Origin of the sequence: Cupriavidus sp. BIS7 (genome assembly GCF_000292345.1) — a bacterium.
GTDB lineage: Bacteria > Pseudomonadota > Gammaproteobacteria > Burkholderiales > Burkholderiaceae > Cupriavidus.
Genome location: NZ_ALOU01000016.1, coordinates 55,568 through 111,983 on the forward strand (window position 1 = coordinate 55,568; position 56,416 = coordinate 111,983).

Here is a 56,416-nt window from a genome sequence, read left to right on the forward strand (position 1 = left end):
CCGGATTTCGGATGGCGGGGCGGGCCTGAGCCTGGAACTGGCGCGCCAGTGTCTGCAGGGCCTGCTGCGCGGCAACTTCGCCGAACGCGTGGCCGCCCAGGCCGTCGGCCAGCACCATCAGCAGGGCGTCGCGCGTGAAGCAGTAGCCCATGCGGTCCTGGTTGATGCGGCGGCCGCCTTTCCGGCTTTCCTGATAGACGGAGAATCGCATGTTGGCTTAGCGGAATCTTGTTATGTGTGGTGGCTCAGTCGCCGCTGCTGCCTGCTTCGGCGGCCGGGAGGGACCTCTCCTCGCGGCGGCGCAGCAGGGTCATGAAGCGGCTCGTGGCATTCATGCGTTCGGTCACCGGCCCGGCCGGGTTTGCCGCGGCGGCGGCCGCGGCAGACTGCTCGCCAAGCGCGTTGGATTGGTCGCGCAGTTCCTTCTGTAGCCGGAATACGCTTTGCGGCCGTTCGGATGGCGTCAGGCGCAGGCACCATTCGACCAGGTCGACCAGGCCGTTCGTGTAGGTGGCGCGCAGCCGCCCGAACGACTCGGTCATGCGGTCTTCCTTCTCGCGCTGGTTGGCTTCCTGCGGCGGCATGCCGGCCATGCAGGCGTAGAGCGTGGCGCCCAGGCTGTAGATGTCGGTCCAGGGGCCGAGATCCGAGTGCTTGCCGTAAAGCTCGGGCGCCGCGAAGCCAGGTGTGTACATCGGCTGGAACCGGGCCGCTTCCATGGTCAGGATCTGCCTGGCTGCACCGAAATCGAGCAGGATCGGCGATTCATCCTCGCGCAGGTAGATGTTTCCCGGCTTGATGTCCAGATGGAGCAGCTTGTGAATATGCACTTCGCGCAGACCGCTCATCAGGTCATGGAAGACCTTGCGGATGAACCGTTCGCGCAGCACCTTCGGCTTGCCCTGTTGCCGGGCCTGCAGGATATGCTCCTGCAACGTCTTGCCCAGCTCGTAGTTCATGACCATGTAGACCGTGGAGTTCTCGCGGAAGAAATTCACCACGCGAACCACGCTCGGGTGCGAAATGCGTGCGAGCGACCGGCCCTCTTCGAAGAAGTATTTCAGGCCTAGCCGGAAAGAGGCCGCGCTTTCGTCGGGGACGACCGGGATCAGCTCGCCGGGGCTGCGCCGGGCCAGCGACGAAGGCAGGTATTCCTTGATGGCCACCGGGGCGCCGGTTTCGTCCGTTGCGAGGTAGACGAAACTGAACCCCCCACTGGCCAACTTCTTTACAATACGGTAGTTGGCCAGCAGCGTACCGATCGGCAGCGGCGCGCTCTTGGATTGGTTTGCGCCCTTGGACTCTGTCATAGGATTCGGGACCTCATTTGCTCCCGGATTCTCCGGGCTAATCGGTCACTTGTAAAGAAATCATTAGCGGGGACTGTTGCCAAATATCCGCGCTTTTCCGCCGCTGTTTTCAGTTGATTTTTTGGGCGATCCAGTGGCCCCCGGCCAAGCCCGGGCGCAGGTCGCCACGCCGTGCCAATTTTGCCGTTTTCCGTTTTTTTGATTCTTTCGCGAGACTTATCGACGATGATCCACAGCATGACAGGCTATGGCCTGGCCACCGGCCAGGCACCGCTGACCAACGCCCAGGGCGAACCTAGCGGCCGCACCGCATCGGTTTCGGTGGAATTCCGCACTGTCAACTCGCGTTTCCTTGACCTTCTGTTCCGCGCGCCCGAAGAGTGCCGTGCCTTCGAGCCGTCCCTGCGTGAAATGCTGATGGGCGAGCTGTCACGCGGCAAGCTGGAGTGCCGTATCAACCTGCAGCGCACCGACACCGGTGGCGCCACCCTGGCATTGAACCAGACGCTGCTCGACCAGCTCCGCGCGCTGGAATCCACCGTCGCCGGCACGTTCGCCAGCGCCGGCACGATGCGCATGGGCGAGATCCTGCGCTGGCCGGGTGTGCTGGTGGAGCCGGAGCTGTCGCAGGAAGCGTTGCGCGAAGCCGTAATGGGCGCCGCGCGCGAGGCACTGAACCAGCTCCTGGAAGCCCGCCGCCGCGAGGGCGCCGCGCTCAAGGCCACGCTGGAGGAGCGGATCGACGCCATGCTGGCCATCGTCGAACGCCTGACGCCGCTGGTTCCGCAACTGATCGCCCATCACCAGGAAAAACTGACCGAGCGCCTGCAGGAAGCGTTCAACCTGGCCGCGCCGAACGGCATGCCGTCAATGAGCCGCGATGAGATCGCCGAGCGTATCCGCCAGGAAGCCACGGTCTATGGCATCCGCATCGACATCGCCGAAGAGCTCTCGCGCCTGCAGGCGCACCTCAACGAAACCCGGCATATCCTGAAGAAGGGCGGCCAGGTTGGCAAGCGGCTGGACTTCATGATGCAGGAGCTCAACCGCGAAGCGAACACGCTCGGCTCGAAGGCCGCCGCGAAGGAACTCGCCGATGCGTCGATGGAGCTGAAGCTCCTGATCGAGCAGATGCGCGAACAGATTCAAAACCTCGAATAAGATCATGAGCGAAACGACCCACACCGCCATCGATACCGCCTACCCTGGCAACCTGTTCATGGTGGTGGCACCGTCCGGGGCCGGCAAGTCCACGCTGGTCAATGCGCTGTTGGCGCAGGACCAGGCAATCCGCCTGTCGATCTCGCACACCACGCGCCGCCCGCGCCCCGGTGAGCAGAACGGCCGCGAGTACCATTTCATCTCCGTGGAGGAATTCCGCGCCGCGCGTGACCGGGGTGACTTCCTGGAATGGGCCGAAGTGCACGGTAATTACTACGCCACGTCGCGTGTCTGGATCGAGGAACAGATGGCCCAGGGCACCGACGTGCTGCTGGAAATCGACTGGCAGGGTGCGCAACAGGTGCACAAGCGCTTCTCGAACGCCGTGGAGATCTTCATCCTGCCGCCGTCGCTGACGGCCCTGGAGGAGCGCCTCAAGAAACGCGGCCAGGACGAGCCGAACGTGATCGTGCGTCGCCTGCTGGCCGCCGGTAGCGAGATGTCGCACGCATCCGAGTCGGATTACGTGATCATCAACGAGGTGTTCGATGACGCGCTGAGGCAGTTGCAGAACGTCGTCCACGCGACCCGTCTGCGTTTTTCGTCGCAAAAGGCGCGGCACACCGAGCTGTTTATCGAGCTCGGAATACACTGAAGAAATCGCGCGGCCGGAGGGTTCCGGCCGCGTGCTGTAAAATACCGGCCTGTCGAACAGGTTTCATCCCAAGGTGGATTTGATATGGCGCGTATTACCGTCGAAGATTGTCTGAAACACATTCCGAACCGCTTCGAGCTCGCCCTCGCCGCGACGTACCGTGCACGCCAGCTCGTGCAGGGCCATACGCCCAAGGTCGAGGCCAAGGACAAGCCCACCGTGGTGGCGCTGCGCGAGATCGCATCGGGTCAGGTCGGCATCGAGATGCTGAAGAAGGTACCGACCTGATTGACGGGACGGCCTGTGATTCATCCTTGCTTCGCGTACATGCGCTTCCAGCCGCGCGTTCAGCGGAATTACAGGGGCCGTCCCCATGCCTTCATCGCCTTCCGATCCTGCTGTCGTTCCGCCCGCCGACCCGGCGTCGCGGACGTCGCATGTCGGGCAGGCGACAGGTGGGCAGCCCGCCCTGGCCACGACAGTGGCCCCCGGGGCACCGCTGCCCGTCTCCTCTGCACTACCCCCCTCACCGTCGTCGTTAGCCGGATCAATCGGGCGTAAGCGTCCAGGACAATCCACTGTGACTGCCCGAACCGGTGCTCCCAATCTGCCCGATCCGCTCGGCGACAACGTCGTCGGGGAGCGTGCCGTCGTGCCGCCGATCCAGCAGGGCAAGGCGCGCGCCGCACTGGCCAACGATCTGGTGGCCGAGCCGGTAGTCGGCACGGTGCCGGCGGGGCCCGGCGGCGACCTGTTCATCGATGCCGTGCTGGCGCAGTCCTACCGGCACTTCTTTGGACCGACCTCGCAACCGGCGGTGCCTCCGCGCCAGCAGGTCGTCTCCATCACACGGCTGATGGAGACGCTCGCGTACCTGAAGCCTGCCGACCAGGCGCTGGTTCGCGAAGCCTTCCAGTTCTCGGATGAGGCCCACCTGGGCCAGTACCGCCAGAGCGGCGAGCCGTACATCACGCATCCGGTGGCGGTGGCCGAACTGTGCGCGGACTGGAAGCTTGATGTGCAGTCCATCATGGCGGCCTTGCTGCACGACGTGATGGAAGATCAGGGCATCACGAAAAGCGAACTGGCCGAGAAATTCGGTCCAAAGGTCGCCGAACTGGTCGATGGCCTGACCAAGTTGGACAAGCTCGAATTCCAGAGCCGCGAGCAGGCGCAGGCGGAGAGCTTCCGCAAGATGCTGCTGGCGATGGCGCGTGATGTGCGCGTGATTCTGGTCAAGCTGGCCGATCGCACGCACAACATGCGTACGCTCGATTTCGTGCCGCCCGAGAAGCGGCGCCGGATCGCGCTGGAAACGATGGAGATCTACGCGCCGATCGCGCACCGGCTGGGTCTCAATACGATCTATCGCGAACTGCAGGAATTGTCGTTCAAGGTCGGATCGCCATTCCGCTACGCGACGCTTGAAAAGGCCGTGAAGGCCGCGCGTGGCAACCGGCGCGAAGTGGTCAAGCGCATTCTGGAGGCCGCGCAGTCCGCGCTGGCCGAGGCCGGCATCGTGGCGGAACTGTCGGGGCGCGAGAAAACGCTCTACAGCATCTATCGCAAGATGCACGACAAGCAGTTGTCGTTCTCGCAGGTGCTAGATGTCTACGGTTTCCGCGTGGTCGTGGAAACGCAGATGCACTGCTACATGGCGATGGGCGCGCTGCACAGCCTGTACAAGCCGATGCCCGGCAAGTTCAAGGACTACATCGCAATTCCGAAGATCAACGGCTACCAGTCGCTGCATACGACGCTGGTGGGCCCATTCGGCACGCCGGTGGAGTTCCAGATCCGCACGCGCGGCATGCATCAGATCGCCGAAGCCGGCGTGGCGGCGCACTGGATGTACAAGCATCAGGCCGATCACGCCAACGATATCCAGCAGCAGGCGCACCAGTGGCTGCAGTCGCTCCTGGATATCCAGAGCCAGACCGGCGATTCGCAGGAATTCCTCGAACACGTCAAGATCGACCTGTTCCCGGATGCGGTCTACGTATTCACGCCGAAGGGTCATATCCGCGCGCTGCCGCGTGGGGCGACTGCACTCGATTTTGCCTACGCCGTGCACAGCGACCTGGGCAACCAGTGCGTGGCAGTGAAGATCAACAACGAGCTGCTGCCATTGCGCACCGAGCTCAAGAGTGGCGACATCGTCGAAGTTGTGACCGCGCCGTATTCGAAGCCGAATCCGTCGTGGCTGGCTTTCGTGCGCACGGGCAAGGCGCGTGCCGCGATTCGTCACTACCTCAAGACGACCAAGCTGGACGAAGCCATACAGCTTGGCGAGCGCCTGCTGGAGCAGTCCGCGCGGCAGCTCGGTATCGAACTCAAGGCCGTGCCGCAATCCGTTTGGGATCGCATGATCCAGTGGACCGGCAACAAGCTCAAGGAAGATATCTTCGCCGACCTGGCGCTGGGGCGTCGTGTGCCGGCCGTGGTGGCTCGCCGCATGGAGATCCTGCTGCAGGAGCTTTCAGGCGATGTCGACAGCGCGCTGCTGGCGGCAGTGCAGACCTTTGCCGGCGAAGAAGCGCCGGCCGTGCCGATTACCGGCGACGAAGGTATGTCGATGATCTTTTCGGCATGCTGTCGTCCGATTCCGGGCGACTCGATCGTCGGCTATCTCGGCAAGGGCGAGGGGCTGCAGATTCACGTGCAGGACTGCAAGGTCGCCAAGCGCCTGCACAGCAAGGACCCCGAACACTGGATCGAGGTGATGTGGGCCAAGAAGACGACGCGCGCGTTCGACGTGTCGATCAAGGTCATGGTCCGCAACGTGAAGGGCATCGTTGCCCGCGTGGCCGCGGATCTGACGGCAGCCGATGCCAACGTGGCGCACGTGGCGATGGAGCCGCAGCAGGGTGGCCATCAGGAGGCCACCTACATGCAGTTCGTCATCCAGGTTCAGAATCGTCTGCACCTGGCAAACGTCATGCGCGCGTTGCGGCGCAACCCCGACATCATCCGTATCTTCCGCGACCGAAACGACGGCTAAGCGGCTTTCTGCGGGTAGCGGACTTCCAGAATATCGATCTGTTCGATGCCGGCCGGCGTGCGCAGCGCCACGGTGTCGCCTTCGCGCGCCTTGATCAGGGCCTTGGCGATCGGTGAAATCCAGCTCACGTGGTTGCTATCGAGATCGACCTCATCCATGCCGACGATCGTGATCGTGGTTTCTTCGCCATCCTGGTTGACGTAGGTAACCGTGGCGCCGAAGAAGATCTGGTCGTTGTCGCCCTGCAGGGAAGGGTCGACAACTTCGGCCTTGTCCAGTCGGCGAGTCAGGAAGCGGATGCGGCGGTCGATCTCGCGCAGCCGCTTCTTGCCGTAGAGATAATCGCCGTTTTCGGAACGGTCACCGTTCGATGCGGCCCATGACACGATCTGCACGACGTCAGGACGGTCCACATCGATCAGTTGCATCAGTTCGTCGCGCAGCCGCTTGTAACCGGCAGCGGTGATGTAGTTCTTGGTGCCGGCAGGCAAAGGCGTGGCGCCTTCGGGAAGATCGTCGTCGTCATCATTCGGCGACTCTTTGACAAAAGCCTTGTTCATGGTCCGGATCACTTCATCGGGCTCTCATTATAGGAAGTTGTGCCCGCCGAGCCCTTCACATGAAAAAAATGCACGAAGGGGGTTCACAAAACTGAAAACTTCTATATAATCTCATTTCTCGGTTGCGGCTGTAGCTCAGTTGGATAGAGTACTTGGCTACGAACCAAGGGGTCGTGGGTTCGAATCCTGCCAGCCGCGCCAACCTATACGAGAAAAGGGCTTCCGGAAACGGAAGCCCTTTTTGCATTGCGCGTTCTGCGCAGTCCGTGCGCTTTCTCGCGCGTGTTTTCCCATCTTGTGCGTATTCTGTCTGTGGAGGTGTGGCGTCAGGCCGGAACGCATCGGCGGTCGCCTGGCTCCAATCACTATCGTCGATGCCCTCAACGGAGGCGACAAATGCAGCAGGAAGACTGGCGGGTGGAAGGCTATCGTGGCCTGGATGCATATGTCCAGGTGACGGCAGACGCCGATGCTGGTGGTGTTCGGCGCTGGGGATACGAAGCGCGCATCGGGCAGGAAGGTATGGACCCATCCGATGCGGGCGATACGGAAATCCTCTTGAGCGGTGAGCAGTACTTCGCGACACGTCACGCGGCGGAAGTGGCTGCATTCAGCGCGGCATACGCGCTGATCGACAGGCTGATCGGGCCGATACGCTAACACCGCGGCACGTGATGGCCATTGCGATATGCGCAACGGCTTATGTCGCGTCGAGACTCACATCATTGGTCATGACTTGACCGGGGTCATTTTTGCTTTGGGACATCGCTCCTAATCTGAATGCAGGGCGCGCCAGCAAGTGCGTGCCAGCAGCAGAAAAAGGAGTTCGTCATGCCCGAGTACGAAGGGCTCAAGATCATCTATGAGGTTGTCGCTATGCCGAAGGGCAAATGGGCCATCCTGATCGAAATCCTCCGGCGGGAGGATGGGGAGATCCTGATGCCGCGCCACAATCCATTTCCACGCCATCCGTTCGACACCAGGCTCGAGGCGCTGGACAACGTAAGGCGCTATCTTGCCGATACGATCGAGCAACTTGACCCGCCATCGCGCACGAACCGCATAGCGTAGGCGCGTCCTGAGGTCATGTGGCTGCAAGCTTCTGCGCAAATTCTCGTTGATGGTGCACAAAATGCTTGCCACGTACGCATGATTGCGGCATAATCTCTTTTCTCAGACGCGGGGTGGAGCAGTCTGGCAGCTCGTCGGGCTCATAACCCGAAGGTCGCAGGTTCAAATCCTGCCCCCGCAACCAAGACCTTTTGTCTTGGGTATCAATACCCTCCAGTTGTTCAAGGCCGTCCGGCCAATATTTCCAGTTCAAACAAAGCAGAACGCGTGACAGCGTAGCGCTTTCGTGCGCCTTGTCGTCACGCGTGTTTTTGCGTCCAAAAGGACACGGGGTCAGGGCTTGCTCAGCAGCGCCGCGGCCATTGCGAATGTGTCGCGCACTTGCGGCTGGTCCTCGCGATCGGCCGCGTCGATGCGTTCCTTCAGCCGGGCTGCCAGCACGTCACGATTGCCGCCGGCGCACTGACGCTTCGCCTCGTGCATGAGCTGCGTGAGTTCCTGGGTCACGTCAGCGCCATCGAATGCGCTGACGGATAGCGCAGAGATACGTTCCAGGAAGTTGTTGATCAGCGCTTCGTCATGTTGCGGTTCGCGCATGACTGCTCCTTTTCGAACGATCGAGAAACGCCTGGATGGCGGACGGGGGCTACCTATCCCGCAGCGGGTGCGGCGGCATTGTGGTGCGCCGGCGCGCGGGTTTGAGCGCTCGGTTCGGCCACAGCACGTAGTTGGTATGCGGATCCATCGGCTTGCCGAAGTAGGACACCCACACCTGCACGCCTTGTTCGGTTTCGGCAACGATGGCGGCGACCGCGCGGGCCGCGGCGGACGGGGATTTGAGCAGGTCCGCGAGCGCTTCCACGCCCTGGACCACATGATGCTTTACCCCCTTGAACCACACGTATTGACGCATGGCTGCAAGAAAACGCTTGGTCATGAAATCTGCTCTTCTCGTTGGCAATGCGGAACTCAGACCACAGCTTACACGGATAGTTGTGACAATTTTGTAGGGCCGCGTCTGATTTTGCCGAGCGGGTCGAAATGATGTGACGTTTGGGCACTTTTCGCGACGAGGCGCCGTGCGCGGCACCAAATTGACAAGGCGGGCCCATTCGCTTAGCGTGGTTGCATATGCTGCACAAATCGGAAGTGTCTTACGAAACGGACATGGAGGCTGTGTGGAAATCCAGGCTGACGTGGAGGAGCGCCGCACGCGCGGCAAGGTTCTGCGGCAAAAGGTGCAGCGCCGCGATCATGAAACGGTCGGTAATGTCGACCGTGACCCGATTGCGTTGCTTGAGGAAAGCAGTGCAGGCCGCGTTTCGCGCCTGATTCCGCTGCGCTACGGGCGAATGATCGCTTCGCCGTTCACGTTCTATCGGGGTAGTGCCATCATCCAGGCGCACGACCTGGCAGGCACGCCGAACTCCTCGCTTGCCATGCAGATCTGCGGGGACTGTCACCTGATGAATTTTGGCGGCTTCGCCACGCCCGAGCGCGCGCTTCTGTTCGACGTCAATGACTTCGACGAAACCAGCCCCGGGCCGTGGGAATGGGATCTGAAGCGCCTGGCGGCGAGTTTCGTAGTGGCTGCGCGTCATCTCCGGCATGGCAAGGCCGCGGCCGACAGCATGGTCTACGACGTCGTCAACAGCTACCGCGACCGCATGGCCGAGTATGCCGAGATGGGCATCCTCGACACCTGGTACGACCGCATTACCTTTGACCGCCTGCTCGAATCGGCGATCGACCCCGAGGTTCAGAAGCGCATCCGGCGCGCCATGGAGCGCGCGGCGGGGCGTACCCACGAATCGTTGTTGCCCAAGCTCACCGAACGACAAGGCGACCGCTGGCGCATTCTTGATGCGCCGCCCGCGGTGTTCCATGTTCGTGGTGCCCAGACCCTGTTTGAATCCGACGACGACTGGCTCAACGTTGATGACCCCGAAAGGGTGGTCGACGATTGTTTTGGCGACTACAAGTCCACGCTTGCACCGGACCGCCGCCAACTGCTCGACCATTTCGCGCTGCAGGACGTCGCGTTCAAGGTAGTGGGGGTTGGCAGCGTCGGCACGCGCTGCCTGATCCAGTTGATGATCGACGGTCACGGAAAGCCGCTGTTTCTGCAGATCAAGGAGGCCTCGAAGTCTGTTGTGGCGCGCTATTTCAAGTCGGCGACCGTCTCGCACGAGGGCCGGCGTGTGGTGGATGGGCAGCGTCTGATGCAGGCCGCCAGCGATCTGTTCCTTGGCTGGTCGAAAGGGCCGTTTGGGCGGCATTTCTACATCCGCCAGTTGCGCGACATGAAGTTTTCGGCCGACATCGAACTGATGGATGCCGGCCTGCTGGCCAACTATGGCCGGGTTTGCGGCTGGGTGCTGGCGCGCGCCCACGCCAAGGCAGGCGGGCTGGCTGCGGAGATCAGCGGTTATCTCGGCGCCAGCGACCGTATGGCCGAATCGATGATCGTCTACTCGAATGCCTACGCCGATCAGGTGGAGCGCGACTACGACCTTTTCGTGAAGGCATGCCGATCGGGGCGCCTTGAAGCCCGTACCGACACCGACATGGCCGCGGATTTCTTCGTATAAAGATCTTTCTCAGGAGGTTGCCGATGACCGAAGCGATGCTGCTGCAGTTGATGGTCGAGGTGGAGAAGGCGGATCCCATCGACTATGCAAACCTGCCGTTCGACGACGAGGCGCTGCGGGCGATGGCTTGCAAGCTGATTGCCGAACGATCCACCGAACTCGAAACCTCCGGCTTGTCGCACGAAGCGTTGCTGGCGACGCTGTGGGCGTCCACCGCGAAGCTCGTGCTCGAGAACATCGTGCTCAACGCGCGGCTGCTTACCCTGCAGGGCAAGCCAGACGACGCGCGCGTGCTGATCGACCGGATCTCCCGACAGTCGCGCGGCAAGTCCTGAGCTCCCGATGGAAAGTGCGCGAGGCGCCCTGTGAATCACGTGGGTGCGTCAGGGACGGCGATTGGCTAAAATAGCCCGTTTTCCGCCCGGCACTCGGGCGGCGTCTGTCCTGGAGGATTTCGGGTGATCAAGTGGATTATCGTCGCGGCCTACCTCGGTGCCATCCTGTATGTGCACTTCCGCGGCAAGGTACGTCTGCCTTTCATGCGCCAGTTGCTGGACCACTCCGCACTGGTCGCGCCGGTCAACTGTTTCATGTACATGTTCTCGGGGGTGCCACGCACGCCTTACATTCCGGTCGACCGTTTTCCGGATCTTGAGAAGATTCGCGCCGCGTGGCCGCAGATTCGTGACGAGGGCCTGGCCCTGGTCGCGATGCGCAAGATCAAGGCGGCCGAGAAGAACGACGACGCAGGTTTCAATTCGTTCTTCAAGTACGGATGGAAGCGTTTCTACCTGAAGTGGTACGAAGCCCAGCATCCGTCGGCCGAGGCCCTGTGCCCGAACACCGTGGCGCTGCTGCGCGGCATGCCGTCGGTCAAGGCGGCGATGTTTGCCGAGCTGCCGCCCGGTGGCAAGCTCAACCCGCACCGCGACCCGTTCGCTGGTTCGCTGCGCTATCACCTGGGGCTGTCCACGCCGAACGACGACCGCTGCTTCATCGAAGTCGATGGCGAGCGGCATAGCTGGCGTGACGGGCAGGGCGTGGTGTTCGACGAGACCTACCTGCACTGGGCCGAGAACAAGAGCGAGACGGATCGCCTGATCCTGTTCTGCGATATCGAGCGCCCGATGCGTTATCGCTGGGCCGCGGCGGTCAACCACTGGATGGGCCGCAAGGTGATGACCGCTGCGAGTTCGCCCAACGAGGAAACCGACCAGACCGGCACGATCAACAAGCTGTTCCGTTTTGTCTGGCTGGGCGGCCAGTATCGCCGCCGCTTCAAGTCGTGGAACAAGAACGTGTACTACGTGACCAAGTTCGGGCTGATCATCGGCGGCATCGCGCTGATCGTGTTCCTGTGATTCCCGTTACACCCAGCAGCAAGAAAGCCGGCATTGCCGGCTTTTTTGCTGCCCGATCCTACAACGCGCCGCGCTCGTTGCCCAACGCTTCATAGTAGGCGCGCTTGGCCTCGTACATCCGGCCATCCGCGATCTTCACGGTGTCGGTCAGCCGTTCCCCCTGGGCGCATGTTGCCGCACCAATCGAAAACGACAGCCGCGCGCCGGGATAGAACTGGTTGTTGAGCACGACGACTTCCTCGATCTGCTCGACCACTGTGGCGGCGCCGCGCTCGTCGCGACCAGGCAGCAGTATCATGAATTCGTCGCCACCGGTTCGCGCGATACAGGCCTGCTCGCTCACGGCCTTCTTCAGCACTTCGCCGGTCCGGCGCAGCAAGGCATCGCCGTCGCTGTGACCGAACTGGTCGTTGACCACCTTCAGGCCGTTCAGGTCGACCGCGATCACGCTGATGGGCCACGGCCCCTTGCGGCCCAGGCGCGCCAGTTCGTCCTCGTAGTAGGCGCGGTTGTAGAGCTTGGTCAGCACGTCATGCTTGCCCAGGAACTCGACATAAGCCTCGGCCTTCTTGCGCGCGGTGATGTCGGTCAGCGAAACCAGCACCTGGTCCCACTCGGCTTCCCGGCCCGGAAAGACGGACCATTGCATGAACACGTCCACCGAGCGGCCATCGAGCGCATAGTTGATGACCTCGCGCTGCTGCCAGAGTTTTTCGTGCCAGAGGTCGATCAGCTGTTCGGCGAAGTGGATGCGCATGTCGTCGCGAAAGACGTCTCCAAGCCTGGACAGCAGGATCTCCTTGCTCGAGGCGCCAAACATCGTCAGCGTCTGCTGATTGACGTCGAGCACGCGGATCTCCTGCATGCAGCGCGAGACAAAATCGGGATGCACGTTCAGGAACGTGCGGAAATCCGTGATGCCAGCCGCGCGCACTTCGTCGAGCAGCATCTTGACCGCGCTGAAGTCCTCTACCCATAGCGATACCGGCGAATGCTCGAACAGGCCCACGGCGTACTGCCGGGCGCTGCGCAGGTCGCGTTCGGTGCGCACACGCGCGGTGATGTCCTCGATCGACAGCAGTACGCGTGACCAGTCGTGTTCGTGACCGGGCATCACGCTGGCTTCCAGCCGGATGTCGAGCCGCTCACCATCGAGCGTGTAGTTGACGGTCTGGCTCGAGAAGTGCATGCCGCCGTCCCACAATTGCCCCAGTTCCTCGACGTGCTGGTCGAACATGTCATCGCGGAACACGCTGCCAAGGTTGGCGACAAGCTCCGCCAGGTCCGCTGCGCGGAACAGATCCAGGGTGCGGCGGTTGACCTCCAGTACGCGGATCAGCGATGAACAGCGCGCAACTTCCGCGGGATTGGCACGCAGGTAGCGGCGCAGATCGCTTACGCCATCAGCGCGCAATTGCTCGAAGGCCTGCCGTACCGCGCTGAAGTCCTCGAGCCACAGGGAGACCGGCGCAAGCTGAAACAGCGATGGATAGTCATTGTCGAGCCGCGAGGCGGCGGGTACGTGCACCAAGTCTTTCTCCCCTGTTTTTCATCATGGTCCGCGAATCGCGCACTAGCATAGGCGAGCCGGCACCCATCGGGGGGAAAACTTGCTGTGGCGATATTCGAATCGGCATCCGCGCCACGCTCGGGTGCCCAGGTTCTCGGGCTCAGGCAGCCAGGCGCCGGACGATGCTTGCCACGGAGTCCAGCGCTCGCTCGATTTCCGGAGATCGCGGCATGCCGCAATTCAGGCGCAGGTAATGGTTGAAACGATTCGAGTTCGAGAACATGGCGCCCGGCATCACGCGGATGCCTTCGGCCAGCGCCTGTTCGAAAACCGTCTCCGACGAGATGGCCTGCGGCATCTCCACCCAGAGGTGCAGGCCGCCGCGCGGCAGCGTCAGGCGGGTTCCGGACGGGAACGTTGCCGCGACCTTCTGCGCCATCCATTCACGCTGGGTCCGCAATTGGGTGCGCAGGCGCCGCAGATGGCGCTCGAACGCCCCGGTGCCCATGTATTCGGCCACGGCAATCTGTGTCAGCATTTCGTTGGGGCGTGACAGGCCGAACTTGAGCATTTCCACGCGCGCCTGCCACTTGCCGGCGGTGATCCAGCCAAGCCGCATCCCAGGCGCCAGGATCTTGTGGAGCGATGCGCAGTGAATCACGGTGCCGGAGGTATCCCAGGCCTTGGCAGCGGTCAGCGGAACGTCATCGTCAATGGTGGCAGAGCAGCAATCGTCCTCGATCAGCGCAAGGCCGCGCGCGGTGCACCACGCCACCAGGCGCTGCTTGTGGGCATCGGGCATGACGCAGCCAAGCGGGTTTTGCAGATTCGGCACCACGCAGACGGCCTTGATGTTGTCGTAGGTCTGCGCTGCAAGTTCCAGCGCCTCAAGTGACATGCCTGTCTGCGGGCTGCACGGAATCTCGAGCGCGCGCATGCCAAGGCTTTCCAGGATCTGCAGCAGCCCGTAATACGTTGGCGATTCGACGGCAATGACATCGCCAGGCCCGGCCACCGCGCGCAATGCCAGCGTCAAGGCTTCCGTGCAGCCGTGCGTGACCACGATGTCCTCGGGCGCGACGTTGATCCTTGCGCGCAGTGCGTGCCGAGCCAGCGCCGCGCGAAACGCCGGGTGACCATCAAAGTCCACGGAACTGCCGAATAGGGCTGGATAGCGGCGCAACGCGCGTGTGGCGGCATTGCGCAACGCGGCGGTCGGGTACAACTCGGGCGCCCCGCAGGCACCCCCGAAATTGATCCGGTGATGCTGGCCACGCGCCAGGATCGCGGAAATGCGCTGGTGAATGCCAACGTACTGCGCAGGATCGGGCAGTCCGGGCGCCGGTTCCTCGATCGGCGCCAGCGTCGATCGAGAGGCGGCACGCACAAAGTAGCCCGAACGAGGCCGGGCTTCCAGCAGGCCCGCGGCCTCGAGTTCGCGGCAGGCCTGAAGTGCCGTGGACAGGCTCACGCCGTGCAATCCCATCAGCCCACGTACTGACGGCATGCGGTCGCCGGGCGCCAGCGTGCCCATCGAGATTGCCTGCCGATAGTGGCCGGCAAGCTGCTGGTACAGCGGCAAATCGGAGGAAGGGGGCAATACAGCAGCAGTCATGGCGGCGGTCATGGCGGCATCATCGCGTGATGGCAATGTGTGGAACAGATACAGATGTGGCGTATCTGTATCGTAACAGGGCCGGTATCTCGCATCTGTTCTGGTTCCGGTCCCAAAGGCTTGTGCCTGTTGGCAAGTCAGGCGGGCCGATAGGCTGGTGACATGTTTTTCCGACCGAGGAGCCCATGCCATGTCGCCCACAGAATCCGTCGAGCCCATCTCCAGAACCATCCAGATGGTTGCCGGTCAGTGCTTCAATATTCACTTGATTGCCGGCTCGGTCGTGCATGTCGAGCATGGCCGCATCGCCGTGACTGCTGCGCCACGCTGGCTGGCGGGCGGCGTCAGCCAGGCCGCACACGCATTGTGTGCCGGGGGCGTACTTGTGATCGATGCCGCCGGCTGGACGTGCCTGTCGGCGCAAGGCCAGGCGCAATTCAGAATCATCGAGCCCGCACAGCGCCCGGCATGGTGGCGGCTGATAAAATTGCGCCTTGGCCGTTCTGGCTCCCTGCTGGGTAACTCCCGGCCACCAGACACCAAGGCCGCAGAACCATCGGTACCCCATGCTACGTCTCAGTGAAGTCAAACTCCCGCTCGACCATTCCGAAAGCGACCTGGAAGCTGCCGTGCGCAGCCATCTTGCGCAGATCGGTGTCAAGGGCGACGGGCTCATCGGTTTTACCGTCTTTCGTCGCGCGCACGATGCACGCAAGCGCGACGATATCAAGCTGACCTACATCATCGACATCGAGGTCAAGGACGAAGACGCCGCCGTGAAGCGGATGGCGCGCAAGCCGAACTGGAGCGTGACGCCGGACATGACCTACCACTTCGTGGCCCGCGCGCCCGAAGGCGGGCCGAAGTCGCGCCCGGTGGTGATTGGCCTGGGCCCGTGCGGCCTGCTGGCCGGCCTGATCCTGGCGCAGATGGGGTTTCGCCCGATCATCCTCGAACGCGGCAAGGAAGTGCGCGAGCGGACCAAGGACACGTTCGGCCTCTGGCGCAAGAGCGTGCTGAATCCAGAGTCGAACGTGCAGTTTGGCGAAGGCGGCGCAGGCACGTTCTCGGACGGCAAACTCTACAGCCAGATCAAGGACCCGAAGCACTATGGCCGCAAGGTGCTCAACGAGTTCGTGAGGGCCGGGGCGCCCGAGGATATCCTGTACAAGGCGCGTCCGCACATCGGCACGTTCCGGCTGGTAAGCATGGTCGAGAAGATGCGCGCCGAGATGCTGTCGCTGGGCGCCGAGATCCGCTTCGAGACCCGCGTGGACGATATCGACATCGACAATGGCCAGGTGCGCGGCCTGAAGCTGTCCACCGGCGACTACCTGCCATGCGATCACGTGATCCTGGCCGTAGGCCACAGCGCGCGAGACACGTTCGAGATGCTCCACGACCGCGGCGTGTTCATGGAAGCCAAGCCGTTCTCGCTGGGCTTCCGCATCGAGCATCCTCAGGGGCTGATCAATCGCAGCCGTTTCGGCAAGTACGCCGGCAACAAGCTGCTGGGCGCGGCCGACTACAAGGTTGTGCACCATGCCAGCAACGGTCGCGCCGTGTACAGCTTCTGCATGTGCCCGGGCGGCACCGTGGTGGCTGCGGCATCCGAGCCGGGTCGTCTGGTGACCAACGGCATGAGCCAGTATTACCGGGCGGAGCGCAATGCCAACGCCGGTATCGTCGTGGGCATCACACCCGAGCAGGACTTCCCGGGCGGCCCGCTGGCAGGCATTGCATTCCAGCGCAAATGGGAAGAGCGCGCGTTCGCGCTGGGCGGTAGCGACTACCGTGCGCCAGGGCAACTGGTTGGTGACTTCATCGCTGGCCGTGCGTCGACGGCACTCGGATCGGTGGAGCCATCGTACAAGCCCGGCGTGACGCCGACCGACCTGAGCACGTCCTTGCCTGACTACGTTATCGATGCGATTCGCGAAGCGCTGCCCGAGATCGACAAGAAGATTGCCGGGTTTGCGATGCACGACGCGGTGCTGACCGGCGTGGAGACGCGTACGTCTTCGCCGCTGCGCATCCGGCGCAACAACGACGACTGCCAGAGCATCAATGTGAAGGGCCTCTATCCGGCTGGCGAAGGCGCGGGATATGCCGGCGGCATCTACTCGGCAGCGATCGACGGCATTGAAGTGGCCGAGGCGGTGGCGCTGCACATTGCGAACGGCGAGTGAGTACGAGCATGGCCACCCCGAACGACAACGATCGCATCATCGAGGACGTGCGCCACTGGCTGGCGCGCGCGGTGATCGGCCTGAACCTGTGCCCGTTCGCCAAGAGCGTGTACGTGAAGGACCAGGTCCGCTACGTGATCAGTGGCGCAACGCGTGACGAGGATGTGCTGGACGACCTGGAGCGCGAACTGCGCCTGCTGGAAGAGGCCGATCCGGAGAAGGTCGACACGACGCTGCTGATCGTGCCCCATGCGCTCGGCGATTTCCTGGCCTACAACGATTTCCTCTATTTCGCCGATCGCCTGCTGCGCACCATGAAGCTCGAAGGCACGTTGCAGATCGCGAGTTTCCACCCGCAGTACCAGTTCGAAGGTACCGGGCCGGACGACATCGAGAACTACACGAACCGCGCGCCGTATCCGATCCTGCATCTGCTGCGCGAGGACAGCATCGCGCGGGCCGCCGAGGCATTCCCCGACGCGGAAGACATCTACGAGCGCAACATGGAAACCGTGCGCAAGCTCGGCCACGCCGGCTGGCTCAAGTGGATGGCCGGAAAAAGCGACCTCTGACGCGACCTCTGACGCGGCCCCTGACCGGGGAGCCGGTCAGGGTGTGATGAAGAAGCGCTCGCCCAGTTCTTCAAGGCCGACCGATTCGAGCACCTGCTGCAGCCGCTCGGCGGGCCGGCGGCGCGGAAGGTCCTTGAACTGGGCGATGATCAGCTCGTTCTTCATTGAGTGCTCCCAGCCCACCAGCTCCGTCACGCTGACCTGATAGCCATGCGCTTCGAGTTGCAGGCAGCGCAGCACGTTGGTGAGCTGGCTGCCGAACTCGCGCGTGTGCAGCGGGTGGCGCCAGATCTCGGTCAGGGGATTGCCTGCCAGCAGCTTTCCCTTGTGCTTGCGCAGCACGCTGGCCACCTCGGCCTGACAGCAGGGCACCAGCACGATATGCCGCGCCTGCTTGGCCAGCGCGAAGCGGATGGCGTCATCGGTGGCGGTATTGCACGCGTGCAGCGCCGTGACGACGTCAATCGCCTGGGGCAGGGCAGACGATGTGATCGAATCGGCCACTGACAGGTTCAGGAACGACATTCCGCCGAAGCCGAGCCGGCTGGCCAGTGCCTGCGAACTGGTGACCAGTTCCTCGCGCGTCTCGATGCCGTAGATGTGCGAACTGTCCTTCAGGTCTTTGAAGAACAGGTCATAGAGGATGAAGCCGAGGTACGACTTGCCCGCGCCGTGGTCGACCAGCGAGACCGCGCCTTTGTCGTCCTTCACCTCGCGCAGCAGCGGCTCGATGAACTGGAACAGGTGATAGACCTGCTTGAGCTTGCGGCGGCTGTCCTGGTTCATCTTGCCGTCACGCGTCAGGATATGGAGTTCCTTGAGCAGTTCAACGGACTGGCCGGGACGGACTTCGTAGGTGCTTGACATCAGGGGGCCTGCGGCGGGGGACTTCAAAGGCCGATAGTTTACCGAAATTGCGCGGCCCCCACTTTTGTGGGCTCAAGTTCACTCTGCAAATGCCGTTGAGCAAGCATCGACGACAAGCAGGGTTGGCGACGGATTCGGTGGGTCTTTGCGGAAAGTCCCCGGGCCAAAAGGGCCCAGGCCGGCTGTTGCGACATGCAGCAAGAAGCGGGGACACATGACAGCCGACGCGGGATTGCGCCTGGAACTCAGTCAGCCTGGGGACCAGGTCAGGGCGTGCTTTACACCGGAGCCGGGGCGTTTGCCGCCCGATCGCGCCAGTCTTGAGAATTGCCTGGCCTATCAAGGCTGGCAAGGGGCGCGGCTCAATGCCGCTGCCGTGACCGGTTTCCTGACGCAGTGCCAATTGACCGATCGCGAGATTGACGCGGTGATCGGCAACATTCTCGATGGCGAATTCGAGCTTGAGATCACGGCGGACAAACTGCGGCTGCTGCTGACACTGGTACCTCCGGAGGGCGGCCAGCCGATCACGGCCGATGAGATCGCGGCCGCTGCTGCATCGATGGGCGTGGCGGCATTGGTCGACACGGCGGCGATCGGTGTGGCGCTCCAGGCCGGCAGTTGCGAGGGCCGGGAGATTGCGCGTGGCGTGGCACCCGTGCAGGGCACGCCGGCGCGCTTCGAGAGCCTCGTCAAGCCGCCCAAACCTGCGCAGGTGGAAAACGAGGACGATCGCGTCGACTTGCGCGATCTGGGCAGCCTGCTGCTCGTCAATCCCGGTACCGCGCTGATGCGGCGTACGCCGGCCAGATCGGGCAAGGATGGCATGGACGTGTTCGGCAAGCCCATTCCCGCCGACCCGGTGGTGGATACGCCGTTCGCGTCCGAGTTGACTGGTGTGGCTGCCGATCCGAACAATCCGCTGCTGCTGATTGCCGTGATTGCAGGCTCGCCACGCGTGCTGCCCAACGGCGTGATTGTCAGCCCGGTGGTCGACGTCGAAGCCGTCGACCTGCATTCGGGCAATGTCAATTTCGATGGATCGCTGCGCGTTTCCGGAGATATCCGCACGGGCATGTCCGTGCGCGTGACCGGCGATGTGGTGGTTCAGGGCACGATCGAGGCAGCCAGCGTGCGCGCGGGCGGCGACGTGATCGTCAAGGGCGGCATCATCGGCAAGGCCGAAACCGCACATGGCGGCGCGCCCAGCGAGATTGCCAGCGTGCGTAGCAAGGGTTCGGTCCATGCGCGCTTTATCCAGAATGCGATCGTCGAGGCGGACGCCGAGGTGAACGTGGAAAGCGGTATCCGCCAGAGCGACGTATCGGCGGGCCAGCGTGTGGTGGTTGGCACGTCCACCGGGCCGGGCAGCATCAGCGGCGGACGCACGCGCGCATTGCTTGGCGTCAACACGGCAACGCTGGGCGCGCCCGCGGGCACTGCTACCGTCGTGCAGGTCGGACTCAATCCTTTTGCCGACGAACAGAAAGCGGAACTGGAGGCGCGACGTCGCAAGGTGCTCGAGGAGCAGGCCAAACTGCAGCAGCTCGTGGCGTTCTTCGCCAAGCATCCAGAGCGGGCCACTGGCGATATTCGCGAGAAAGCGCGTGCCACGATGTACAAGATCAATCGCGACTTGTTCGAGCTCGATGCGGAGATCGCCAGGGTGGCCGAACAGATCAAGCCGTCCGAGCAGGCCGTGATCGCGGTTGGCCGCCGCATCCATGGCGGCGTGACGCTGCAGGTCGGTCACAAGGTCCTCAAGGTCATGGAAGACAAGACCGGCGGGCAGGTTCGCGTGGTGGACGACCGTATCACGGTCAGCTGACCCGCCCCGCATTCTCTCCGGGGCTGGCCGATCCGCGGTACGGCACGCGTTTGGCACGCGTTACGGCCCGCGTGACACGTTACGCCTTCCGTACGTGACCTGCGGGCGCCCGCATCAGGCGCTACCGCATGCGCGCATCCTGCTGCTGTCGGACAATATGTGGATGCATGTGCCGTCATCGCTGCGCGCAAGCAGTGTGCGGAGCATCTGCTCACGTCTGCGCCGATCAAGCGCATGGAGGCGGTGCTCATGCGCATGCTTGGCGATGACGACGAGGGGGCAGGTTCGTTGTCGGATGAGGAGTCAGCGTTCGGATCGCATCGTCGATCGACGAATCTGTAGCTGAGAGATTGCCTCTTCGGTGCAAATTACGATGTGCTCGTAGGCCTGTGGATGAGACAAATCGTATTTTGCAGGCCCCCCGGTTTTTCATCGATCTTCGCGCCTAGAATCTCCGTCATCCATTGTGGATGCCAACCAGCAAGGAGAACGCGATGATGGAAATGATTCTGGATGATCAATCCGTACGGTGCAGTGTGGCGCCCGTACTGGCGCAGTGTGGCGACGGCGGGGTGCCTGGCAATCCCGAGGCAGCGCATCTGCGGGCAGCCGACGAACTGCTGCGGCGTCACGGCATGTCGCTGGCGGACTGCGAGGTATCGCGTGTCGATGCCGGCTTCGATGGCGCCGATGGCTCTGTGCTGTTTGTGGTGCGGGTGGGCAGCGACATCGACGCGTTCGCCCTCAACGAGGCGCTGACGGCAGTGCAACTCGCGCGTGGGCTTTCGCCTTCGACGGAACTCGACGTCGTATTTCAGTCATGAGCGTCGCGGCGAGGGACATTCTCCATTGCGCTTTCGGTATTGCCGAGGCGGCGGTGGGGGAGGCGAACTACCGTTCGGTGATAAGCCGCAGCTACTACGCGGCTTATCACGCAGCCTATGCGTGGCACGCGGCGCTGCCTGTGCCGGGCAGCGCCGGCTACTACCAGACCGGCGCGCACGAGACGCTCGTCAACCAGCTTTATCGGCCCGGGCTGAAGCGGTCACACGCTGCCTATTGGCAATCCATCGCACTTGCAAGGATGCTGAATCGCGGCAGGCTGCTTCGGGCTGAAGCGGACTACCGCGTGAACGTGATGGTGGAGCGTGGAAAGATGGCGGATGCGCTCAGCAACAATGCGGCCATTGTCGATCGGTGCGCAGACGGAGGTTGCCATGCCGGAGCTTGATTCGCACTTGCCCCAGTTGGCGCAGCGATTACGAAGTTGCACGACACTGCATGCAGCGGCTGCTGCGACAACTGCTGCGCTCGGGTACCAAAACCCGCGGTTACCAAGCCCGCGGTTACCAAGCCCGCGATTACCAAGCCTGCGATTACCAAGCCTGCGATTACCAAAACCCGCGCTTATCAAAACCACGCTTGGTAGAACGCTACAAAGCAAAAAGGGCAACCCAGACGGGTTGCCCTTTCTACTTTCAAGTGGTGCCGGAGATAGGAGTCGAACCTACGACCTTCGCATTACGAATGCGCTGCTCTACCAACTGAGCTACACCGGCGAAACCTTAAACTTGCGAAACCTGCTCTACCGCTCAACCGACTTTTGCGTTGCTGCTTGCGAATTGATCGAATCGGATAGAGCCCGCAATACTATCAGCGACTTTGAGCTTTGTGAAGCCCCTTGCGCAGTTTTTTTCCGAAAACCCGCTTCGGCGGTCGTTGCTCAAGCATCGTCGCCCGTCGCCTCGGACGAATGCGACAGGCGTAAGCATCGCACGAGTGGCGTCCGCGTCGCGGGCAAATAAGCGGGCAATGCAGCTCTCTTTTTCACGTTTCACCAATCCCTGCCACGCACTCGGCAGACGACGGAAAATGAAACAGGGCGCCGAAGCGCCCTGGTCCAGTTTTCGCTGAGGTCCGGATTAAGCCTTGGCGGCGTCTTCCTGGTGGTATCGCGTGACGCGATCGACTTCGTTCTTCGAGCCAAGAATCACCGAAACGCGCTGGTGGAGCTTGGTCGGTTCCACGTCGAGGATGCGCTGATGTCCGTTGGTGGCGGCGCCACCAGCCTGTTCGACCAGGAATGCCATCGGATTGGCTTCATACATCAGACGCAGCTTGCCCGGCTTCTCGGGCTCGCGCTTGTCCCACGGATACATGAAGATGCCGCCGCGCGTCAGGATGCGGTGCACATCGGCCACCATCGAGGCGACCCAGCGCATATTGAAGTTCTTGCCGCGCGGGCCTTCATCACCGGCCAGGCATTCGTCGATGTACTTGCGCACGGGCGGGGCCCAGTGCCGCATGTTGGACATATTGATCGCGAATTCCTTGGTGTCTTCCGGGATCTTCACGTCCGATTGCGTCAGCACGAAACTGCCGGCCTCGCGGTCCAGCGTGAACATGTGCACGCCATTGCCGACGGTCAGCACCAGCGTGGTCTGCGGACCGTACACGGCGTAGCCGGCAGCCACCTGATGCGTGCCCGGCTGCATGAAGTCGTGCTCGGTCACGGTCTGGCCCGGCTTGGGCATGTGCAGGACCGAGAAGATCGTACCGATCGACACGTTCACGTCGATGTTCGACGAACCGTCGAGCGGATCGAACATCAGCAGGTATTCGCCCTTCGGGTAACGGTTCGGGATTTCGTAGAACGAATCCATCTCTTCGGAAGCCATCGCCGCGAGGTGGCCGCCCCATTCGTTGGCGTCCAGCAGCACTTCGTTGGCGATTACGTCGAGCTTCTGCTGCGTTTCGCCCTGAATGTTGCCGGTGCCGGCCGAGCCCAGTACGCCCGCGAGGGCGCCCTTGCTGACGGCGTTGGAAATGGCCTTGCAGGCACGCGCAACCACTTCAATCAGCAGGCGGAGTTCCGGCTGGATCGTGTTGTGCTTGCGCTGCTCCTCGACCAGATAGCGGGTGAGGCTGATGCGTGTCATGGTGGGGTTCTCCTTGGATGGCCGCAATTCTACATGTGTGCAGCTACGGACATGTCCAATCCGGGTCAGGCGCCCAGGGCCTTGCTGACGATCTCGCGCACATCGCGCGACAGTGCCGACGATGCTGCCACGCGTTCCAGCGCCGCGCGCATGCGCTCGCGCAGCGGCATTTCGTATTTCTGCCAGCGGTCCATGACGCGGGCCAGACGCGCAGCCACCTGCGGGTTGATCGCATCGAGCGCCAGTACCTGATCGGCCCAAAACGCGTAGCCCGAGCCGTCCTGCGCGTGGAACTGTGCCGGGTTGCCCGAGCAGAAGCTGAAGATCAGCGATCGGGCCCGGTTCGGGTTGCGCAGGTTGAATGCCGGGTGCTCCATCAGCGCACGCACCGTGTCGATCGTACGCTTGCCGGCATGCGGGCCGACTTCACCGCGCTGCATGCCTTGCAGCGAGAACCACTTGTCGATGACGAGTGCGTCGTCCTCGAAGCGCTCGTAGAAATCAGCCAGCGCATGTTCGCGGCCCGGCGCAAAGCTGTTGACCAGCGCTGACAACGCAGCGAAGCGGTCGGTCATGTTGTCGCATTGCTGATAGTGGCGGTCGGCCAGCGCCTGCATGTCTGCGTCTCCGCTGTCGGCCAGATAGCCGAGCGCCAGGTTGCGCAGCGCACGCTTGGCCATCGAGTCGGCATCGGGGCTGTAGGCGCCCGGCGTGGCATTGGCTTCGTACGCCGCCAGCCATTCGGCCTTCAGCGCGTGCGCCAGGCCTTCGCGCATGAACAGCCGCGCACGGTGAATCGCGGCCGGGTCGGCCACGCCCATGCGTTCGGCCAGGTAGGCTTCGGCCGGCAGCATCAGCGCCTGCTCGCGGAACGCCGGATTCAGCGTGCCATCGGTCAGCACCGTGCGGAAAGCCGACACCAGCGCAGGGTCCAGTTTCAGTTCGCGGCCTGCCTGGACATCGCCAACCAGTTGCAGCAGTGCGCGCGTGGCCAGGCGCTGGCCCGCTTCCCAGCGGTTGAAGGCATCGCTGTCATGCGCGAGCAGGAAGGTCAGTTCGGCATCGCTGTATTCGTAGTCGACGATGACAGGCGCCGAAAAATTGCGCAGTAGCGAAGGCAGCGGCGCCTTGGCACCGCGCGGCAGGTTGATAAAGCGGAAGATCTGTTCGGCCTTCGTGAAATCGAGCACGCGCGTGGTGGCCGCCGCGCTGCTTTCGCCGTCCAGTTGCAGCGGCAGGTCGTTGCCTTCGGCGTCGATCAGGCCCAGTGCAAACGGGATATGGAACGGTTGCTTTTCCGGCGTGCCTGGGCGGGTTTCTATGCCGACCTTCGGGCAACGCTGCGAAAGCGTCAATGTCAGCGCCCCGGCGGCGGCATCCCACGCAGTCTTGACGGTGACCACCGGCGTGCCTGCCTGGCTGTACCAGTGGCCAAACTGCGTCAGGTCACGGCCGTTGGCGTCGGCCATTGCCGCACGGAAGTCGTCGCACGTCACGGCCTGGCCGTCATGGCGCTGGAAGTACAAGTCCATGCCCTTTCGGAAGCCGTCGCGGCCCAGCAGGGTCTGGTACATGCGCACGACCTCGGCGCCTTTCTCGTAGACCGTGACCGTGTAGAAATTGTTGATCTCTTCATAGCTGTCAGGGCGCACCGGGTGGGCCATCGGGCCGGCATCCTCGGGGAACTGCACCTGACGCAGCACGCGCACATCTTCGATGCGCTTGACCGCACGGCCCGATTCCGATCCCATCATGTCGGCCGAGAACTCCTGATCGCGGAACACGGTCAGGCCTTCCTTGAGCGAAAGCTGGAACCAGTCGCGGCAGGTCACGCGGTTGCCAGTCCAGTTATGGAAGTATTCGTGCGCCACAACCGATTCGATGTTCGCAAAATCGACATCGGTCGCGGTCTGCGCGTTGGCCAGCACGTACTTCGTGTTGAAGATGTTCAGGCCCTTGTTCTCCATCGCGCCCATGTTGAAGTCGCCGACGGCGACGATCATGAAGCGGTCCAGGTCGAGTTCCAGGCCGAAGCGCCGCTCGTCCCAGCGGATCGCGTGGACCAGCGAATCCATGGCGTGGCGTGTCTTGTCCAGGTCCTGCGGCTCCACCCAGACCTGCAGCAGCTTCTGCTTGCCCGAAGCGGAAACGATGGTCTCCTCGATGCGATCGAGCTTGCCCGCCACGAGCGCGAACAGGTACGAAGGCTTGCGGAACGGGTCTTCCCACACCGCTTCATGGCGGCCGTCAGGCAGTTCGCGCTGCGAAAGCAGGTTGCCGTTCGACAGCAGCACGGGGCTCGCCGTCCGATCGGCGCGCAGCGTGACGCGGTAGGTTGTCATCACGTCCGGGCGATCGAGGAAGTACGTGATGCGCCGGAAGCCTTCGGCTTCGCACTGCGTGAAGAAGTTGCCGTTGGAGACGTACAGGCCCGACAGCGTCGTGTTGGCGGCAGGATTGCAGGCCGAGGTGATTTCCAGCGTGCCTTGCGCGGGCAGGCCGGTCAGGGTCAGCTTGCCGTCGTCCTGTTTGAAGCCGGCCAGCGGCTGGCCATCGATGCGCACGCCAATCAGTTCGAGTTCCTCGCCGACCAGCACCAGCGGAGCATCGGCCGCGCCGGTACGCTGAATCTTCAGCGTGCTGGTGACGATGGTGCGCTGCGGGTCAAGGTCGAGAACCAGGTCGACATGGTCGATGGCAAAGGCGGGCGGGGTATAGTCCTTGCGATAGACGGTAACGGGCGTATCGGTGCGCAGCATGGGGGAATCCTGTCTTCGGAGTGACCGGGGGGCGGGCGGCGTGCTGAAGAACGCGACGGCCCTCGAAGCCCTCATTGTAGCCAAGGGGTCCGGGCCATGCGGGCTGCCAGAGCCGGCGTGGGAATTCGGAGCGGCCGTTCCTGTCTGAGGAAATGCAATCGAATCAAGCGAAGCAATAGAAGCAATAGAAGCGGGAAAACAGAACCAGGAAGAATGAGGTAGCTGGCAATGCAGGGATCGTGGGAAGCAGTGATGAGTTGGGGACGCAAGGGAAGCATGTGGGCGCTGGTGGCGGTCTGCGCGCTGTGGCTCGCGGGATGCGCTACCACCGTGACGACCGAGGTCACGGCGTTCAGGCAGACCGGCTGGCAGAACGACGCGCCGCGCACGTATGCGTTCGAGCATACGCAGCAGCAGGAAGCGCAGCTTGAGCGCCAGACCTTCGAGCAATGGCTGGCCGATGCACTGGCCGGGATTGGCTTTGAACAGCGGCCGGCAGGACAGGCGCGCTATCTGGTGACGATGGACTACGACGCGGCACCCGGCATGGTGCAGGTGGCCGAGACGGTCTATCCAGACCCATGGTACGGGCCATGGGGGCCGTACTGGGGCCCGTATGGTGGCTGGTACAGGCCCTATGGCCCGTGGGGTTGGGGCCCCGGCTACTGGCCGCCACAGACGGTGGTGCGCGACGTGCCCGTGACCTATTCGAGCCTGCGCGTCTATTTCAAGGATGCCGCCAGCGGCAAGCGTGTCTATCAGGTGACTGCCACCAACACGACCGAGAGCGGCAACCCGGCCGCCGTCATGCCCTACATGATCCGCAGTGCGTTCACGGATTTCCCCGGCGAGAGCGGGCGCCCGCGCCACGTGACGCTGGAGGTCGACAAGGACAAAAAGTAGCCGCGCGCAATTTCCGTTCACCGGTGAGACAAACGGCATTGCTTACCGCACGGTAAAAGCAGTTTTGCCCTCGATACCGGCAAAATCTTCCAATCGCACTAGGGAAAGCCCTGCCGCCACGTGGTGGCTGGGCTAGAATGGCTCCTCGATTTTTACCAGCCTCTACCCGGACGAGCAGAGAATGAGCAGCAAGACCAGCGGTGATGCACCGCAACATGTCCCGAATAGCCCCGAAGCGCAACTGCGCCTGGCAGCGCTGGAATACCACCGCAGCCCGACCAAGGGGAAGATCCAGGTAACGGCCACCAAGGCGCTTTCCAACCAGCGCGACCTGTCGCTGGCTTACTCGCCGGGCGTGGCATATGCCTGCGAGGAAATCCACAAGGACCCCTCGATGGCCGCCGAGTACACCTCGCGCGCCAACCTTGTGGCGGTGGTGACCAACGGCACCGCCGTGCTGGGCCTGGGCGATATCGGCCCGCTGGCCGGCAAGCCCGTGATGGAAGGCAAGGGCTGTCTGTTCAAGAAGTTCGCCGGGATCGATGTGTTCGACATCGAACTCGATGCGCGCGACCCGGACAAGATTGTCGAGATCGTGGCGGCGCTGGAGCCGACGCTCGGCGGCGTGAACCTGGAAGACATCAAGGCGCCCGAGTGCTTCTACATCGAGAAGAAGCTGCGCGAGCGCATGAACATTCCCGTCTTCCACGACGACCAGCACGGCACGGCCATCATCTCGACCGCAGCGCTGCTTAACGGCCTGAAGGTCGTGGGCAAGGACGTCGGCAAGGTCAAGCTGGCTGTGTCGGGCGCCGGTGCTGCCGCGATCGCCTGCCTGGACACGATGGTCAGCCTGGGCGTGAAGCGCGAGAACGTCTTCGTGGTCGACTCGAAGGGCGTGATCTTCCAGGGCCGCGATGCCAACATGGAAGCCAACAAGGCCCGCTATGCGCAGGACACTTCGGCCCGTACGCTGGCCGACATCGTCAAGGACGCAGACGTGTTCCTGGGCTGCTCGACCGCCGGCGTGCTGACCGCCGACATGGTCAAGACCATGGCCGACCGCCCGATCATCCTGGCGCTGGCCAATCCGGAACCGGAAATTCGCCCGGAAGTGGCCAAGGCCGCGCGTCCGGACTGCATCATCGCCACGGGCCGTTCGGACTATCCGAATCAGGTCAATAACGTGCTGTGCTTCCCGTACATCTTCCGCGGCGCGCTCGATTGCGGCGCCACGAAGATCACGGAGGAAATGAAGCTGGCCTGCGTGAAGGCCATCGCCGAGCTGGCCGAAGCCGAGTTGAACGATGCCGTGGCCGCTGCCTACGGTGGCCGTGAACTGAAGTTCGGCCCGGACTACATCATCCCGACGCCGTTCGACCAGCGCCTGATCGAGAAGATCGCGCCGGCCGTGGCCAAGGCTGCCGAAGAGTCGGGCGTGGCTACCCGTCCGATCAAGGACCTCGAAGCCTACCGCCAGCAGCTGACCAGCTACGTCTACCACACCGGCATGATCATGAAGCCGGTGTTCACGGCTGCCAAGGCCGCGCCGAAGCGCGTGGCCTATGCCGAGGGCGAAGAAGAGCGCGTGCTGCGCGCGGTGCAGGGTGTGGTGGATGAAGGCCTGGCCCGCCCGATCCTGATCGGCCGTCCGCACGTGATCCAGATGCGTATCGACAAGGCCGGCCTGCGCCTGCGTCCGGGCGTCGATTTCGAGCTGATCAACCCCGAGGACGATCCGCGCTATCGCGCCTATCACGAGGAATACCACGCGCTGCGTGGCCGCGACGGCGTGACGCCGGACATGGCCAAGGTGGCGCTGCGCCGGTCCAACACGCTGATCGGCGCGATGCTGATGCACATGGGCGATGCCGACGCGCTGCTGTGCGGCACGGTAGGCCGCTTCGAGGCACATCTGGAGCACGTTCGTGATGTGATCGGGCTGGCGCCGGACGCCAAGGTGTTCGCGGCCATGAACGCGCTGATGCTCGAAAAGCACACGCTGTTCATCACCGACACCTTCGTCAACGAAGATCCGAGCGCCGAGGAACTGGCGGCTATCGCGCAACTCGCCGCCGAGGAAATCGCGCGCTTCGGCCTGCACCCGAAGGTGGCGATGATGTCGCACTCGATGTTCGGTTCGTCGAACCGCGCGTCGGCGCGCAAGATGCGCGAAGCGGCCGCAATCCTGGCGCGCGTGGCGCCGCAGCTCGAAGTGGAAGGCGAAATGCAGGGCGACGCGGCGCTCGATGAAGATGTGCGCCGCCATTTCCTGCCGACCACCAAGCTGTCGGGCAGCGCCAACCTGCTGGTGATGCCGACACTGGATGCCGCCAACATCGCGTTCAACCTGCTCAAGATGACGGGCGGCCAGGGCGTGACGGTGGGCCCGATCCTGCTGGGCGCGGCCAAGCCGGTGCACATCCTGAACCCGCAGGCTACGACCCGCCGTATCGTCAACATGACGGCCGTGGCCGTGGCGGAGTGCAACGCCAAGCGATGATTTACAGAGGCTGAAGGCCTCTGGAAGAAGGAAGCAAAATGAAATCGGGCCGCCTCAAGCGGCCCGATTTCTTTGTCGGTGCGCTGGCACGTCTGCCGGGGTGTCAGCGCGTCGGCGGGTCAGTACGCACGGGTCGTGCCCTTTATACCAACTACCTACTGCAGCACGTTGTACTGCTCCCGCATCACCACGATGATCGAACGGGCCGCGGCCATCTGCTGTGCCAGATCGTCGAAGGTGTCCTGGCGAAAATCAACCTCAGCGCTCCAGTTGCAACCCGTATGGTCCGGCTGGTGTACGCGCATCGCGTGCAACTCAACCTCGCCGCATTCTGGGTTGTTATCCAGGCACTGGCTCAGGATGGCCATCAGTTCCGACCGGGATTTCACATAGCGCCGCATGCGTCACCTCATTCGTTCCTGTTTACGTGGGCCGGCACACAGTCCGGAAAACCAATCTAGGGCGCGGAGGCGGACCCCGCCAATTGAATCGGACTATGGAGCAGGAACTTCCCATGTCGCATTGATTGCGCCTTGTTGCATTGCAGGGCAGCATTGTGGCGCCCGTGTCATGACGCTGCGCAACAAAAAGCCCGCCGGAAGGGCGGGCTGTGTGACGGTCGATGCGGCGGAATGTGCCGGTATCAGAACCGGTGGCGCACGCCGACACCGAAGGTGTCGCCATGCTCGACACCCGAGGTCTTGTCGTAGTAGTACGCGCCGTAGACGTCCGTACGCTTCGACAGGTTGTAGTCGTAGGCAACGGCAAACGTATTGCGCTTGATGCCGGCAACTTCGTTCAGCACGCGGCCGTAGGTGTACGAGGCCAGTACGCTGCCAGCGCCAACCGGCACCGAGACGCCAGCCTGGCCGTCGATGTGCTTGATGTTGCCCGTGGGGCTCGCGTTGAAGTTCGTCTTGATGTACTGGCCCTGCAGGAAGGCCTTGACGATCTTGAAGTCATACGTGACGCCTGCCTGGACGGCGGACTGCCTGTCGAGGCCCGCGAGCTGCGGGTTCTGCGGGTCAAACGGCACGACGTCGAACTTGACCTGCTGGAATGCCAGCGTGGCCGCGAAGTCGCCTGCGAAGTAGGTCAGGTTGCCGCCCCACTTGTTCTTGCCATTGTTGCCCGGCGATTCGCCGAAGCCGTAGATGAAGTTCGCGGTCAGGCCGCCGAAGTTCGGCGTCGAGTAGAGCAGCGAGTTGTTCCAGCCGGAGTCGCCGATGATGCCCGGATCGAACACCGCACCTGCCGGGGTCGGGAAGTACGTGTGGAAGATCATCGGGCTGAACGTGTACGAGTCGATCAGCGGGTTGAACAGGATCGTCGACACGAAGTAAGGCGTGGTGTTGCGGCCCAGCTTCAGCGCGCCGTAGCTTTCGTTCGTCAGGCCCACGAAGGCGTTACGGCTGAACATCGAGTCGCCGGTGAAGCGGCCCATGCTGCCGGTGTCCGGGCGGAAGAAACCGTTCAGGTCGAAAATGGCCTTCGTGCCCATGCCCAGGTCCTCGGTACCCTTGATGCCCCAGTACGAGGTTTGCATGCCACCCGAGTTGACCACGTAGGCACGGTCGCTCGAGCCCGGGTTCTTGACGCCTCCGATGAAAGCATCGGCCATGCCGTACAGCGTCACGCTGGACTGGGCCATGGCCGCGCCGGAGAAAAGGGTGGCTGCGATTGCCGCCAGCTTGAGAGCCGGCTTGTACTGCTTCTTCATGTTTAAGACCTCCGTGGTTGTGTTGCTGCTCAGAACGTTTTCTTTTGTGCTGAGACCCTTGCGGGTCTACTCTTGCCCCGTACCCCGGCAGCGCGCGCAAATGCCGTGCAAATGCCGCTGCTGCCGGGGCCGCTTGTGGTACAGCGAAACGTGATCTGTCGCTGAACGTTCCTGATTTCTCTCTCTTTTTCTGTCGTGCTTTTTTTGTCAGGCGGATACTAAGTCGTTCAGTCGGAACTGCGCAATGCGGTGGATCTGGTTGATGCAAGTTTGCAACTCGACCTCGGGCTCGTTGTCGAGACGTGTTGCAAACGCGTTGATGATGCCGTGGCGGTCATAGCCGCGAACGGCGAGGATGAACGGGAAGCCGAACTTGCGGTTGTAGGCCGCGTTCAGGTCCTGCAGGCGCTGGAATTCCTCTGCCGTGCACTGGTCCAGGCCCGCGCCGGCCTGTTCGCGCGTGGATTCCGCGGTCAGTTCGCCACGCACCGCGGCCTTGCCGGCAAGCTCCGGGTGAGCACGCACGAGCTTGATCTGCGCTTCCTGGCCCGCCGCGTCCACGGCGCCGCGCAGTGCAGTGGCCAGTTCCGCCGCATTGGCGAACGGGCGCTTCTGTGCGGCTGCTTCCGCAAACCATGGCGAGTGTTCGTAGATACCGCCGAGTACCTTGACGAATTCGGCCTCGGGCATCGTGTTCAGTTGTGCAATCGTGTAGGTGGTCTGGCTCATGCCTGGCTCCGATAGGGGTGGGTCTCAATCCAGTGGCGTGCAATATCGACACGCCTGCAGATCCACACCTTGTCGTGAGACTGCACGTAATCCAGAAAACGCTGCAGCGCGCGGAAGCGTCCCGGGCGGCCCAGCAGCCGGCAATGCATGCCGATCGACAGCATCTTCGGGCGGTCCTGGCCTTTGGGATCGCCTTCGGCGTACAGCACGTCGAACGCATCCTTCAGATACTGGAAGAACTGCTCGCCCGTGTTGAAGCCCTGCGGCGTGGCAAAGCGCATGTCGTTCGAGTCGAGCGTGTAGGGCACCACCAGATGCGGCTTCTTCTTGCCGCCCGTGACTTCCACTTCGGTCCAGAACGGCAGGTCGTCGCCGTAGTAGTCGGCGTCGTAGAGCAGCCCGCCGTGCTCGACCACCAGGCGGCGCGTATTGGGGCTGTCGCGGCCGGTGTACCAGCCGAGCGGCATCTCGCCGGTCAGTTCCTTGATGATCTGCATGCCGATGCGCATGTGCTCGCGCTCGGTGGCTTCATCGATGTTCTGGTAGTGAATCCAGCGGTAGCCGTGGCACGCAATCTCGTGGCCCAGTTCGACGAACGCGCGTGTCAGTTCCGGATGACGCTGCAGGGCCATCGATACACCAAAGACCGTCAGCGGCAGCTTGCGCTGCTCGAACTCGCGCAGGATGCGCCAGACGCCGGCACGTGAGCCGTATTCGTAAATGCCCTCCATGCTCATGTGCCGGTCGGGATAGGCCGCGGCACCAACGATCTCGGACAGGAACTGCTCGGACGCGGCATCGCCATGCAGCACGCAGTTCTCGCCGCCTTCCTCGTAATTGAGCACGAACTGCAGCGCGATGCGCGCGCCGCCCGGCCACTGGGCGTGCGGCAGTTGCGCGCCGTAGCCGATGAGATCGCGTGGATAGTTATCGTGTGTCATCTCTTTATTTCTGCTTCAGGAGAAACTGCTCGCCCGCGAGAGCCTGGCGTCGAAGCGTCTGGACTTATGCAAAGCACGTGCCAGAGTCGCTCTCGCGGGCTTGACATCGGGCGTCGGCTGGCGTTGATTGTCCGCGCCCGATTGTCGTTATTGATTGTTGGGTGTGAGTTGTTGGCGTTACTCCGTGCCGTGCGTGTTCGCGGCGGCGTTGCGCATGGCCTCTTCGGCCGACTGCATGCCGTTGAAGAACAGGTTCAGTGCCACGGCGACGATGGTGCCCAGCACGATGCCGCTGTGGGTGAACGGATCGGTCCACTTGGGCAGGTACTGGAACAGCGTCGGCGAAAGCGTCGGAATCATGCCGAAGCCGATCGAGATCGCGACGATGAACAGGTTGTGGCGGTTGCGGTTGAAATCGCACGAGCCCAGGATGCGGATGCCGGTGGCCGCCACCATGCCGAACATCACGATGCCAGCGCCGCCCAGCACGAACTGCGGGACGGAGGCCACCACGTGGGCCATCTTCGGGAACAGGCCGAATGCAATCAGGATCAGGCCGCCGGCGGCCGCCACATAGCGCGAACGGACGCCGGTCACGGTGACCAGGCCGACGTTCTGCGAGAACGACGTGTAGGGGAACGTGTTGAAGAGGCCGCCGATCACGGTGCCCAGGCCATCGGCGCGCAGGCCGGCGGTCAGGTCGTCACGGCTGAGCTTGCGGCCGGTGATGTCGGACAGCGCCAGGAACATGCCGGTGGATTCCACCAGCGTGATCAACATCACGATACACATCGACAGGATCGCCGAGATCTCGAACTTCGGCATGCCGAAATGCAGCGGCGTGATGACCGCCACATAGCTGGCTTCATGGAGACCTTCGAACGACACCTTGCCAAGCGACATCGCCACCAGCGTGCCGATGATGATGCCGAGCAGCACCGCACAGTTGGACACGAGGCCGCGGCCGTACTTGCTCAGCACCAGGATCACCACCAGCACCAGGCCCGCGATGGCCAGGTTGCTGAGGTCGCCATAGGCCAGGTTGGGTACTTCCTTCACCACGCCATCGATCACCGCGCGCGTGGTAGGTTGCCCGCCGCCGGCCCAGTTGATGCCCACCCGCATCAGCGACACGCCAATCAGCGTAATCACGGTACCGGTCACCACGGGCGGGAACAGGCCCAGCATGCGGCCCATCATCGGCGCCACCAGTATCCCGAACAGTCCCGAGGCGATCACCGCGCCATAGATGCCGAGCAGGCCGATGTTGGGGTCGTTGCCAATGGCGATCATCGGCGCCACCGATGCAAACGTGACACCCATCATCACGGGCATGCGGATGCCGAATTTCCAGAAGCCGAACGCCTGGATCAGCGTGGCCAGGCCGGCCGCGAACAGGTCGGCGTTGATCAGGAACGCCAGTTGGTCCTTGGGGAGCTTGAGAGCACCGCCGATGATCAGCGGGACCGCCACCGTGCCGGCATACATCACCAGTACATGCTGCAGGCCCAATGCCAGCAATCGCCCGGAGGGCAAACGCTCGTTCGTGAGATCCGTGGGGACCGTGGTGCTTGCGGAATTCATGGGTGTTGTCTCCTCTCCTTTGGATTTGGGAACGCACGCCGGGTCTGGGTCCTGGCCGTCTTTCCGGGTCTCTTTTCGTGGACTTCCGTTGACGGCTCTCGTCCGGTTTTGCGCCTTGCCCCTTGCCTCTTGATGGGCGTCGGTGGCAGGCGAAACCGCTGGTTCTGCATCGGCAACAGGGGGTGGCTGTTGCCCGGCGGCGGGAACATTGCGCTAGGTGGAGAGCCCTAGCACGCTGCGAAGATCGAAGTTGCCCGGTTCATCAGGTTGTACACGTTCGGCACACGCGCCAAGGTGGTGCGTCATGCGCGACTGGGCCAGCGCGGCATCGCCCTGTTCCAGTGCATCAAGAATCTCATCGTGCTCGTCGAACGAGCAGGCGTTGTGGCCCGGCGACTCCACGCTGGCAATCATCAGCGTGGTGCGCGACACGAGCCGCCGCATCATCGTCACCAGCAACTGGTTGCCGGACAGTTCGGCCAGTGCAGTGTGGAACTCGGCCGAAAGACGAATCCAGCGCGGGCGCTCGTGCGTCAGGAAGGCCTTGCGCTCCTCATTGACCATCTTGCGCAGCGGGGCGATCACGGTGCGGACGTTCGGCATGCTGGCGAGCTTATCCAGCACGGCACGCTCGAGCATCTGGCGCAGTTCGAACATGTCGTGCGCCTCGTCCGTGGACGGGCTGGCGATGAACGCGCCGCGGTTCGGTTCCAGGTCGACCATGCCGTCGGCGGCCAGGCGGGACAGCACCTTGCGCACGGTATGGCGCGCGGTGGCATAGATCTCGCAAAGCGAGTGCTCGGTCAGCTTCGTACGCGGCGGCAGGCGGTGCTCCATGATCGCGTCGTAGATCTCGTGATACATGCGCTCCTCGACGGAACCCTTGCGGGCCGGCTTGGTGTCGGAGGGCGCGGGCAGGGCATCGGCCGCGGCAATCAGCTTGAGATTCTTGGACATCCTGGTCACTCACAAAAAGCGGAGGGGGCAATGGTCAGCGATCGTAGCGAGTGGTCGTCAGACCAACATCAAGCGCTTTGATACTGACCATAAGGCCGCGCAGATCTAAAAATTGTTGACAATTATTTGGATATGCAAGCACCATTGTCAACAAAACCGACCACGGTTTTCGACAACTACGGGTATTTACCGAGTTGTCATCCGGATGGGGCAGGCGCATTGTCGCCTCGCACCAATCCAGCGCCGGGATGCGTTGAAACACGTACCGAGCGGGCACCATACCCCCAAAATGGTGCTAGTGAAGGCAGCGGCGCCCCTCACAACCCACACCCCAAAGGAAGAACAGGATGGGACGCTTGACCACTCACGTTCTCGACACGGCCGCCGGTACCCCCGGTGCAGGCATGTCGGTTAGCCTTCATAAAATTGTCGACAATCGTCGCGAAACCCTGAAGTCGATCAAGACCAACCACGACGGCCGGGCCGACCAGCCGCTGCTGGAGGGCGCGGACCTGCAGCCCGGGGTCTATGAACTGGACTTCGGCGCCGGCGACTATTTCCGTGCCCAGGGCGTCAAACTGCCCGAGCCGGCATTCCTCGACGTGGTCACGCTGCGCTTCGGCATTGCCGATACCAGCGCGCACTACCACGTGCCGCTGCTGGTGTCGCCGTGGTCGTACTCGACCTACCGCGGCAGCTGATCAAGGCGGACGGGAATAAAGGAGACAAGTCATGGAAGGCTACATTCTCGACTGGGCCAATCTGCTCTTGCGTTGGCTTCACGTAATCACGGCGATCGCCTGGATCGGTTCGTCGTTCTACTTTGTCTGGCTGGACAACAGCCTGACGCGCCCGACGGCCGGCGACCTCAAGGAAAAGGGCGTCGACGGTGAACTCTGGGCCGTGCACGGTGGCGGCTTCTACAACCCGCAGAAGTACCTGACCGCGCCGAAGAGCCTGCCGGAGAACCTGCACTGGTTCTACTGGGAGTCATACTCGACCTGGATGAGCGGCTTTGCGCTGCTGGTGGTGCTGTACCTGTTCAACGCCAGCACATTCCTGATCGACAAGAACGTCTACGACATGTCGCCTGGCGCGGCCGTCGGTTTCGCTGTGTCGTACCTGGTGGTTGGCTGGGTGGTCTACGATTCGATCTGCCGCTTCTTCGGCAAGAGCGACCGTACCGTGGGCATGCTGGTGGCGATCTACGTGGGCGTGGCAGCGTTCGTGGCGTGCCACATCTTCTCGGGCCGTGCAGCGTTCCTGCTGACCGGCGCGATGATCGCGACGATCATGAGTGCCAACGTGCTGTTCTGGATCATCCCGGGCCAGCGCAAGGTGGTGGCGGCACTGAAGGCAGGCCAGCCGGTGGACCCGATCCACGGCAAGCGCGGCAAGCAGCGTAGCGTTCATAACACGTACTTCACGCTGCCGGTGCTGTTCGCGATGCTGTCGAACCACTACAGCATGACCTACGCGGCCAAGAACAACTGGCTCGTGCTGATCATGGTCATGCTGGCCGGTGTGCTGATTCGCCAGTTCTTCATCCTGAAGCACAAGGGCAAGATCAACATCGCATGGCCGGCCGCCGGTGTGGCATGCCTGGGTGCGGTGGCATTCATGATCGCGCCTCAGCCGCGTCCGGAAGTTGCCAGCAATGCCGGTGGCGACGCTGCCAACGCCGTGAGCTTCGTGAAGGTGCAGGAAATCATCAATACGCGTTGCGTGCAGTGCCACGCTGAACAGCCGAAGCTGATGCCGACTGCCGCCAAGGGCATCAAGCTCGACACCGCGGATGGCATCAAGGCGCACGCGCAACTCATCTATCAACAGGCCGTGCAGCAGAAGGCGATGCCGCTGGGCAACGTCACGCAGATCACGGACGACGAGCGTGCGCTGCTGGGCCAATGGTTCGAAGGTGGCGCGAAAACCACCAACTGATTCACCAACTGATCTAACTACCGAGCATCGGTGATCGACGGTCCGGAGGCTGTGCAGGTTGCAGCCGGCTGTTCCGGACCGGCGAGGGTTTGAGCGGGGCTTAGGCCCCGTTTTTTTATTGGCGCTTTTCGCGTTTATTCGTGTTTAACCGCCGACGTTGAACAACGCCAGCAGGCCCAGCACCAGGAAGATCGCTGCGGCAATCTTGTGCACCAGGGCAATCGGCATCTTGTTGGCGAAGCGGTCGCCCAGCAATACGGCCGGGCCATTGGCAAGCATCATGCCGAAGGTCGTACCGGCCACCACGGCGATGACTTCGCCATGGAAACGCGCGGCCAGGGCTACGGTAGCGATCTGCGTCTTGTCTCCCATCTCGGCAAAGAAGAACGCGACGATCGTGGTACCCAGGATGCCCAACGCGCCCTTGGCTGGCCTGACCTGTTCCGCATCGTCAAGCTTGTCGGGAATCAGCATCCAGCCGGCCATTGCAATGAAGCCGAGGCCAAGAATCCAGCGCAGCAGATCGGCGCCGAGCACGCCGGTAATCCACCCGCCGAGCGCACCGGCAAAGCCGTGGTTGACGATCGTCGCAATCAGGATGCCAAGGATAATGGGGGCGGGCTTGCGGTAGCGTGCGGCCAGGACGAGGGACAGCAATTGCGTCTTGTCGCCCATTTCGGCGAGCGCGACGATACCTGTGGAGACGAGGAACGATTCCATTGTTGTGGATTGGATAACCGGGCCGCAAATGCATCGCGAGATGCCAATGACGCACACCTTTCCCGGCCCGGCCAGAAAGGTGAGGTCATTGGTCTCGCCAGGCGCTGGACACAAGGTCCGGGCTGCGCACGCCATAACCGCCTGCCGAGTTGGCATTTGGTCAAGTCTGTTGACGTACGCCCCTGTCTTCCGGGTGCCGCATTGCGCGGCGCGGTGAGATCAGGGCGGCTACTCCCCAATGGAAGGTCGCATTTTAGCGAGACCGGTGGAGGAAGTCCACCGGTCTCGCTGATTGGGTCAAATCTGAGGTTTGGTGCCGAGAATCAGACCGGCACCGGGGAGTTCTCGCTGGTCTGGCGGCCACGGAAGTCCGTCCAGCACAGGGCCTTGAAGTCGTACAGCTTGCAGCGGCGCGCGGTCTGGAAGTACCAGCGCCACGAGAACTTCTCGATGATGATGCGGCCCGGCAGCGCGTGCTCAAGCAGTGCCTGGGCGCGCTTGAGTTGGTACAGCGGCACGCTCATGTCCACGTGGTGCGCCGTGTGTTCCATGATGTGATGCAGCGCCGCGCCGATGCCAAAGCCGAAGCGCAGGTGCACGGTCGTCGAAACGAACGGCTGGGCCTTTGACCACATGGGCTTGGTGTCGTACCAGGCGACGCTGGTATGCGTATGGTGGACATACAGTACGAAGCCGACGGTGGCGTTCCAGACCAGGAACGGCACCACGAAGCCGGTGCCGACCATCAGCAGGACAGACTGCCCGGTGGCCACGGCCAGCCAGGCCAGTGCGCCGATCCACAGCGCGCCGAAGGCTGCCACGAGTGCGCAGTCCCAGGTGAAGATCGCGCGGCGCGTGGCCATCTGGCGCTTGCTCGGGAAGAACAGCTTGAACCACCAGATTTCGATCAGATAGTACAGACCGGCGCCAAGGCCGTTGCGGTAGATGCGCTCCATGATCCGCCGGCTGCGCGGCAGCGCGCGGTATTCCTCGAGCGAGTAGGGCGCCCAGACGAAGTCGAAGCCCTTGAGGTTCGTATAGCCGTGGTGCACGACGTTGTGGCCGACTTCCCACAGGCTGTAAGGCGTGAGGGACGGCAGGAACGTGAGGCGTCCAAGCCACTTGTTCAGGCCGCGATGGTCGGTCAGGCTCTGGTGGCAGGCATCGTGCCCGATGATGAAAAGCCGCGCGATCATCAGTCCGGCCAGAATGCCGAGGGCGATCTTGGCCCACCACGCGGACGCCAGCACCACACCTGCCAGCAGCGCCCCGAAAACCGCGTAGTCAAACGCGAAAAGCAGCAGCGCACGCGGCGTGCTGCGGCTCCCGAGGGGGATCAGCCAGCTGCGGATGGTCTTGCGGTTTGGAAACGGCGCCTCGAAGGCGATTGGCTCAGGGAGGGGAACGTCCTTGGCCTGGCGCTGCGGCCGGGCCGCGCCGTGCCTGGGCGCGTGCGAGATCGCTTCGGCATCGGCCGGCGACAGGGTTTCAGAGCGGGCAGTCATCAATTGTCCAGCGAGTCGTTATTCCGTGCGGGCCTGCCCGGTCGAGCGGACAAGCGTACAAATGCGACAGGCTAGAAGGCTTTGATGACGGCTGTGTTGATTCCGATCAAGGCGCGACGTCGATGGATTCACATTGATGCTGTGAGGTCACATCGGGACGCCACGCCCGGTCGGAAGTGTCCGATCCGTGTGCGTTTCAGGCCGCGACAGCGCTGGTGGCTTCGCCCATGATGTAGACGCTGTCGATCACGCGGTCGTCGCCAAGCATTGCGAATGCGAACAGTTGCTCCTCGAGCGTTTCCGAGCGGCTGCTGCGGCGCGAGATCAGCGGCGTGGCGTCCGGGTCCAGCACGAGGAAGTCGGCCTCGCAGCCCTCGCTGAAGCTGCCGATGCGATCCTGCCAGCCAAGTGCCTCAGCCGCCGCGCGCGTGGCCAGGTAGAACATGCGCAGCGCGGTCAGGTGGTAGCCGCCCATGCGCGCCACCTTGTGCGCCGCGTTCATCGTGCGGAACATCGAGAACGACGTGCCGCCGCCAACATCTGTCGCCAGCGTCACATTCAGACGATTCGCATCCGACTGGTGGAAGTCGTAGAAGCCGCTGCCGAGGAACAGGTTTGACGTCGGGCAGTGCGCCACGGCCGCTCCGCTGTCGGCCAGGCGGCGTCGGTCGTCCTGGTCCAGGTAGATCGCGTGGCCATAGAACGCGCCCGGGCGCAGCAGGTTGTAGCGGTCGTACACGTCCAGATAGCTGCGTGCATCGGGGAACAGCTCGGCCACCCATTTCACTTCGTCGCGGTTTTCCGCCACGTGGGTCTGGATGAAGACGTCGCTATGCGCCTTGGCAAGTTCGCTGCATGCGGCCAGTTGCGCTTCGGTGGATGTGGGTGCGAAGCGCGGCGTGATCGCATAGGCCAGCCGGTCGACGTTGTGCCACTTCGAGATCAGGTCCGCCGAATCGCGCGCGCCGCTCTCGGCCGTGTCGCGCAGGAACTCCGGGCAGTTGCGGTCCATCAGCACCTTGCCGGTGATCATGCGCATGTTGCGCGCCTGGCTGGCCGCGAACAGCGCATCGGCCGAGGCCGCATGCACGGTGCTCCAGACCATTGCGGTGGTCGTGCCGTTGCGCAGCAGTTCGTCGGTGAAGAAGTCGGCCACGGTCCGCGCGTAGGTGGCGTCGCTGAAGCGGCGCTCCTCCGGGAACGTGTATGTATCAAGCCAGTGCAGCAGGCCCGGCGACGGCGACGCGATGATGTCGGTCTGCGGGTAGTGGATGTGCGTGTCGATAAAGCCCGGCACGATCAGCTTGCCACGGTGATCGACGACTTCGGCCCCTTGCGGAATGTCACGCTGCAGATCTGCGTAGTTGCCGACCGCGGCGATGCGGCCAGCCTTCACGATCATCAGGCCATCTTCCCAATACTGATAGGCGTCGTCATGAAACTGCGGGTCGCGCAGGAAATGGAGAATGCGGCCACGGATTGCGCGGGTCGCAGCGCCGTTGGCGCCGAATGCGGGGGAAGTCGTCGTCATCTTCATGTCTCGGGGCGGCCGGAGCCCCGCCCGTGCAGTGGTGCAGCGGGCGAAGCATCCGGTTTTCTTGGAATGCGCCCGCTCAGGTCGTGGAAGCCACGTTGGCCGATGCGGGCGGGGATGCGGGCGAAGCCGACCAGAAGTGGTCGACGTCCGCCAGGAACTCGGCCTTCTGCACGTCTGGCAGGAAAGCCGCTTCAAAACTGTTGCGGGCGAGCTTGTAGGCATCGGCCGCGTCGAGTGGCAGCGCTTCGAACGATGCCTCCCAGTTGGCGTTCATGTAGCCGCCGAAATAGGCGGGGTCGTCGGAGTGGAGCGTCACGGCCACGCCGGCATCGAGCAGCCGCTTCATCGGGTGGTCGCGCAGGTCGGGGTGGACCATCAGCTTCTGGTTCGACAGCGGGCATACGGTCAGCGCAATGCGATCACGCGCCAGGCGCTGCACCAGCGCGGCATCCTCGACGGCACGCACGCCATGGTCAATCCGCTCCACCTTGAGGATGTCCAGTGCATCGGTTACGTACTGCGGCGGGCCTTCCTCGCCGGCATGGGCCACCAGATGCAGGCCAAGCTCCTTCGCACGGGCGAATACGCGTGCGAACTTCTCGGGCGGGTTGCCGCGTTCGGACGAATCCAGGCCCACGCCGATAAACCGGTCGCGATAGGGCAGGGCCGCTTCCAGCGTGGCCATCGCATCGTCTTCGGACAGATGGCGCAGGAAGCAGAGAATCAGGCTGCTCGAAAAGTCGTACTCGGTGCGTGCCTGGGCCAGTGCGTCGGCGATGCCGTCGATCACCGTGCCGATCGGCACGCCACGTGCGGTATGGGTTTGCGGATCGAAGAAGATTTCGGCATGGCGGACGTTGTCGGCGGCGGCGCGCTTGACATAGTCCATCGTCATGTCGAAGAAGTCTTCCTCGGTCAGCAGCACGCTGGCGCCAGCGTAGTAGATGTCCAGGAAAGATTGCAGGTCCGTGAACGCGTAGGCGGCGCGCAGCGCCTCCACGTCGGGGTAGGCCAGCTTGACGTTGTTGCGCTGGGCCAGCCTGAAGATGCGCTCGGGTTCGAGCGTGCCTTCGATATGCACGTGCAGTTCGGCCTTTGGGGTACGGCGGATCTTGTCCGCCAGCGCGGCATCGATGGTCATGGGGCCTCTTTCTTTATGGCGACAGCCGGATCACGGCTGCCCGGTTACGGATGCACCGCCTCCCGCCGGCTCGCGGCCAGCGCGGCTGCACGCTGGTCGCGGACCTGGAGCAGTTGGGCGACGATGGCTACCGCAATCATAGCCGGTGCCTTGTCCGTGATGCCGGAGACTCCCATGGGACATGTCATTTCCGGAAAGCGCGCCGGATCGATGCCGTGATCGACCATCCGGTGTTCGAACTTCGCGCGCTTGGTCTTCGAGCCGATCAGGCCGAAGTAAGCAAAATCGGTGCGGCGGAAGATCCGCTCGCAAAGCGTCTGGTCCAGCGCATGGCTGTGCGTCATGACCAGGAAATAGCTGCCGGCCGGGGCCTGGTCGACCACGGCCTCGGCCGTGTCGGTGGCCTCGGCCTCGACGTTCTCGGGCAGGCCGGCGGGGAAGAGCGTGTCGCGCTCGTCCACCCAGTGCACGCGGCACGGCAACGTGGCCAGCACCTTGACGAGCGCGTGGCCGACGTGACCGGCACCGAACAGCACGACGTGCATCTCGTCAGGCACCAGCGTGTCGATCCACGTGTCGTCAGCGTCGAGCTGCACCGACGGCAGCAGATCGCGGCTGGCATCGACGCGCACCTTGCCCGTGACGGGAACATGGCGTGTGATGGCCTTGCCGGCCGCGAACGCGGACTCCACCGCATCGAGCCAGACCAGATCGTCCTGGCCCAGCACCTCGAACGCCAGGCGCACCACGCCGCCGCAGCATTGACCCAGCGCGGGGCCAAGCGGAATCCGCTCGATCCGGCGCTGTTCGCCGTTCGCGATCATCTCGCGGGCGATGTCCATGCCACGCCATTCCAGGTGGCCGCCACCAATCGTGCCAACCAGGTCGCTGGCCGTGACCAGCATGCGGATACCCGGCTCGCGCGGCGCAGAGCCCTTGACTTCGGCGATGGTGACCATCGCCACGGGCACGCCGGCGCGCACCCAGCGGGTGGCGTCGGCGAAGCGGAACGGTTTGAGCGGGGCGTCCTGCATGATCGGTCCTGGTGTTGCGTGGTATTGCGTGGTGTTGCCTGGTGGTGCGTCAGACAGAGGCCACGGTGGCCTGCACGGCCTCCACGGCGTCGAGGATCGCTTCGCTGGTGGCGGGCGCGCGCAGCGGCGGGTTGACCTTGTAGTCGCCCACTGCGGCAATCGCGTCGCGAATCGCGAAGAACACGGAGAACGGCAGCAGCAGCGGCGGTTCGCCAACGGCCTTCGAGCGATGGATGCTGTCCTCGACGTTGCGGTTCTGGAACAGCCGCACGTTGAACTCTTCCGGGCAGTCGTTGATCGTCGGAATTTTGTAGGTCGACGGTGCGTGCGTCATCAGCTTGCCGCTCTGGTTCCACCACAATTCCTCGGTGGTCAGCCAGCCCATGCCCTGGATGAACGCGCCTTCCACCTGGCCGATGTCGATGGCCGGATTCAGCGACTTGCCCGCGTCGTGCAACGCATCGGCACGCAGCAGCTTCCATTCGCCGGTCAGCGTATCGACCAGCACTTCGGAGCACGCCGCGCCATAGGCGTAGTAGTAGAACGGCCGACCGTGCAGCGCCTTCTGGTCCCAATGCAGCTTGGGCGTGGTGTAGAAGCCGTCGGACCACAGCTGCACCCGGGCCACGTAGGCCTCGCGGGCCAGGTCGCCGAACGACAGGCGCAGTTCTCCCGCCACCACGAGGTCGTCGCCGAAGCGCACTTCTTCGACGGGCACGCCGGCCTTGCGCGCGGCGAAAGTGGCCAGCCGTTCGCGGATCTGGCGCGCGGCATCCTGCGCGGCCTTGCCGTTCAGGTCGGCGCCGGTCGATGCGGCCGTTGCCGACGTGTTGGCGACCTTGCTCGTATCGGTGGCCGTCACGCGCACGCGCTCCATGCGGATGCCGAGTTCATGCGCCACGACCATCGCCACCTTGGTGTTCAGGCCCTGGCCCATCTCGGTGCCACCGTGGTTCACGAGCACCGAGCCGTCGTTATAGACGTGCACCAGCGCACCAGCCTGGTTGTAGTGGGCCACGTTGAACGAGATGCCGAACTTGACCGGCGTAATGGCGATGCCCTTCTTGAGGATCGGGCTCGTCTCGTTGAACGCGCGCGTCGCGGTGCGGCGGGCCTGGTATTCGCTGGACGCCACGAGTTCGTCGATCAGCTCGTGGATGACGTTGTCCTCGACGGTCTGGCCGTACGGCGTGACGTTGTTATCGGTCCTGCCGTAGAAGTTGGCGCGTCGCACCTCGAGCGAATCCTTGCCCACGTTGCGCGCGATGTTGTCGAGGATGTACTCCACGGCGAACGCGCCCTGCGGGCCGCCGAAGCCGCGGAACGCGGTGTTGCTCTGCGTGTTGGTCTTGCCGCAGTAGCCGTCGATCTGCACGTTCGGCAGCCAGTAGGCGTTGTCGAAGTGGCAGATCGCGCGCGTCATGACGGGACCAGACAGGTCCGCAGAGAAGCCGGCACGCGACACCATTTCCACGCGTACGCCTTCGATGTGGCCGGCGTCGTCGTGGCCAACTTCGAAATCGAACACGAAGTCATGGCGCTTGCCGGTGATCATCATGTCGTCGTCGCGGTCCGGGCGCAGCTTGACCGGGCACAGCAGCTTCCACGCGGCCAGAGACGCGCAGCAGGCGAACATTGCCGACTGCGATTCCTTGCCGCCGAAACCGCCACCCATGCGGCGGCATTCCACCAGCACCTGGTGCGCATGCCAGCCGAGCATGTGGGCCACGGCGTGCTGCATTTCGGTCGGGTGCTGCGTCGAGCACCAGACGTGCATGCCGTCGTTCTCGCGCGGCGCGGCGTAGGCGATCTGGCCTTCCAGGTAGAACTGCTCCTGGCCGCCGAGATGGATCTTGCCGGTATCGCGATGGATGGCGGCGTCGATGTGGCGCGCGGGCTCGCCGCGCTTCAGGTGCATCGGCGGCAGCACGTAGCTGCCCGCAGCATGCGCGGCCTCGGGCGAAAGCACGGGCGGCAGGTCTTCGTAGTCGATGTCGGCCAGGCGCGCGGCGCGGCGTGCCGCGTCATGCGACGACGCCACCACGATAAAGATCGGCTGGCCGATGAACTGGACCACGTCCTTCGCCAGGATCGGATCGTCATGAATGATCGGGCCGCAGTCGTTGACACCGGGGATGTCGTTGACGGTCAGCACCGACACCACGCCAGGCGCCTTGCGTACGCGGTCGAGATTGATCGACTTCAGGCGGGCATGGGCGCGTGCGCTCATGCCGAGCGCGGCGTGCAGCGTGCCGGCCAGCTCGGGGATGTCGTCGGTATAGGTGGCAGTGCCGGCCACGTGCAGGTGGGCCGATTCATGCGGGCGGGAAATGCCCACTTGCGGCGCCGATTCGGCAGCCACGCTGGCGTCGAGCAGGAAGGGTTCGGTTTGCTTGTTCATGCGTGCTCTCCTCAGGCGCTCACGGTTTCACCGGCCCCAATCGCGCGGACATTGACCATGGCGGCGGGCAGCGCGCCCTCGCGTGTTTCCAGCCAGAAGCGATAGAGCAGGTTGGCGGCACCTCGGCTGCGATAGTCGGCCGTGGCGCGCATGTCGGTCAGCGGCGTGTAGTCCTGGCCCAGCGCTGCCATGCCGGCGCGCGCGGTGGCTTCGTTCCACGGCTGTCCGGTCAGCGCGGCCTCGGCCAGCGCTGCGCGCTTTGGCGTGGCGGCCATGCCCCCGAACGCAATGCTCGCGGCCTTGACGATGCCACCTTCGACCGTGATGCCGAATGCGGCGCACACGGCGGAAATATCCTCGTCAAAACGTTTGGACAACTTGTACGTGCGGAAATGCTGCGGCCCTTGCACCGGCACACGCAACCCGGCCACGAACTCGCCTTCGGTCATGGCCGTCTTCTGGTAGGCCAGGTACAGGTCTTCCAGAGGCAGCGTGCGGCGCACTTCGCCGCGCTGCAGCACGACTTCGGTGCCCAGTGCGATCAGCGCGGGCATCGAATCGCCGATCGGCGAACCATTGGCGATATTGCCGCCCAGTGTGCCAGCGTTGCGGATCGGCAGCGAGGCGAAGCGCTTCCACATTTCTTCAAGTTCCGGGTGGGCCACGTTCAGTGCGGCATAGGCCTTTTCAAGCGTCACCGCGGCGCCGATCTCGATAAAGCCGTCGCGTTCGGCAATGTGGTTCAGGTCTTCCACTTGCCCCACGTAGAGCAGGTTGCCGAGCTCGCGGAACTGCTTGGTGACCCACAGGCCAACGTCGGTGCTGCCGGCCAGGATGCGGATGTTCGGCTCGGCTGCCTTGATCGCGCCAAACTCGGCGGCGGTGCGCGGCGCGTAGAAATGCTGGCCGCGCGTGCTGTAATGGAACGTCTCGCCGCGCTTCAGGTTGCGCAGCGTGTCGGCAATCTGCTTCGGGTCGATGCGGTCGGCCTGGGGCGCGGGCAGGGCCATCATGCGCTGGCCGGCGTCGACGATCGGGCGGTAGCCGGTGCAGCGGCACAGGTTGCCGGTCAGCGCGTCGCAGATGGTCTGGCGCGCGGGCGGTTCGCTGCCCGGGAATTGCTGCTGGTACAGCGCCCACAGCGACATCACGAAGCCGGGCGTGCAGAAGCCGCATTGCGAACCATGGCACTCGACCATGGCTTCCTGCACGGGGTGCAGCGAGCCATCGGCCTGGCGCAGGTCTTCGACCGTGATCAGCGCCTTGCCATCGAGCGTGGGGAGGAACTGGATGCAGGCGTTGACGGCCTTGAATTCGACGTCGCCGCTGTCCTGCAACTCGCCGATCACGACGGTGCAGGCGCCGCAATCGCCTTCGGCGCAGCCTTCCTTGGTGCCAGTGCAGCGCACGTCTTCACGCAGGTACTGCAGGACGGTGCGGGTCACCGGGGCGTCAGATACTTCCTGAACCTGGCCGCGGTGGTAGAAGCGGATGGTTTGCGTCTCCATGATCTTCTCTCTTTCGGGGATGGCGGAAACATAGCACCGGGCCTTTCATGCAATATTCGGCCCATGTGATATGCCCCATCAAGGCGTGCGGCCCAGGGCGGGCCCGCGGCGCAACCCCAGCCCCCGGGCGGTCTGGCGCCGATCTACGGGTCTTCCCGTAGATCGTCTGGACTAGCCGCCGTATTTGACCGTTTCCGGGGTGGCTGTCTTACACTATGCGCCGTTCCCTTCCCTCACGCCACCCACGCCAGCCCGCCATGACAGGCTGGCATCTGCCATGCACGGACGCGACCATCTCGATACTTATTTGCTGCGGGTGCTGCATACCCTGCTGACCGAGCAGAGCGTGACGCGCACCGCCGTGCGCCTGGGCCAGTCTCAGCCCGCCATCAGCAATACGCTGAAGCGGCTGCGCGAAATCACCGGTGACGCCATCCTGGTGCGCGGCAAGAGCGGCATGGTGCCGACCGAGCGCGGCCGCGAACTGCTGTTGCTGGCCGAGCAGAGCCTGGCGGCGATGGATCGCATTGCGCGCCCACCGCAGCAGTTCGACCCGACCACCACCACGCGCACGTTCCACCTTGGCGCGCCCGATTATCTCGATGCATTCTTCCTGCCGAATATCGTCGAGCGCGTGCGGCGGCTGGCGCCGGGCGCGAAGCTGTTCGTGCATCCGATGACGCAGTCGACGGACTTCCTCGACGCGCTGGAGCAGGGTCACCTCGATATCGTGGTTGGCAACTGGCTGTCGCCGCCCGAACACCTGCATATTTCGCCGCTGTTCGATGACGAGGTGGTCTGCATGCTTGGCGCGCAGCACCCGCTGGCGCGCCATGGGCTGACGCTGAGGCACTACCTGGAAATGCCGCACCTGGCGCCCGCGCCGTATGCATCGATGCAGCGCAGCATGATCGACCAGGCGCTGGCCGAGCAGGGCTACAAGCGCAATATCCAGGTCACGCTGCCGTATTTCGGGCTGGTGCCATACGTGCTGATGAAGACGGACATGGTGTTCACCACGGGCCGGCAGTTTGCCGCGCACTACGCGCAGTACCTGCCGATCCGCATGGTGCCGTCGCCGGTGCAGTTCCCGCGCATGCGCTTCTACCAGCTATGGCATGAGCGCTGCCATGCGGCGCCGGACGTGATGTGGCTGCGCCGCATGATTGCCGAGGTAGCGACGGACCTGCCGCAGTTGCCGCGGCTGGAATCCAGCGCGGCAAGCTGAGCCCCGCGCCCCGGGGCTTGCGGCGCTGTCACTTGCCCTTGTAGTCGGGGAAGAAAAGCTGCTCGCCCTCTACCTTGTAGCCGGCGATGGCGTCCTGGCCTTCCTTCGACGTCACCCACTCGACGAACTTCATTGCATCGGCATAGTTGATGCCCGGGTGTTTGGCCGGATTCACGGCAATCACGCCGTACGGGTTGAACATCTGCGGGTCGCCCTGCAGCGCGATGGCAAGGCCGGTTTTCGCGCGATAGGCGCCATAGGTGGCGCGGTCCGACAGCGTGTAGCCGGGTAGCTGCGCCGCCATCGTCAGCACCTCACCCATGCCAAGGCCGGCGCTGACGTACCACGGCTGGCCCTTGGGCTCGATGCCAGCCTTCTTCCAGTAGTCCTTCTCCATCACGTCGGTGCCGGAGTTGTCGCCGCGCGAGATGAACTTGCTGCCGCTGACGGCCAGCTTTCTGAATCCGGCGATGACGTCCTTGCCGCCCTTGAGTCCGGCCGGATCATTCGCGGGGCCGACGACGATGAAGTCGTTGTACATGACGTCCCGGCGGTTCACGCCGTAACCGGCCGCTATGAATTCGTCTTCCAGCTTGCGCGCGTGAACCAGCAGCACGTCGACGTCGCCCATCTCCCCCAACTTCATGGCCTTGCCCGACCCGACGGCGATCACCTTCACATTGATGCCGGTTTTCTGTTCGAACTTCGGCAGCAGGTACTTGAGCAGGCCGGAATTTTCGGTGCTTGTGGTGGTGGCCATCTTCAGGTCCGCCGCATTCACTGCGCCATATGCTGTCGAGAGCACAAGAAATGCCAGTGCGCCCGTGGTGGCGGGGAGACCGTGAAACCGGCGGATTGATTGGGGACTACGGCGTTCAGACATGTGCAATTCCTTCTCTTATGTTTTTGGAAACACAATTGCCATTGCGGCGAAGCTTCGTGGAGAATGCGCGAATCGTCGTGGAAACCGAGGCACACGATTGTCGGCGAGCCACCAGACCTCGTAAATATGCAAGGCGAAACATATGACTTTCCGCTTCGACCTGTTCCCGGTCATTGCCGCCGATGACAACCCACGCGCCAACGGCAAGGTGTTCCAACTGCTCAAGGCCGTGCGCGAGACCGGGTCGCTGCATCGGGCGGCGCAGGAGATCGGGCTCTCCTACCGGCATGCCTGGGGCGTGATGCGCACATGGGAAGAGATGCTTGGCCGCGCGATGCTGGACATGGAACGCGGCCGTGGTGCTTCGCTGACGCGCTTCGGCGAGCGCCTGCTGCGTGCCGAAATGCGCCTGCGCGAGACGATCGATCCGGCCGTGCAGAAGGCGATGGCGGAGTTCCTGAGCGATCTCGACGATGCCGCACAGCCGCAGACCGTGCTGCATTTCTCCGGCAGCCATGACCCGGCCGTGGAAACGCTGGCCGGCGCGCTAAAGGAAACACCGGCGCCACTGCAGCTCGACACCGTGTTCTGCGGCAGCGTGGAGGGGCTGGTCTGCCTGCAGGAGCGTCAGTCCGAACTGGCTGGCTTCTATGTTTCGCCGATCCAGACGGCGGGCTCGGTGGCGCATGTGACGCTGCGCAAGTGGCTGCGGCCCGCCACGGTGCGGCTGGTGCGGCTGGCTTGGCGCGAGCAGGGGCTGATCGTGGCGCCCGACATGGCGCGCGAGATCCGAGACCTGCGCGATCTGGCCCGCACGGGCGCGCGCTTTATCAATCGCCAGCGCAGTTCGGGCACGCGCATGCTGTTCGACCAGTTGCTGGCCTCGCACGGGCTGTATCCGGACCAGATCACCGGCTACGACGATCCCGAGTTCAGCAACGACAAGGTTGCCGAAGCGGTCCACGCGGGCCGTGCGCAGGTCGGCTTTGGCCTGCGCATGAACGCGGAGGCGCACGGGCTCACGTTCGTGCCGCTGACGCGCGAGGCCTATTACCTGGCGCTGCGCAAGAACGACCAGAATGCGCCGTGGGTGACGGCGCTGTTGTCGCTGATTTCGGACCCTGCCTTCGTGCGCCGTATCGAGCAACTTCCGGGATACACGGCAGCGGAGCCGGCAGGCATCCTGACGCCGCAGCAAGCGTTGCCCTGGTATGGTCCGGATGGCAAGGAAGGGGCCTGACCCGAAGGCGGTGATGCGAATCGTGGGGTGACGGAAATTGGCTGAATTACCATTTTTAGCGGCCGTCGCCTAACGAATACTTCAAAGCAGAGCAACACAACCAGCTTTGGAGATTCATCATGAAATTCGCTCATCAACGAATCGTCACGCCGCTATTCGTGGCGCTTGCGGCGGCGTTCGCAACGACTTCCGCGTTGGCAGCCGAATCGGTGGACCTGGCGGTCAAGGGCGTGATCCGGCCATCGGCTTGCAACGTTTCCGTTTCGACCAGCGAGCTCGACTTTGGCACGATTTCCGCGCAGACCCTGAGCGAGACGGCCATGACGGTGCTCGAAAGCCGTCCGGTCACCGTCAACGTAGCCTGTGACGCGGATACCGTGCTCGCAATTTCCACGGCCGATGGCCGTGCGGGGACGGCACAGGCCGGTGCTCTCCAGGCGATCAGCGCGAGTGTCCCTGACAGTTACGGCTATGGGCTCGGTGAAGTCGCCGGGCGGAGAATCGGCGCCTTTGCAGTGACGCTGGGGGATGCCACGGTCGATGGTGCTGCCGGTCGTCGTCTCCGCAAGGACACTAACGAGTCGCGATGGTATGCAATAACCAACCAGGCGGACGCAGTTATCCGTACGACACGTTGGACCGCATACGCAAGCGCAGCGGCGCCTACCACCCCGATGCCGGTCAGTACCGTCAGTCAGGTCTATACGATTCAGCCTGTGATCAACACGACAGCCAACTTGCCAGAATTGACGCAGGGGATTCCGATGGATGGCCAGTTGACCTTCACGGTGCAGTATCTTTGAAGCAGCATCCAAGCCGGACCAGGCGCCCGAAGCGGCCCCCTGGCGCGGCCGTATTACACTCTTCGCAAGTCCGTTGCGACAAAAGCGAGGAATCCCATGCTGCAAACCGCCGCGCTGGCTGCAGGCATGTCCTGGGCCAGCGGCCTGCGCCTTTACCTGGCCGTGCTGACTGCGGGCGTGCTGGCCCGCCTGGGCTGGCTCGACCTGCCGCCCGGCCTGCACGTGCTTGAGTCCTGGTGGGTCATCGGTATTGCTGGTGCGATGGCCGTGGCCGAGTTCGTGGCGGACAAGGTGCCGGGATTCGACACGGTCTGGGATGGCATCCAGACCTTCATCAGGATTCCCGCCGGGGCGATCCTGGCGGCAGCCGCGTTCGGGCAGCTCGATCCACAGTGGATGGTGGCCGCGGGCCTGATTGGCGGCACGCTGGCCGGCACCGCGCATGCAACCAAGGCGGGTACGCGTGCATTGATCAATGTATCGCCCGAACCATTTTCGAACTGGGTTGCCTCATTCACCGAAGACATCACCGCGGCCGGCGGGCTGCTGCTGGCGTTCTTCCTGCCCGTTGTATTCCTGGTCCTGCTGGTTCTGTTCCTGATCGTCGCCGCCTGGCTGCTGCCGAAGCTGTGGCGCGGCGTGCGGCGGCTTCATGCAAGCCTGCGCGGCAATGCCGACAACCAGCGTCCATAGATCGATGCCGATGCCGACCCAAGATTCTGTCCCCGTTCCTCATGCGAGTTTCTCCGCCTGGCGGCAGGCCCTGCGCATGGCCCGCCGCGACTGGCTTGCAGGGGAACTGACGCTGCTGCTGTTCGCGCTGGTGCTGGCGGTGGCGGCGCTGACCAGCGTGGGCTTTCTGGCCGACCGGATGCGGCTGGGGCTGGAGCGTGACGCGCGCCAGATGATCGCCGCCGATGTGCTGCTGCTTTCAGACCAGCCATTCGATGCGGTCTTTATCGAGCGCGCCCGACAGGATGGGCTCCAGGTGGCCCAGACCATCACGTTCCCGAGCATGGCCACGGCGCGCGTCAACGGCGCGCCGGCGCACGGCGAAGCCGCCAGCCAACTGGCTGCGCTGAAGGCCGTGACCGATGGCTACCCGCTGCGCGGCAGGCTCAAGGTCTCAAGCCAGCCTGGCGGCGCCGAGACGGTGGCGGAGGGCATTCCGGCACCGGGCACGGTGTGGGTGGATGAAGCCTTGCTGAGCGCGCTTGGCCTGCGCGTTGGCGACGGCCTGCAACTTGGCAGCAAGACGTTCCGCATCGAGCGGATCATCACGCAGGAACTCGATCGCGGCGCGGGCTTCATGAACTTCGCGCCGCGCGTGCTGCTGCCGATGTCCGACCTGGAGGCCACGAAGCTGATCGGGTGGGGCAGCCGGGTGACGTACCGCTTGCTCGTGGCCGGTCCTGACGTCGCTGGCGAGCAGTATCGCAAATGGGCAGTCGGCGAGATCGAACAGCGCCATCTGCGCAATACGCGTGTGGAGTCGCTTGAAACGGGCCAGCCGCAGATGCGTGCCACGCTCGACCGTGCAGAGCGCTTTCTGTCGCTGGTGGCGGTGCTGTCGTCGATGATCGCGGCGGTGGCGATCGCGATGTCCGCGCGCCGGTATATGCAGCGCCATACCGATGCCTGCGCGGTCTACAAGTGCCTGGGCCTTTCTCGTCGGCAGATCCTGGCGGCATTCGGCATCGAGTTCGTGCTGCTCGGGCTTGGCGGCGCGCTGGTCGGCGTTGTGCTTGGCTACCTGGCGCACTATGGGCTGCTGCTGTCCCTTGGCGGGCTGTTGCGCGTGAGCCTCCCGCAGCCATCGGCCATTCCCGCGCTGGTCGGCGTGGCGGCGGGGCTGGTTCTGCTGACGGGCTTCGCATTGCCGCCGCTGCTGGCGCTGACACGCGTGGCGCCGCTACGCGTACTGCGGCGCGATATCGGCCTGCCGTCCGTGTCGGTGTGGGCTGCCTACACGCTGGGGTTGGGCGCGTTCGTCTCGCTGTTGCTGGTAGCCGCACGCGATCTGAAGCTTGGGCTGACCACGGCTGGTGGGTTTGTCGGCGCGGGCATTGCGTTTGCGCTGCTGGCGCTGGGCCTGCTGCTGGTGCTGTCGCGCGGCATGCGTGGCCGCGTGCGTGGCAACGTCGGCTGGCGCTTCGCGCTGGCCGTGCTCGAACGGCGCCGCGGCGTCACCGTGCTGCAGACGGTGGCGCTGGCCGTCGGCCTGATGGCGCTGCTGCTGCTGGGCATGACGCGCAATGATCTGGTCGACTCGTGGCGCAGCGCCACGCCCGCCAATGCGCCGAATCGATTCGTCATCAACATCCAGCCCGATCAGCGCGATACCTTGCACGCGATGCTGGCGAAGAACGGCGTCGACGATCTGCTCTATCCGATGGTGCGAGGCCGGCTGACACAGATCGGCAGCCGGCCAATCCACGCCGACAGCTATCCCGAGGGGCGGGCGCGCAACCTGGTGGAGCGCGAGTTCAACCTGTCGTACATGGACAAGCTCCCAGACGGCAATCAGGTTGTTGCCGGGCGATGGGGCGATGGCCCCGACGGCGCGTCGGTCGAAGAGGGCATCGCCAAGACGCTGCATATCAAGCTTGGCGATACGCTGCGGTTCGACGTGGCGGGGCAGGTCGTGGAGGCCCCTGTCACGTCGTTGCGCAAGCTCGACTGGGGCTCGATGCGCGTGAACTTCTTCGTGATCCTGCCGGTGGCCAAGATGCAGGGCCTGCCCCAGACCTATATCACCGCGTTTCACCTGCCGCCTGCCAAGGCCGCACTCGGCAATCAACTTACGGCCGCGTTCCCGAATATCACGGTGGTCAACACCGACCTGATCCTGCGGCAAATCCAGGACGTGCTTGACCAGGTGATTGCCGCAGTGCAGTTCCTGTTTGTATTCACGCTGCTGGCCGGTGTGACCGTGCTTTACGCGGCGCTTTCCGGCGCGCGCGATGAGCGCAAGCGGGACGCCGGGCTGCTCAAGGCACTGGGCGCGTCGGCTGCGCTGGTGCGCCAGACGCAGTACGCGGAATTTCTCGTGGTCGGTGGTCTGGCGGGCCTGCTGGCCAGCCTGGGAGCGGTGGCGGTGGGCTGGGGGCTTTCGCAATACGTGTTCGACTTCCCATACCGCTTCAACGGGTGGATCGTACCGGTCGGCGTGGTTTCTGGCATGCTGTGCGCTTTTGCGGGCGGCTGGCTAGGTTTGCGCGAGGTATTGCGGCAACCGGCACTGGCCACGCTGCGCGATGTCTGACTTCCCTGTATTGCCATGAGCACCGATTCCACCAACCAGCCTGAAAACCAGCCCGAGGACCAGCGGGAAGAAATCACCGCCTATGAACTGATCGGCGGCGAAGCGCGCGTGCGCGAGCTGGTTGACCGCTTCTACGACCTGATGGACCTGGAGCCGCAGTTCGCCGGGCTGCGCGCATTGCATCCGCCGTTGCTCGATGGATCGCGCGACAAGCTGTTCTGGTTCCTGTGCGGCTGGCTGGGCGGGCCGAACTACTTCATCGAGCGCTTCGGTCATCCGCGTCTGCGCGCGCGCCATCTGCCGTTCGAGATCGGCACCAGCGAGCGCGACCAGTGGATGCGCTGCATGGCGCTGGCCATGCAGGACGTGAACCTGCCGGAAAACCTGCAGATGCGCCTGATGGAGGCGCTGTTCCAGACCGCGGACTGGATGCGCAATGTTCCGCGATAGACAGCCTGGACAGACGCCCGCGGCTGCGCAGGCTGTGCTCGATTTCTGGTTCGGGTTGCCGGGTTCGGCTGAGTGGAATGTCTCGCGGCGGGAATGGTTTGCCAAGTCCGATACCTTCGACGCGTTGATTCACGAGCGATTCCTGCCACTCTGGCAGGCGGCACATGACGGCGCCGAGGACGACTGGTCCGTGACGCCGGAAGGCGCCTGTGCCCGCATCGTGCTGCTGGACCAGTTCCCGCGCAACATGTTTCGCGGCGACCCGCGCAGCTTTGCCACCGATGGCATGGCGCTGGCAGTGGCACGCTGCATGCTGGATGCCGGCTGGGATCGCCAGTTGCCCACGCCTTGGCATCGCATGTTCTGCTACCTGCCGTTCGAGCATGCCGAATCGATCGACGCACAGGATATTTCGGTGCGCGAGACGATTGCATTGCGTGACGACACCGCCGGCGAGGTCGACGTGGCGGAATGGGCGGAAAAGCATCGCGAGATCATCGCGCGCTTCGGACGCTTCCCGCACCGCAATGCAGCGCTCGGGCGGATGAGCTCGGAGGCGGAGATCGCGTTCCTCAAGGAGCCCGGTTCGAGGTTCTGATCAGAGATACTGGATCGTGAACGTCGCCAGGCCGTCGACGGGTATCTGACGGTTCAGCGTCGGGAGGTCGGCCTTGCGGTTCAGTGCCAGTTCCACGAAGTACTGCTGTGTGATAGTGGTGAAGCTGGAGGGCGCGCCGCCGTTCGTCGCCGACCAACTGTGGAGGCGCGTTGGCGTGATCGCATTACTTTGATTTACCCCACGAATCCATGTGGCCCCGTTGTCGTTCGAGACAACTGGATAGGCGGTGGCTCCATCTGCCTGTCCGTTGGCAGTGCGGTAGATCATGTAGCCGCCGATGTTCCTCCCATCGACGCTGCCGGCGCCGAACATGGCGGCATCGTTCTGGTTCGTGTACAGGAAGTACCCCATGCCTTCTGGCGTGGTCCCCGGGCGGCCATCCGTGACGGAAAGGGCTACCTTGGCCGCTGCATCGCAAGTCAGGGTCGCGGTAATGGACTGTCTGGGAAATTTTGTGAAGTTTGTGTCGCTGAGTCTGGACGCCATGATGACGCCGAAATCGACTTCGCCGTTATTGGAGAAGCTCAGGTCGCAGGACACCGGCAGCATATCGGCGCGCAGCCGGAATTCGGCGGTGGAGGCGGCCAATGCGCCATGGCTGAGGAGCATGCCACTGGCAATGCCAATGGCGTTGATGATGGGAATCAAGCGGCGGGTATTCACGGCAGTCTCCAGCGAAGTTCTTGCGGCACGCACTTGTGTTGCCGTATCTCGCTTTCGATTGTGGTCGTTCGCCGAAATCTGCTGAATAGTCGATCTCTTAAATTGCGCCGCATGGCCCACAGAGGATTGTGTCGTTCGGGCCGCTCGGGGGC

General features: G+C 63.5%; 51 protein-coding genes, 3 tRNA genes and 1 riboswitch (1 of these 55 only partly in view). Of the genes, 28 read left to right on the plus strand and 26 right to left on the minus strand.

Features of this window, described 5'->3' with window-relative positions; translation table 11 throughout:
- Together B552_RS0105790 and B552_RS0105795 are read right to left on the minus strand one after the other, a co-directional pair.
- A protein-coding gene (locus B552_RS0105790) for a PP2C family serine/threonine-protein phosphatase (RefSeq protein WP_019448064.1) crosses the window boundary here: on the minus strand, positions 1-211 show its start. 704 nt of this gene lie to the left of the window's left edge; the window shows 211 of its 915 coding nt (coding positions 1-211); its start codon is at positions 209-211; the stop codon falls past the left edge of the window.
- Between the two features lie 34 nt (positions 212-245).
- Positions 246-1,310, minus strand: coding sequence for a serine/threonine-protein kinase (locus B552_RS0105795; RefSeq protein ID WP_019448065.1), 1,065 nt, complete (start codon positions 1,308-1,310; stop codon positions 246-248).
- A gap of 225 nt (positions 1,311-1,535) precedes the next feature.
- On the opposite strand from B552_RS0105795, the gene B552_RS0105800 reads away from it, so the two are divergent.
- The 4 genes from B552_RS0105800 to B552_RS0105815 all read left to right on the plus strand — a co-directional run bounded on the left by B552_RS0105800 (position 1,536) and on the right by B552_RS0105815 (position 6,127).
- On the plus strand, positions 1,536-2,471 hold the full coding sequence (locus B552_RS0105800; protein WP_019448066.1) for a YicC/YloC family endoribonuclease: 936 nt from the start codon (positions 1,536-1,538) through the stop codon (positions 2,469-2,471).
- Positions 2,472-2,475: 4 nt separating this feature from the next.
- Entirely contained in the window at positions 2,476-3,126 is a 651-nt protein-coding gene (gmk, locus tag B552_RS0105805) for a guanylate kinase (RefSeq protein WP_019448067.1), read from the plus strand.
- Positions 3,127-3,210: 84 nt separating this feature from the next.
- The gene (gene rpoZ, locus B552_RS0105810) at positions 3,211-3,414 is read left to right on the plus strand and encodes a DNA-directed RNA polymerase subunit omega (RefSeq protein ID WP_006578656.1); all 204 of its coding nucleotides are present in this window, start codon (positions 3,211-3,213) and stop codon (positions 3,412-3,414) included.
- Positions 3,415-3,706: 292 nt separating this feature from the next.
- Positions 3,707-6,127, plus strand: coding sequence for a bifunctional (p)ppGpp synthetase/guanosine-3',5'-bis(diphosphate) 3'-pyrophosphohydrolase (locus B552_RS0105815; protein WP_019448068.1), 2,421 nt, complete (start codon positions 3,707-3,709; stop codon positions 6,125-6,127).
- On the opposite strand, the gene greB is transcribed toward B552_RS0105815, so the two are convergent.
- Complete coding sequence (gene greB / locus B552_RS0105820; RefSeq protein WP_019448069.1) at positions 6,124-6,687, minus strand: transcription elongation factor GreB; 564 nt, start codon at positions 6,685-6,687, stop codon at positions 6,124-6,126. The two genes, B552_RS0105815 and greB, sit on opposite strands and share 4 nt — an antisense overlap.
- A gap of 124 nt (positions 6,688-6,811) precedes the next feature.
- Here greB and B552_RS0105825 point away from each other — a divergent pair.
- The 4 genes from B552_RS0105825 to B552_RS0105840 all read left to right on the plus strand — a co-directional run bounded on the left by B552_RS0105825 (position 6,812) and on the right by B552_RS0105840 (position 7,942).
- Positions 6,812-6,888: transfer RNA gene (locus B552_RS0105825), tRNA-Arg, on the plus strand.
- 195 nt (positions 6,889-7,083) lie between these two features.
- Positions 7,084-7,347, plus strand: a complete 264-nt coding sequence (locus B552_RS0105830; protein ID WP_019448070.1) for a hypothetical protein — start codon at positions 7,084-7,086, stop codon at positions 7,345-7,347.
- Positions 7,348-7,518: 171 nt separating this feature from the next.
- Positions 7,519-7,758, plus strand: coding sequence for a hypothetical protein (locus B552_RS0105835; protein WP_019448071.1), 240 nt, complete (start codon positions 7,519-7,521; stop codon positions 7,756-7,758).
- Between the two features lie 107 nt (positions 7,759-7,865).
- Positions 7,866-7,942 (plus strand) — tRNA-Met (locus tag B552_RS0105840).
- A gap of 149 nt (positions 7,943-8,091) precedes the next feature.
- Here the strand turns inward: B552_RS0105840 and B552_RS0105845 are convergent.
- On the minus strand, positions 8,092-8,355 hold the full coding sequence (locus B552_RS0105845; protein ID WP_019448072.1) for a hypothetical protein: 264 nt from the start codon (positions 8,353-8,355) through the stop codon (positions 8,092-8,094).
- A 49-nt stretch (positions 8,356-8,404) separates the two neighbouring features.
- Positions 8,405-8,695, minus strand: a complete 291-nt coding sequence (locus B552_RS0105850; protein WP_019448073.1) for a hypothetical protein — start codon at positions 8,693-8,695, stop codon at positions 8,405-8,407.
- A 247-nt stretch (positions 8,696-8,942) separates the two neighbouring features.
- Here B552_RS0105850 and B552_RS0105855 point away from each other — a divergent pair, with 247 nt between their 5' ends.
- From B552_RS0105855 to lpxO, 3 genes are all read left to right on the plus strand, one after another.
- On the plus strand, positions 8,943-10,349 hold the full coding sequence (locus B552_RS0105855) for a DUF2252 domain-containing protein (RefSeq protein WP_026035371.1): 1,407 nt from the start codon (positions 8,943-8,945) through the stop codon (positions 10,347-10,349).
- Between the two features lie 23 nt (positions 10,350-10,372).
- Positions 10,373-10,684, plus strand: coding sequence for a hypothetical protein (locus B552_RS0105860; RefSeq protein ID WP_019448075.1), 312 nt, complete (start codon positions 10,373-10,375; stop codon positions 10,682-10,684).
- Between the two features lie 123 nt (positions 10,685-10,807).
- On the plus strand, positions 10,808-11,710 hold the full coding sequence (lpxO, locus tag B552_RS0105865) for a lipid A hydroxylase LpxO (protein WP_019448076.1): 903 nt from the start codon (positions 10,808-10,810) through the stop codon (positions 11,708-11,710).
- Positions 11,711-11,768: 58 nt separating this feature from the next.
- Here the strand turns inward: lpxO and B552_RS0105870 are convergent, their stop codons facing one another.
- Together B552_RS0105870 and B552_RS0105875 are read right to left on the minus strand one after the other, a co-directional pair.
- On the minus strand, positions 11,769-13,241 hold the full coding sequence (locus B552_RS0105870) for a GGDEF domain-containing protein (protein WP_019448077.1): 1,473 nt from the start codon (positions 13,239-13,241) through the stop codon (positions 11,769-11,771).
- Between the two features lie 139 nt (positions 13,242-13,380).
- Entirely contained in the window at positions 13,381-14,835 is a 1,455-nt protein-coding gene (locus B552_RS0105875; protein ID WP_085958763.1) for a PLP-dependent aminotransferase family protein, read from the minus strand.
- Between the two features lie 190 nt (positions 14,836-15,025).
- On the opposite strand from B552_RS0105875, the gene B552_RS0105880 reads away from it, so the two are divergent.
- Genes B552_RS0105880 through B552_RS0105890 form a run of 3 tightly spaced genes read left to right on the plus strand, consistent with a single transcriptional unit; the run spans position 15,026 to position 17,596 of the window.
- Positions 15,026-15,418 (plus strand): hypothetical protein, encoded by a 393-nt coding sequence (locus B552_RS0105880; RefSeq protein ID WP_019448079.1) that lies wholly within the window; start codon positions 15,026-15,028, stop codon positions 15,416-15,418.
- Entirely contained in the window at positions 15,402-17,024 is a 1,623-nt protein-coding gene (locus B552_RS0105885; RefSeq protein WP_019448080.1) for an NAD(P)/FAD-dependent oxidoreductase, read from the plus strand. The genes B552_RS0105880 and B552_RS0105885 overlap by 17 nt, the downstream gene beginning before the upstream one ends.
- Before the next feature lie 8 nt (positions 17,025-17,032).
- A complete protein-coding gene (locus tag B552_RS0105890) occupies positions 17,033-17,596 on the plus strand; it encodes a DUF1415 domain-containing protein (RefSeq protein ID WP_019448081.1) in 564 nt (187 codons plus the stop codon).
- Between the two features lie 36 nt (positions 17,597-17,632).
- Here the strand turns inward: B552_RS0105890 and B552_RS0105895 are convergent, their stop codons facing one another.
- Complete coding sequence (locus B552_RS0105895) at positions 17,633-18,463, minus strand: SAM-dependent methyltransferase (RefSeq protein ID WP_019448082.1); 831 nt, start codon at positions 18,461-18,463, stop codon at positions 17,633-17,635.
- 214 nt (positions 18,464-18,677) lie between these two features.
- Between B552_RS0105895 and B552_RS0105900 the strand changes: the two genes are divergently transcribed.
- The 3 genes from B552_RS0105900 (at position 18,678) to B552_RS0105915 (ending at position 21,522) form a co-directional block, all read left to right on the plus strand.
- Positions 18,678-20,291: a FapA family protein gene (locus B552_RS0105900; RefSeq protein ID WP_026035372.1), complete on the plus strand. Its 1,614-nt coding sequence runs from the start codon at positions 18,678-18,680 to the stop codon at positions 20,289-20,291.
- Positions 20,292-20,785: 494 nt separating this feature from the next.
- Entirely contained in the window at positions 20,786-21,115 is a 330-nt protein-coding gene (locus tag B552_RS0105910; protein ID WP_019448085.1) for a hypothetical protein, read from the plus strand.
- Positions 21,112-21,522, plus strand: a complete 411-nt coding sequence (locus B552_RS0105915; protein WP_019448086.1) for a hypothetical protein — start codon at positions 21,112-21,114, stop codon at positions 21,520-21,522. Before B552_RS0105910 ends, B552_RS0105915 begins: the two co-directional genes overlap by 4 nt.
- Before the next feature lie 252 nt (positions 21,523-21,774).
- Here B552_RS0105915 and B552_RS0105920 read toward each other — a convergent pair.
- The 3 genes from B552_RS0105920 to pepN all read right to left on the minus strand — a co-directional run bounded on the left by B552_RS0105920 (position 21,775) and on the right by pepN (position 25,989).
- Positions 21,775-21,850, minus strand: a tRNA-Thr gene (locus tag B552_RS0105920).
- 363 nt (positions 21,851-22,213) lie between these two features.
- Positions 22,214-23,230 carry a class 1 fructose-bisphosphatase gene (locus B552_RS0105925; RefSeq protein ID WP_019448087.1) on the minus strand — a complete coding sequence of 339 codons (1,017 nt, stop codon included), beginning with the start codon at positions 23,228-23,230 and terminating at the stop codon, positions 22,214-22,216.
- Positions 23,231-23,295: 65 nt separating this feature from the next.
- Positions 23,296-25,989: an aminopeptidase N gene (gene pepN, locus B552_RS0105930; RefSeq protein ID WP_019448088.1), complete on the minus strand. Its 2,694-nt coding sequence runs from the start codon at positions 25,987-25,989 to the stop codon at positions 23,296-23,298.
- A 252-nt stretch (positions 25,990-26,241) separates the two neighbouring features.
- Here pepN and B552_RS0105935 point away from each other — a divergent pair, with 252 nt between their 5' ends.
- On the plus strand, positions 26,242-26,892 hold the full coding sequence (locus tag B552_RS0105935) for a DUF4136 domain-containing protein (RefSeq protein WP_193352173.1): 651 nt from the start codon (positions 26,242-26,244) through the stop codon (positions 26,890-26,892).
- 181 nt (positions 26,893-27,073) lie between these two features.
- Positions 27,074-29,395, plus strand: a complete 2,322-nt coding sequence (locus tag B552_RS0105940) for an NADP-dependent malic enzyme (protein WP_019448090.1) — start codon at positions 27,074-27,076, stop codon at positions 29,393-29,395.
- Positions 29,396-29,550: 155 nt separating this feature from the next.
- On the opposite strand, the gene B552_RS0105945 is transcribed toward B552_RS0105940, so the two are convergent.
- From B552_RS0105945 to B552_RS0105970, 6 genes are all read right to left on the minus strand, one after another.
- The gene (locus B552_RS0105945; protein ID WP_019448091.1) at positions 29,551-29,796 is read right to left on the minus strand and encodes a hypothetical protein; all 246 of its coding nucleotides are present in this window, start codon (positions 29,794-29,796) and stop codon (positions 29,551-29,553) included.
- Between the two features lie 242 nt (positions 29,797-30,038).
- Positions 30,039-31,115 (minus strand): porin, encoded by a 1,077-nt coding sequence (locus B552_RS0105950; RefSeq protein WP_019448092.1) that lies wholly within the window; start codon positions 31,113-31,115, stop codon positions 30,039-30,041.
- 207 nt (positions 31,116-31,322) lie between these two features.
- Complete coding sequence (gene uraD, locus B552_RS0105955) at positions 31,323-31,844, minus strand: 2-oxo-4-hydroxy-4-carboxy-5-ureidoimidazoline decarboxylase (RefSeq protein ID WP_019448093.1); 522 nt, start codon at positions 31,842-31,844, stop codon at positions 31,323-31,325.
- Positions 31,841-32,785, minus strand: a complete 945-nt coding sequence (gene puuE / locus B552_RS0105960) for an allantoinase PuuE (RefSeq protein WP_019448094.1) — start codon at positions 32,783-32,785, stop codon at positions 31,841-31,843. Before puuE ends, uraD begins: the two co-directional genes overlap by 4 nt.
- Before the next feature lie 177 nt (positions 32,786-32,962).
- Positions 32,963-34,369, minus strand: coding sequence for a nucleobase:cation symporter-2 family protein (locus B552_RS0105965; protein WP_019448095.1), 1,407 nt, complete (start codon positions 34,367-34,369; stop codon positions 32,963-32,965).
- A 213-nt stretch (positions 34,370-34,582) separates the two neighbouring features.
- On the minus strand, positions 34,583-35,326 hold the full coding sequence (locus tag B552_RS0105970) for a GntR family transcriptional regulator (protein ID WP_019448096.1): 744 nt from the start codon (positions 35,324-35,326) through the stop codon (positions 34,583-34,585).
- Between the two features lie 347 nt (positions 35,327-35,673).
- Here B552_RS0105970 and uraH point away from each other — a divergent pair, with 347 nt between their 5' ends.
- Together uraH and B552_RS0105980 are read left to right on the plus strand one after the other, a co-directional pair.
- Positions 35,674-36,027, plus strand: a complete 354-nt coding sequence (gene uraH, locus B552_RS0105975) for a hydroxyisourate hydrolase (protein WP_026035373.1) — start codon at positions 35,674-35,676, stop codon at positions 36,025-36,027.
- A 31-nt stretch (positions 36,028-36,058) separates the two neighbouring features.
- Positions 36,059-37,267, plus strand: coding sequence for a urate hydroxylase PuuD (locus B552_RS0105980; RefSeq protein WP_019448098.1), 1,209 nt, complete (start codon positions 36,059-36,061; stop codon positions 37,265-37,267).
- A 144-nt stretch (positions 37,268-37,411) separates the two neighbouring features.
- Here B552_RS0105980 and B552_RS0105985 read toward each other — a convergent pair whose 3' ends face one another.
- The 7 genes from B552_RS0105985 to xdhA all read right to left on the minus strand — a co-directional run bounded on the left by B552_RS0105985 (position 37,412) and on the right by xdhA (position 47,113).
- Positions 37,412-37,987, minus strand: a complete 576-nt coding sequence (locus tag B552_RS0105985) for a TMEM165/GDT1 family protein (RefSeq protein WP_019448099.1) — start codon at positions 37,985-37,987, stop codon at positions 37,412-37,414.
- Between the two features lie 64 nt (positions 37,988-38,051).
- Positions 38,052-38,236, minus strand: a riboswitch (yybP-ykoY riboswitch).
- Positions 38,237-38,310: 74 nt separating this feature from the next.
- The gene (locus B552_RS0105990) at positions 38,311-39,492 is read right to left on the minus strand and encodes a fatty acid desaturase (RefSeq protein WP_019448100.1); all 1,182 of its coding nucleotides are present in this window, start codon (positions 39,490-39,492) and stop codon (positions 38,311-38,313) included.
- Between the two features lie 196 nt (positions 39,493-39,688).
- Complete coding sequence (guaD, locus tag B552_RS0105995; protein ID WP_019448101.1) at positions 39,689-41,029, minus strand: guanine deaminase; 1,341 nt, start codon at positions 41,027-41,029, stop codon at positions 39,689-39,691.
- Positions 41,030-41,105: 76 nt separating this feature from the next.
- Positions 41,106-42,170 (minus strand): adenosine deaminase, encoded by a 1,065-nt coding sequence (locus tag B552_RS0106000; protein ID WP_019448102.1) that lies wholly within the window; start codon positions 42,168-42,170, stop codon positions 41,106-41,108.
- Positions 42,171-42,214: 44 nt separating this feature from the next.
- The gene (gene xdhC / locus B552_RS0106005; protein WP_019448103.1) at positions 42,215-43,204 is read right to left on the minus strand and encodes a xanthine dehydrogenase accessory protein XdhC; all 990 of its coding nucleotides are present in this window, start codon (positions 43,202-43,204) and stop codon (positions 42,215-42,217) included.
- Between the two features lie 49 nt (positions 43,205-43,253).
- Entirely contained in the window at positions 43,254-45,605 is a 2,352-nt protein-coding gene (gene xdhB / locus B552_RS0106010; protein ID WP_019448104.1) for a xanthine dehydrogenase molybdopterin binding subunit, read from the minus strand.
- An 11-nt stretch (positions 45,606-45,616) separates the two neighbouring features.
- Entirely contained in the window at positions 45,617-47,113 is a 1,497-nt protein-coding gene (gene xdhA, locus B552_RS0106015; RefSeq protein ID WP_019448105.1) for a xanthine dehydrogenase small subunit, read from the minus strand.
- Between the two features lie 277 nt (positions 47,114-47,390).
- On the opposite strand from xdhA, the gene B552_RS0106020 reads away from it, so the two are divergent.
- Positions 47,391-48,341, plus strand: a complete 951-nt coding sequence (locus B552_RS0106020; protein ID WP_019448106.1) for a LysR substrate-binding domain-containing protein — start codon at positions 47,391-47,393, stop codon at positions 48,339-48,341.
- Positions 48,342-48,369: 28 nt separating this feature from the next.
- Here the strand turns inward: B552_RS0106020 and B552_RS0106025 are convergent, their stop codons facing one another.
- Positions 48,370-49,224: an extracellular solute-binding protein gene (locus B552_RS0106025; RefSeq protein ID WP_026035375.1), complete on the minus strand. Its 855-nt coding sequence runs from the start codon at positions 49,222-49,224 to the stop codon at positions 48,370-48,372.
- Between the two features lie 142 nt (positions 49,225-49,366).
- Here B552_RS0106025 and B552_RS0106030 point away from each other — a divergent pair, with 142 nt between their 5' ends.
- The 6 genes from B552_RS0106030 (at position 49,367) to B552_RS0106055 (ending at position 55,580) form a co-directional block, all read left to right on the plus strand.
- Positions 49,367-50,464, plus strand: coding sequence for a substrate-binding domain-containing protein (locus B552_RS0106030; protein WP_019448108.1), 1,098 nt, complete (start codon positions 49,367-49,369; stop codon positions 50,462-50,464).
- 119 nt (positions 50,465-50,583) lie between these two features.
- The gene (locus B552_RS0106035; RefSeq protein WP_019448109.1) at positions 50,584-51,267 is read left to right on the plus strand and encodes a DUF1120 domain-containing protein; all 684 of its coding nucleotides are present in this window, start codon (positions 50,584-50,586) and stop codon (positions 51,265-51,267) included.
- A gap of 96 nt (positions 51,268-51,363) precedes the next feature.
- Positions 51,364-51,960, plus strand: coding sequence for a DUF4126 domain-containing protein (locus B552_RS0106040; RefSeq protein WP_019448110.1), 597 nt, complete (start codon positions 51,364-51,366; stop codon positions 51,958-51,960).
- A gap of 76 nt (positions 51,961-52,036) precedes the next feature.
- The gene (locus B552_RS0106045) at positions 52,037-54,532 is read left to right on the plus strand and encodes an FtsX-like permease family protein (RefSeq protein WP_019448111.1); all 2,496 of its coding nucleotides are present in this window, start codon (positions 52,037-52,039) and stop codon (positions 54,530-54,532) included.
- A 15-nt stretch (positions 54,533-54,547) separates the two neighbouring features.
- Positions 54,548-54,982: a group II truncated hemoglobin gene (locus B552_RS0106050; protein ID WP_019448112.1), complete on the plus strand. Its 435-nt coding sequence runs from the start codon at positions 54,548-54,550 to the stop codon at positions 54,980-54,982.
- A complete protein-coding gene (locus tag B552_RS0106055) occupies positions 54,969-55,580 on the plus strand; it encodes a DUF924 family protein (RefSeq protein ID WP_019448113.1) in 612 nt (203 codons plus the stop codon). Before B552_RS0106050 ends, B552_RS0106055 begins: the two co-directional genes overlap by 14 nt.
- On the opposite strand, the gene B552_RS0106060 is transcribed toward B552_RS0106055, so the two are convergent.
- The gene (locus B552_RS0106060) at positions 55,581-56,264 is read right to left on the minus strand and encodes a DUF1120 domain-containing protein (RefSeq protein WP_019448114.1); all 684 of its coding nucleotides are present in this window, start codon (positions 56,262-56,264) and stop codon (positions 55,581-55,583) included.
- Positions 56,265-56,416: the final 152 nt, after the last annotated feature.

Excerpts from the sequence above, each read along its gene's own strand:
- B552_RS0105795 (WP_019448065.1), bottom strand. The coding sequence starts at position 1,310 with ATGACAGAGTCCAAGGGCGCAAACCAATCCAAGAGCGCGCCGCTGCCG.
- B552_RS0105800 (WP_019448066.1), top strand. The coding sequence starts at position 1,536 with ATGATCCACAGCATGACAGGCTATGGCCTGGCCACCGGCCAGGCACCG.
- gmk (WP_019448067.1), top strand. The coding sequence starts at position 2,476 with ATGAGCGAAACGACCCACACCGCCATCGATACCGCCTACCCTGGCAAC.
- rpoZ (WP_006578656.1), top strand. The coding sequence starts at position 3,211 with ATGGCGCGTATTACCGTCGAAGATTGTCTGAAACACATTCCGAACCGC.
- greB (WP_019448069.1), bottom strand. The coding sequence starts at position 6,687 with ATGAACAAGGCTTTTGTCAAAGAGTCGCCGAATGATGACGACGACGAT.
- B552_RS0105830 (WP_019448070.1), top strand. The coding sequence starts at position 7,084 with ATGCAGCAGGAAGACTGGCGGGTGGAAGGCTATCGTGGCCTGGATGCA.
- B552_RS0105835 (WP_019448071.1), top strand. The coding sequence starts at position 7,519 with ATGCCCGAGTACGAAGGGCTCAAGATCATCTATGAGGTTGTCGCTATG.
- B552_RS0105845 (WP_019448072.1), bottom strand. The coding sequence starts at position 8,355 with ATGCGCGAACCGCAACATGACGAAGCGCTGATCAACAACTTCCTGGAA.
- B552_RS0105850 (WP_019448073.1), bottom strand. The coding sequence starts at position 8,695 with ATGACCAAGCGTTTTCTTGCAGCCATGCGTCAATACGTGTGGTTCAAG.
- B552_RS0105860 (WP_019448075.1), top strand. The coding sequence starts at position 10,373 with ATGACCGAAGCGATGCTGCTGCAGTTGATGGTCGAGGTGGAGAAGGCG.
- B552_RS0105875 (WP_085958763.1), bottom strand. The coding sequence starts at position 14,835 with ATGACTGCTGCTGTATTGCCCCCTTCCTCCGATTTGCCGCTGTACCAG.
- B552_RS0105880 (WP_019448079.1), top strand. The coding sequence starts at position 15,026 with ATGTCGCCCACAGAATCCGTCGAGCCCATCTCCAGAACCATCCAGATG.
- B552_RS0105885 (WP_019448080.1), top strand. The coding sequence starts at position 15,402 with ATGCTACGTCTCAGTGAAGTCAAACTCCCGCTCGACCATTCCGAAAGC.
- B552_RS0105890 (WP_019448081.1), top strand. The coding sequence starts at position 17,033 with ATGGCCACCCCGAACGACAACGATCGCATCATCGAGGACGTGCGCCAC.
- B552_RS0105895 (WP_019448082.1), bottom strand. The coding sequence starts at position 18,463 with ATGTCAAGCACCTACGAAGTCCGTCCCGGCCAGTCCGTTGAACTGCTC.
- B552_RS0105900 (WP_026035372.1), top strand. The coding sequence starts at position 18,678 with ATGACAGCCGACGCGGGATTGCGCCTGGAACTCAGTCAGCCTGGGGAC.
- B552_RS0105910 (WP_019448085.1), top strand. The coding sequence starts at position 20,786 with ATGATGGAAATGATTCTGGATGATCAATCCGTACGGTGCAGTGTGGCG.
- B552_RS0105915 (WP_019448086.1), top strand. The coding sequence starts at position 21,112 with ATGAGCGTCGCGGCGAGGGACATTCTCCATTGCGCTTTCGGTATTGCC.
- B552_RS0105925 (WP_019448087.1), bottom strand. The coding sequence starts at position 23,230 with ATGACACGCATCAGCCTCACCCGCTATCTGGTCGAGGAGCAGCGCAAG.
- pepN (WP_019448088.1), bottom strand. The coding sequence starts at position 25,989 with ATGCTGCGCACCGATACGCCCGTTACCGTCTATCGCAAGGACTATACC.
- B552_RS0105935 (WP_193352173.1), top strand. The coding sequence starts at position 26,242 with ATGAGTTGGGGACGCAAGGGAAGCATGTGGGCGCTGGTGGCGGTCTGC.
- B552_RS0105940 (WP_019448090.1), top strand. The coding sequence starts at position 27,074 with ATGAGCAGCAAGACCAGCGGTGATGCACCGCAACATGTCCCGAATAGC.
- B552_RS0105945 (WP_019448091.1), bottom strand. The coding sequence starts at position 29,796 with ATGCGGCGCTATGTGAAATCCCGGTCGGAACTGATGGCCATCCTGAGC.
- B552_RS0105950 (WP_019448092.1), bottom strand. The coding sequence starts at position 31,115 with ATGAAGAAGCAGTACAAGCCGGCTCTCAAGCTGGCGGCAATCGCAGCC.
- uraD (WP_019448093.1), bottom strand. The coding sequence starts at position 31,844 with ATGAGCCAGACCACCTACACGATTGCACAACTGAACACGATGCCCGAG.
- puuE (WP_019448094.1), bottom strand. The coding sequence starts at position 32,785 with ATGACACACGATAACTATCCACGCGATCTCATCGGCTACGGCGCGCAA.
- B552_RS0105965 (WP_019448095.1), bottom strand. The coding sequence starts at position 34,369 with ATGAATTCCGCAAGCACCACGGTCCCCACGGATCTCACGAACGAGCGT.
- B552_RS0105970 (WP_019448096.1), bottom strand. The coding sequence starts at position 35,326 with ATGTCCAAGAATCTCAAGCTGATTGCCGCGGCCGATGCCCTGCCCGCG.
- uraH (WP_026035373.1), top strand. The coding sequence starts at position 35,674 with ATGGGACGCTTGACCACTCACGTTCTCGACACGGCCGCCGGTACCCCC.
- B552_RS0105980 (WP_019448098.1), top strand. The coding sequence starts at position 36,059 with ATGGAAGGCTACATTCTCGACTGGGCCAATCTGCTCTTGCGTTGGCTT.
- B552_RS0105985 (WP_019448099.1), bottom strand. The coding sequence starts at position 37,987 with ATGGAATCGTTCCTCGTCTCCACAGGTATCGTCGCGCTCGCCGAAATG.
- B552_RS0105990 (WP_019448100.1), bottom strand. The coding sequence starts at position 39,492 with ATGACTGCCCGCTCTGAAACCCTGTCGCCGGCCGATGCCGAAGCGATC.
- guaD (WP_019448101.1), bottom strand. The coding sequence starts at position 41,029 with ATGAAGATGACGACGACTTCCCCCGCATTCGGCGCCAACGGCGCTGCG.
- B552_RS0106000 (WP_019448102.1), bottom strand. The coding sequence starts at position 42,170 with ATGACCATCGATGCCGCGCTGGCGGACAAGATCCGCCGTACCCCAAAG.
- xdhC (WP_019448103.1), bottom strand. The coding sequence starts at position 43,204 with ATGCAGGACGCCCCGCTCAAACCGTTCCGCTTCGCCGACGCCACCCGC.
- xdhB (WP_019448104.1), bottom strand. The coding sequence starts at position 45,605 with ATGAACAAGCAAACCGAACCCTTCCTGCTCGACGCCAGCGTGGCTGCC.
- xdhA (WP_019448105.1), bottom strand. The coding sequence starts at position 47,113 with ATGGAGACGCAAACCATCCGCTTCTACCACCGCGGCCAGGTTCAGGAA.
- B552_RS0106020 (WP_019448106.1), top strand. The coding sequence starts at position 47,391 with ATGCACGGACGCGACCATCTCGATACTTATTTGCTGCGGGTGCTGCAT.
- B552_RS0106025 (WP_026035375.1), bottom strand. The coding sequence starts at position 49,224 with ATGTCTGAACGCCGTAGTCCCCAATCAATCCGCCGGTTTCACGGTCTC.
- B552_RS0106030 (WP_019448108.1), top strand. The coding sequence starts at position 49,367 with ATGACTTTCCGCTTCGACCTGTTCCCGGTCATTGCCGCCGATGACAAC.
- B552_RS0106035 (WP_019448109.1), top strand. The coding sequence starts at position 50,584 with ATGAAATTCGCTCATCAACGAATCGTCACGCCGCTATTCGTGGCGCTT.
- B552_RS0106040 (WP_019448110.1), top strand. The coding sequence starts at position 51,364 with ATGCTGCAAACCGCCGCGCTGGCTGCAGGCATGTCCTGGGCCAGCGGC.
- B552_RS0106045 (WP_019448111.1), top strand. The coding sequence starts at position 52,037 with ATGGCCCGCCGCGACTGGCTTGCAGGGGAACTGACGCTGCTGCTGTTC.
- B552_RS0106050 (WP_019448112.1), top strand. The coding sequence starts at position 54,548 with ATGAGCACCGATTCCACCAACCAGCCTGAAAACCAGCCCGAGGACCAG.
- B552_RS0106055 (WP_019448113.1), top strand. The coding sequence starts at position 54,969 with ATGTTCCGCGATAGACAGCCTGGACAGACGCCCGCGGCTGCGCAGGCT.